Genomic DNA, 56,146 nt, shown 5'->3' on the forward strand with positions numbered 1-56,146 from the left:
CAGCCTCGGCTTCCCGACCGACGGGCCGCGCCGCTCGTTCGAGACGGGCGGCCACGCCGAGATCGTCCAGCAGGCGGTGATCGACGAGATCGGCGCCAACGTCCGGATCGAGGCGATCATCGATCCCGCTGCCGATCCGGGAGCGCGGACCCCTGAGCCGGCGCCGGCCCAGGCGTCGGCACCGGCTACTCCCGCGGCCCCGGTCGCGGTGGCCGAGTCCGGGGGCTGGCCGGAGGTCACCGCCCCGCCGCAGTCCGCCGCGCCTGCCTCCGTGCCGTCAGCTCCGCAGTCCGCCCCGCCCCCGGACGACCCGCCGCCCTGGGCCACCGAGCCGCCGCCGGCGGACGGGCCGCCCGAGGAGCCGGTCTCGCGACGCTCCCGCGTGGCCGACATCCAGGCCCAGGCTCAGGCCGAGGCCGCGGCCGAGGCGCCGCCGGAGGACCCGGACGCCGCGGTGGACCTCAACGACCGCGAGGTCGACGCCGAGTCCAGCGCGGAGCTCCTCGCCCGCGAGCTGGGCGCCCAGATGATCGAGGAGATCCCCCGCGGCGACTGAGTCGCCGGCCGCTCTCCCGCTCCCGAGCACCTCGCCCGGACCACAGACGGACCACAGAGAAGAGACCCCCATGAGCCAGAACCCCTTCGACGCCCTCGGCGGCGCCGGTGGCCTTGACCTCGGCGCACTGCTCCAGCAGGCCCAGCAGATGCAGGACCAGCTCCAGAGTGCCCAGCAGAGCCTGGCCGAGGCCACGGTGGACGGCACCGTCGCCGGCGGCGCCGTGACCGTCACGGTCACCGGTGCCGGCGAGCTGACGGCCGTCACGATCAGCCCCGACGCGCTCGAGGGCACCGACGCCGAGGCGCTGGCCGACCTCGGTGACCTGGTGGTCGCCGCGTTCCGCGACGCCCGGGCGAAGGTCGACGAGCTCGCCGAGCAGATGCTCGGCCCGCTGGCCGGCGGCCTGCCCGACATGGGCGGCCTCCCCGGCCCGGGCGGACCGGGCCAGTCGCCCGGCCCGCTCGGCTTCTGAGCGGGGGCAGCACCCTTGTACGAAGGCGTCGTCCAGGACCTCATCGACGAGCTCGGGCGGTTGCCCGGGGTCGGCCCGAAGAGCGCCCAGCGGATCGCGTTCCACCTGCTGCAGGCCGACCCCGCCGACGTACGCCGGCTCGCCGAGGTCCTCATCGAGGTCAAGGACAAGGTGAAGTTCTGCTCGATCTGCTTCAACGTCGCCGAGGACGACCAGTGCCGGGTCTGCCGTGATCCACGGCGCGACCTGACGGTGCTGTGCGTCGTGGAGGAGTACAAGGACGTCGTGGCGATCGAGCGGACCCGTGAGTTCCGTGGCCGCTACCACGTCCTGGGCGGCGCGATCTCGCCGATCGACGGCATCGGTCCCGAGCAGCTCCACATCCGCGAGCTGCTCACCCGGCTCGGGGACGGGACCATCACAGAGGTGATCCTGGCCACCGATCCGAACCTCGAGGGCGAGGCCACCGCGACGTACCTCACGCGGATGCTCGGCCCCCTGGGGTTGCGCGTAACGCGTTTGGCCAGTGGACTTCCGGTGGGAGGAGACCTGGAGTACGCCGACGAGGTCACCTTGGGTCGGGCATTCGTGGGAAGGCAGGCAGCGACATGAACGGGAACATGAGCGACGACGGCACCACCACCACCGAGCAGCTCCCGGGCCTCGCAGCGCTCGAGGCGCTGATCGCGGTCGAGACAGAGACCGTGCGACTCGCCGACGAGATCGCCGCGTCGGTGCGGTCCTTCCTCGACGGCCTGCGGGTCGTCGCGGCGCAGGCCAGCGGCGGGCAGGCGGTGTCCCTGCTGCTGCTCCAGATCAGCCAGATCGCGCTCACCGGCGCCCGGCTGGGCGTGCAACGCGACTTCGCACCGCGCGACGAGTACCAGCCCGACGACGGACCGGACCCGGACGACATCGACGAGCTGCGCCTGCAGCTGGCCGGGCTGCTGGGCAATCTGGACACCTACAGCTACGTCTTCGACCCCTACGACCCGGAGGTCGTCGAGGGTCTGCTCTCCGACGATCTGACCAGTATCGCCGCCGATCTCGCCGTCGGGGTCCGTCATTACGAGGCGGGCGACGTCGAGGAGGCGCTGTGGTGGTGGCAGTTCTCCTATGTGTCCTCGTGGGGTGCGCTCGCCGGCTCGGCGATGAAGGCGCTGCTCTCGGTGGTGGCCCATGACCGGCTCGACGTCGACCTGGACACCACCCAGGAGCTCGCGCTGGTCGAGGCGGCGGCTGCCGTGCTGGACAGCGCGGAAAACGGCTAGCCCACTCTCGTAGAATCGGGGGCGGCCCCGTCGATGTGGCCTGCCCTAGAAGTAGCACCGTCCCCGAGACCACCGCCAGGAGTGAGCCCCCGTGGGCATTGTCGTGCAGAAGTACGGCGGCTCGTCGGTCGCCGATGCCGCCGGGATCAAGCGCGTCGCACAGCGCATCGTCAACACGAAGAAGGCCGGCCACCAGGTCGTGGTCGTCGTCTCGGCGATGGGGGACACGACGGACGACCTGATCGACCTCGCCAACGAGGTCTCCCCGCTGCCACCGGCCCGTGAGCTCGACATGCTGCTCACCGCCGGCGAGCGGATCTCCATGGCCGTGCTGGCCATGGCCATCCACGACCTCGGGCACGAGGCGCGCTCGTTCACCGGCTCCCAGGCCGGCGTGATCACCGACGCCGAGCACGGCAAGGCGAAGATCATCGACGTGACGCCGGGCCGGATCCAGGCGGCCCTCGCCGAGGGCGCGATCGCCATCGTCGCCGGCTTCCAGGGCGTCTCGCAGACGACGAAGGACATCACCACGCTCGGCCGCGGCGGCTCCGACACGACCGCGGTGGCGCTCGCCGTCGCGCTCGAGGCCGACGTGTGCGAGATCTACTCCGACGTCGACGGCATCTTCACCGCCGACCCCCGCATCGAGCCGCGGGCCCGCAAGGTGCCGCGGATCTCCTACGAGGAGACGCTCGAGATGGCCGCGCAGGGCGCCAAGATCCTGCACCTGCGGTGCGTCGAGTACGCCCGCCGCTACGACATGCCCATCCACGTCCGCTCGTCCTTCTCCGAGAAGGAGGGCACCTGGGTCGTCAAGTCCGCAGATGTTGCTCAGGAGGGCACGAATACCATGGAAGCCGCGATCATCACCGGTGTCGCCCACGACCGCAGCCAGGCCAAGATCACCGTGGTCGGCGTACCGGACAAGCCGGGCGAGGCGGCCGCGATCTTCCGCGCCGTCGCCGAGGCGCAGATCAACATCGACATGATCGTGCAGAACGTGTCGGCCGCGGCCACCAGCCTGACCGACATCTCCTTCACGCTGCCCGCCGGCGAGGGCCAGACCGCGATGACGGCGCTCTCGCGGCTCCAGGACTCGGTCGGCTTCGAGTCGCTGCTCTACGACGACAGCGTCGGCAAGGTGTCGGTCGTCGGCGCCGGCATGAGCTCCTCGCCGGGCATCTCCGCGCGCTTCTTCGAGGCGCTCTCGGAGGCCGGCGTCAACATCGAGATGATCTCCACCTCGGAGATCCGGGTCTCGGTCGTCGTGGCCGAGACCCAGGTCGAGGCGGCCGTCAACGCCGCCCACGCGACGTTCGACCTCGGGTCGGACGAGATCGAGGCCGTGGTCTACGGGGGTACCGGACGATGAGCAAGGTCAACATCGGTGTGGTCGGCGCGACCGGCCAGGTCGGCGTCGCGATGCGGCAGATCCTGCTCGAGCGGAGCTTCCCGGTCGGCGACGTCCGCTTCTTCTCCTCGGCCCGCTCGGCCGGCAAGGTACTCGCCTTCGGCGACCGCGACGTCACCGTCGAGGATGCCGAGACCGCCGACCCGACCGGACTCGACGTGGCGCTGTTCTCCGCCGGAGCGACCGCCTCCCGCGCGCTGGCCCAGCGGTTCGTCGACGCCGGAGTGATCGTGGTCGACAACTCCTCGGCGTTCCGCAAGGACCCGGCGATCCCGCTGGTCGTCTCCGAGGTCAACCCGGAGGCGGCGGCGTCCGTCATCGCGGCGGGCCGCGGCATCATCGCCAACCCCAACTGCACCACCATGGCCGCGATGCCGGTGCTCAAGCCGCTGCACGAGGAGGCCGGCCTGGTCCGGCTGATCGCGTCGACGTACCAGGCCGTCTCCGGCTCCGGCATCGCCGGTGTCGAGGAGCTCGCCACCGGCGTCGCGGCGGCCGGCGACAAGGCCCGGGAGCTGGCCTACGACGGCGAGGCCGTCGCGTTCCCCGAGCCGGGCGTCTACCAGCGGACGATCGCCTACAACGTGCTGCCGCTGGCCGGCAGCATCGTGGACGACGGGCTCAACGAGACCGACGAGGAGCAGAAGCTCCGCAACGAGTCCCGCAAGATCCTCGGCATCCCGGAGCTGCGCGTCTCCGGCCTGTGCGTGCGCGTGCCGGTCTTCACCGGCCACTCGCTGGCGATCAACGCCGAGTTCGCGCGGCCGCTGACCCCGCAGCGGGCTCGCGAGCTGCTCTCCGGCGCCCCCGGCGTCGAGCTCGCCGACATCCCCAACCCGCTCGCCGCGGCCGGCAAGGACCCGTCGTACGTCGGCCGGATCCGCCAGGACCCCGGCGTCGACGACGACCGCGGCCTCGCGCTCTTCGTCTCCAACGACAACCTGCGCAAGGGGGCCGCGCTCAACACGGTCCAGATCGCGGAGCTGATCGCGGCCTCCCGCTGAGAGACAGATTCACCGGCCGGCCGGTGAAACTCACGCTTGGCCGAGGAAACTTCCTCGGCCAAGCGTGAGTTTTCTCGTTCAGGCTCGCGTTACGTCAGGTATCGGAGGGATCGACGAAGGTCTTGGTGACCCAGACCGAGGCGAGGTAGGCGCCGATGCTGAGGACCGGCACGATGATCAGCGTCGACCAGTGGTCGAGCAGGTCGATGAGGAACAGCAGCGCTACGACAGCGACCAGGCCGACCGCCAGGAAGCTGCTGCTGCCCGGGTCCGGGATGGCGAAGGCCTTGAGCAGCTGGGCACCCAGGACGACGCACAGCGCGAACGTGGCGATCAGCAGCAGGAAGCCCGGTCCGCCGCCGCACGACGACGTCCCGCGGACCGCCTCACAGCCGCGCAGGGACAGCCAGGTGAGGACGACCATCGCCGCGCCCACCACGAGGCCGGAGAGGGCCGCGGCGCGGTAGGCGGTCAACAGGGTGCCGCCACCGCCCAGGGCCGCGATCTCGGCGTCCTCGAGGGCCGCCGCGGTCACCGGCTCGGGCTCCACCTCGACCTGCGCCGGTTTGGGGGCGGCGCGTACGGCGGGCTTCTTGGCTGCGGCCGGCTTCGGGGTTGCCACCGGCTTCCGGGCGGTGGCGGGCGTGGGGGCCACCACGGGTTCGTCGACCTCGGGGAGGACAGCGGTCGGTTCGGGCTCGGGTTCGACCGTGGTCGGTTCGGGTTCCAGCTCGACCGCAGTCGGTTCGGGTTCGGGTTCCGGCTCGGGTTCCGGTTCGACCGCGACCGCGACCGGTTCCAGTTCGGGCTCGACCGTCTCCGGCTCGGTCTCGGCGACCGCGGGTTCCTCGACGACGTCGGCGGCCGGGACCACGGGCTCCTCGACCGGCTCGGGAGTGGGCTCCGGCTCGGGCGTGGGCTCGGGACGCGCGGCAGGACGGGCAGGGCGCGCTGGAGCGGCCGGAGCGGGCGCCGGGGCCTGCCCGGCGGCCTTCTTCTTCCGCCCGAACAGCTTCGGCGGCTCCAAGCTGAGCTTCAGCTTGTCCTGCTCGTCAGACATGGCATGCAGTGTGTCACGAACGCACAGGTGAGCGGGTGGTGGTCATCGGGCGACACGAGGGTGAAAACCTCGACGGGCGTATCCGGTCTCACCGGATCCGCCCGTCGATCGGTCGGGCTGACAGGATTTGAACCTGCGGCCTCCTCGTCCCGAACGAGGCGCGCTACCAAGCTGCGCCACAGCCCGCCATGAACCGGCTCCGAGGAGCGGCTCACCAGCACGGGAGCATAGCGGAGCCGGTGGCCGGACCCGCAATCGGGATACCCCTGGCGGCCCTACCGCGGGAGCAGGGTGAGCAGGGTGGCCTCGGGGCGGCAGGCGATCCGGATCCGGGTGTACGGGTTGGTGCCGAGGCCGGCGGACACGTGCAGCCAGGCCGAGCCGGGGTCGCCCGGCCGGGAGTCGGCGGGGTGGCGGTGCAGGCCCCGGGCGCGGCTGGGATCGAGGTCGCAGTTGGTGGCATACGCGCGCGAGCCACCCGGCCACGGCAGTCGTACCTGGCCGCCGTGGGTGTGTCCGGCGACGATGGCGTCGTACCCGTCGGAGGCGAACCGGTCCAGCACCCGGAGGTACGGCGCGTGCGCCAGTGCCAGCCGCAGGTCGGCGCTGGCGTCGGCGGGCCCGGCGACGGCGGCCAGGTCGTCGTACGCGAGGTGCGGGTCGTCGACGCCGGCGAGGGCCAGGACCGTCTCGCCGACGGTGAGCCGGTCGCGGCGGTTGGTGAGGTCGACCCAGCCCGCGCCGGTGAGCCCGGAGCTCAGCTCGCGCCACGGGAGCTGCGGCGTCGCGGTGTGGCGCTTGCCGTTGTCCGGGAGGACGTACCCGAGCGGGTTGCGCAGGCCGGGCTCGAAGTAGTCGTTGGAGCCGTGCACGAACACGCCTGGCCGCTCGAGCAGCCCGCCGAGGCTGTCGAGGACGACGGGGACCGCGTCGCGGTGGGCGAGGTTGTCGCCGGTGTCGATGACCAGGTCCGGCTCCAGCCGGGCGAGGCCCCGCAGCCACTGCTGCTTGCGGGTCTGGCCGGGGGTCATGTGGATGTCGCTGAGGTGGAGCACCCGCAGCGGCCGCATCCCGGTCGGGAGCACGCGCAGGTCGAGGCGGCGCAGGGTGTACTGACGTGCCTCCCAGAGCGCGTACGACGTCGCCGCGGCCCCGAGAGCCCCGCCGAAGCCGGCGGTCCGCAGCAGCGCCGTCCCGAATCCCATTCGTCCAGTCTCACCCACGGCAGGCAGAATCGAGGCATGAGCATCCTCAAGGACCAGCTGCGCACCGACCTCACCACCGCGATGAAGGCCCGGGACGAGGTCCGGTCGTCCACCCTGCGGATGATCCTGACCGCCGTGACCAACGCCGAGGTCGCCGGCAAGGTCGCCAAGGAGCTCACCGACGACGAGGTTCTCACCGTGCTGGCCGCCGAGGCCAAGAAGCGCCGCGAGGCCGCGGTGGCGTTCGAGGAGGGCGACCGCCCCGAGAGCGCCGCCAAGGAGCGCGCCGAGGCCGCGGTCATCCAGGACTACCTGCCCGAGCAGCTCGGCCCGGAGGAGATCGCCGTGATCGTCACCGCCGCCGTCGAGCAGGCCGGAGCGGCCGGCGCGGGCCCGAAGGCGATGGGCCAGGTGATGGGCATCGTGCAGCCGCAGGTCAAGGGCCGGGCCGACGGTGCCGCCGTCGCCGCGGAGGTACGCCGCCAGCTCGGCTAGTTGCTTGAGTCCGAGCGTGTCGCCCTGTCGAGAGGGACGCACGGTCGATCCGCCGGCTGTAACTATCTGTCGATGTCGCTACCTGCCACGTAGACCTGTACGCCAGTGGCACGGACAGGTAGTTGCAGCTCGCTGCCCTCGGACCGCGGTCGAGCTCAGCCCTGACCGTTGCCGTTCCCGTTGTTGCCGCGCCCCTTGTTCTTCTTGCCCTTCTTCACCTTCGGCGTGCCGTCGGAGATGAACAGGGTCACGGTGTCGCCGGCGGCGAGGCGGGCGCCGGTGCCGGGTGCGGACCAGGCGACCAGGCCCTGCCCGACGGCGGAGTCGACGGTGCCGCCGTTGGCGACGGTGAAGCCCAGGCCCTCGAGCATGGACTTCGCGTCGTCGTATGACTTGCCGGAGACGGCGGGGACGGTGACGAGCAGGCCGCGGATGTCGGTGGTCGAGGGCCGGGTGAAGTCGAGGTCCTCGAGCAGCGGGGCGATCGCCTTGAAGGCGTCACCCCAGATCGGGCCGGCCGTCGTCGAGCCGGAGGAGGCGTACAGCGTGCGCCCGCCGACCGACTTGCCGTCGAGGGACTCGGGGTGGCCCTGCCCGTTCACGCCCGCGACCATCGCGGCGCCGGCGAGGTTGGGTGTGTAGCCGACGAACCACACCGAGTTGTTGCCGTTGGTCGTGCCGGTCTTGCCGGCGGCCGGCTGACCCGGGTACTGGGCGGCGGCGAATCCGCCGGACGACACGACGCCCCGGAGTACGTCGTTGACGGCGTTCGCGACCGGGCTGGCGAGTACCTGGGTGCAGTTCTTCTCGTACTTCTTGAGCACGTTGCCCTGCGAGTCGGCGATCTCGGTGACCGGTCGCGCGTCGCAGTGCAGCCCCTCACCGGCGAAGGTCGCGTAGGCCTCGGCCATCTCCAGCGGGCTGACGTCGGCGACGCCGAGCGTGAACGATGGGATCATGTTGGCCTCGGTGAGCTCGGTGATGCCCATCTCGCGGGCCAGCTTCCACGGCTCGCAGAGGCCGGTCGCCTTCTCGAGGTTGACGAAGAAGGTGTTGACCGACTTCTGGGTGCCTTCGTACAGGTCGGGAGAGGAGGAGGAGCTCGTGGAGTTCTTGGGCTCCCACACCTCGCTGCTCTGGTAGGGCCCGTCGCAGGTCTCGAACTCGTTGAGCGGGAACCGGCCCGGGTTCGGGGCGGGGAACCGCTGGGTGAGCGGGATGTCCTGGTTGATCGCCGCGGCGAGGACGAACGCCTTGAACGTCGAGCCGGGCTGGAAGCCGGCCGCGTCGCCGTACTGGGTCGGCACGGTGTAGTTGAGGAAGGTCTCGCCCTTCTTCTTGCCCATCGGCCGGGACTGGGCCAGGCCCTTGACATTGCCGGTGCCGGGCTCGATCAGCGCGAGGCCGCCGACGGCGAGGTCGTCCTTGTAGACCTGGGAGCTGACGGAGTCGTTGGCGGCCTTCTGGTAGCGCAGGTCGACGGTGGTCTTGATGGTCAGGCCGCCGTTGAAGATCAGCTGCCGGCGCTCCTCCGGGTTGGCGCCCAGCGCCGGGTCGGTCATCAGCCAGCGCACGACGTAGTCGCAGAAGAACTGCGCCTCGGAGTTCACGCAGCCGTTGGGCTGCTCCTGGAGGCGCAGGCCGAGCTTGCGGTCCTTGGCCTTGTCGGCGTCGGCCTTCGGCACCACGTTCAGCTGCGCCATCCGGTCGAGCACGATGTTGCGGCGTACCGTCGCCTGAGCCTTGTTCTTGGTCGGGTTGTAGGCCTCGGGGCTCTGGACCAGGCCGGCGAGCAGCGCCGACTGGCGGAGGTTGAGGTCCTTGGCGTCGACGCTGAAGAAGTGCTGTGCGGCGGCCTGGACGCCGTAGGCGCCGTCGCCGAAGTACGCGGTGTTGAGGTAGCGCTCGAGGATCCAGTCCTTGCTGTGTCGCTTCTCGAGGGCGATCGCGTAGCGCAGCTCGCGCAGCTTGCGGCCGTAGCTGTCCTCCTTGGCGGCCTGGATCGCCTCCTTGTCGCCCTTGGCCTGCGTGATCAGCGTCAGCTTGACCAGCTGCTGGGTGATCGACGAGCCGCCCTGGGTGACCCCGCCCGCGGCCTGGTTGGTGAACAGCGCGCGCATCGTGCCCTTGAGGTCGAGCGCGCCGTGTTGGTAGAAGCGGTAGTCCTCGATGGCGACCATCGCCTCGACCATCGTGCGGGAGATCTGGCGGAGGGGGACGTTGACCCGGTTCTGGTCGTAGAGCGTCGCGATCGTCTTGCCCTCGGCGTCCTTGACCTCGGTGCGCTGGGGAAGCTGCTCGGTCTCGAGCTCCTGGGGGAGGTCGTCGACGGACTCGGAGACGTTGCGTGCGGAGAAGCCCAGGACGCCCGCGAACGGGATGGCCAGGCCCGAGACGACGACGCCGAGCACGGCGGCGACGATCAGCATCACGCCGAGGTGGGAGGCGACCTTCCGCGGTGGGAGGCCGTCGAACCGGGTGCGGGACATGCGCTCAGAGTACGTGAGGGGGTCGCACGGAAAGGAGTCGACGGAGGGCGGCTCGACCCCCTCGGTCGCCGGTGTCGCGCTCGCCCGGTCTCGATCGGTCTAGTCCGATATGACTAGACACCTTGGGCCCGATGAGCGATATCGGTGCGGAGCGTCGTCCTTTACCTTGGAGCGGTCGGGGAGACCGAGCGCTGTGGGGGCGTTGGCTCGTCGGTTGTGGGAAGCACCAGGGGACAACTATGTGGGTTGAGGATTGGGCGCCGCGCGCGGCCTGTCGGGAACAACAGCCGGACCAGCTCTTCGTCCGGGGAGCCGAGCAGAACAAGGCCAAGCAGGTCTGCACCGGTTGCCCGGTGCGGACCGAGTGCCTGGCCGAGGCACTGGACAACCAGATCGAGTGGGGTGTCTGGGGCGGGATGACCGAGCGGGAGCGCCGAGCGCTTCTCCGGCGTCGCCCGAACGCCTCCTGGCGCAGCGTCTTGGAGTCGGCACGCGAAGGTCAGGACGTCACGGTCTGATCCGCCGCGGGGCCCGCACCCGTACGCCAGGTCACAGGGTGCTCGTGGGCTCGTCCGCGGTGCCTGCCAGCAGCGTGCCCACGGTGCGCAGCCCGCCGAGGTCGTGCACGTCCCCGGCCAGGGCCGGTACGACGGCCGTCGCCACCTGGGGGTGCGCGGTCGCGAACCGGTCGCGCAGGGCACGCTCGCGCTCGACCATCCGCACCCGGTCGGCGTGCAGCCGGAGCAGCCCGGCGGTGAGCTGCGCCGTCGGCGAGGTGGCGTCGGCGCGGCGCAGTCGCTCGGACGCGGTCATCGCCTCGTCGGCGGACAGGTCGCCGCCCGGCTGGCTGTTGAGGGGCTGGGGGCTGGCGCGGTTGACGACCAGGCCGGCCAGCGGCATGTCGTCCTCGCTGAGCCGCTCGACGAAGTACGCCGCCTCGCGCAGCGCGTCGGCCTCGGGCGCGGCGACCACGAGGAACGCCGTACCGTCGGCCTTGAGCAGTGAGTAGGTCTGCTGCGCGCGCTGCCGGAACCCGCCGAAGACGGTGTCGAGTGCGGTGACGAAGGTCTGCAGGTCCTTGAGGAACTGCGCCCCGAGGATCCGGGTGAGCGCGTTGGTGATGAGCCCGAGCCCGGCCGTCATCAGCTTGGCCGGCCCCTTGGCGGGCATCAGCAACAGCCGCACGAACCGACCGTCGAGGAAGCTGGAGAGCCGCTCCGGCGCATCGAGGAAGTCGAGCGCGGAGCGCGACGGCGGGGTGTCGACCACGATCAGGTCGTAGGTGCCGTCCGCGGACCCCCCGTCAGAATCCGTCTGCAGAGCGACATTCTCACGATACAGCTGGCCGAGCTTCTCCATCGCCATGTACTCCTGCGTGCCCGCGAACGAGCTCGACAGCGCGATGTAGAAGGGGTTGGCCAGGATCTGCTTGGCCTTCTCCGGGCTGGCCTGGGAGAGCACCACCTCGTCGAAGGTGCGCTTCATGTCGAGCATCATCGCGTCGAGGCTGCCGGAGCCTTCGACGCCGACGACCGGCCGCGGGGTGTTGTCGAGCTCCTCGATCCCCATCGACTGCGCGAGCCGGCGGGCCGGGTCGATGGTCAGGACCACGACCTTCCGGCCCCGCTCGGCCGCGCGCAGCGCGAGCGCGGCACTGGTCGTGGTCTTCCCGACCCCGCCGGAGCCACAGCACACGATGATCCCCGTGGCCGGGTCGTCGAGGAGGGCGTCGACGTCGAGGGTGCCGGCGTGGTGGCCGGGCGCGGTCGCCGGTCCGACGCGGGACGGACGGTGGGCGCTGCTGCGAGCCATCAGGCCATCCCTTGCTCTCGGAGGAGGCCGGCGAGCTCGTAGAGCCCACCGAGGTCGATGCCACCGGCCATCCGGGGCAGCTCGTACGACGGCACGTCGAGCTCGGCCACGAGGGCGCGCTGCGAGTCCTCGAGCGCGCGTCGCTCCGCGTGGTCGGCCGCCTCGGCCAGCAGGCCGTCGACCAGGTCCGGGCTCACCGCGATGCCGCCCTCGGTCAGGTCGGCCTCGATCCGTTCGCGGTCGAGGGTCCCGGCGCGGGCGGCGGCGAGCTCGTCGGCGTCGAGGTCGCGGGGCCGGATCTGGTTGACGATCACCCCGCCGACCGGCAGGCGGGCACCACGGAGGTCGGCGATGCCGTCGGCGGTCTCCTGGACCGGCATCTCCTCGAGCACCGTGACCAGGTGGACCGCCGTCCGGGGGGAGCGGAAGAGGGTCATCATCGTGTCCGACTGGGACTTGATCGGCCCGACCTTCGCCAGCCCGGCGAGCTCGTTGCTGACGTTGAGGAACTGGGTGATCCGCCCGGTCGGCGGCGCGTCGAGCACCACCGCGTCGTACTCGATGGCGGACTTGTTGCGTCGGTTGCGCTGCACGGCCTCGTAGACCTTGCCGGTCAGCAGCACGTCGCGGACCCCGGGCGCGATGGTGGTGGCGAACTCGATGACGCCGAAGCGGTCGAGGGCCTTGCCGGCGCGGCCGAGCCGGTAGTACATCGAGAGGTACTCCAGCAGCGCGGACTCGGCGTCGATGTGCAGCGCGTGGACGACGCCGCGGCCGCCGTCGTCATCAGGCAGCCCGGTCGTGAGCCGTCGCTCCTGGTAGGGCAGCGGGTCGACGTCGAACATCCGGGCGATGCCCTGGCGGCCCTCGACCTCGCACAGCAGGACGTTCCTGCCGCGGGTGGCGAGCGCCAGGGCGAGGGCGGACGCGACCGTGGACTTCCCGGTCCCGCCCTTGCCGGTGACGACGTGGAGACGCACCTTCGGCCAATCACTCACCCGGTGAGCCTAGTGGTGCGTCCCCACGCAGGGGGTCAGTCCAGCGAGAGCCCTGCTGCCGGCGCGATCCGGGACGCCCGCCGGGACGGGAGCACCGCGGCCACGAGACCGGCCAGGGCGGCGATCGCCACGACCAGGCCGAGCTGGCCCCACGGCAGGACCAGGCCGGCGCCGTCGATCGCGGGCTGGACCAGCGCGCGGATGGCGGTCCACGCGAAGGTCACGCCGAGCGCGGTGCCGAGCACGGTCGCGACGACCGACAGCAGGACGGCCTCCGTAGCCAGCATCCGACGGACCTGGCGACGGGTCAGGCCGAGGGCCCGCAGCAGCGCGTGCTCACGGCCCCGTTCGAGGACCGAGAGCCCGAGCGTGTTGCCGATGCCGACGAGCGCGATCAGGACCGCGATGGCCAGCAGGCCCACGACACCGCCGGTGAGCACGTCGAGCTGCAGGTCGACGTACGACCGCTTGGCCAGTCCGTTCTCCACGCTCGCGTCGATCGGCGTGGCGACCGCCTCGACGGACCCGGCCAGGTCCGCGGGGTCCGCGTCGGCCTCCGCGCGCAACCAGACCGCCTGCGTGCCGGCGTCCGGCGCGAGCTGCTCGAGTGTCGTACGCCGGACCAGGGCGGCCTCGCCCCAGCCCTCGCCGCCGACGACCCGGAGCTCCCGGGTCGTGTCGCCGACGGTGACGGGAACGACGTCGCCGACCTCGATGCCGTCGCCGATCAGGTCCCAGGGGACCAGCACCTGCCGGGGGCCCGGGGTGGGGAGAGCGTCGTGCAGCACCTTCGCGTCGCCGTCGGTGCTGGCCGGGAGGAGGGGGAGCGGCGTGAGGTCCCCGATCCGGGCGAGCACGCCGGGGACCGGTACGGCGGCGACCACCCCGTCGACCGCGGCGAGCCGGTCGAGGGTGTCCGCCGGCAGCGGGCCTTCGGCGGTGACCGCGAGGTCGATCGGGTGTTGCTCGTCCATCTCGGCCGTGAGGGCGGAGCGGGAGCTCGCCATGCCGGTGAGCACCGCCGTCGTCAGGGTGACGCCGACGAGCAGCGAGGCGGCGGTGGCGGCGGTCCGCCGCGGGTTGCGCACGGCGTTGCCCGCGGCGAGGCGCCCGGCCGGTCCGAGCAGCCGCCGGGTGAGGGGCGTGGTCGAGCGGATCAGGGCGGGCACCAGGATCGGCCCGAAGAGCAGCACGCCGAGGAACACCGCCGTGCCACCGACGGCGAGGGCGCCGACATTGGCGGTGGCGACGGCCGCGCCGAGGCCGAGGACACCGGCGGCGAGCAGGACGACGCCGAGCGCGATCCGGATCCGGCCGGTCCGCGTCCGCGCCTGCGTGCTGTCGTCGGGGCGCAGCGCCGCGAGCGGACTGACCTGGACCGCGCGCCGGGTGGGCAGCCAGGCAGCGACCAGGGTCACGCCGATCGCCACCGCCGCGGCCCCGGCCAGCCAGACCGGCGCGACCTCGGCCTCGCCCAGCCGGGCCCCCGGCCACTGGGCGCGGACCAGCGCGACCAGTCCGTGTCCGGCGCCGAGGCCCGTCAGTACACCGATGCCGGCCGAGAGGATCCCGAGCGCGAAGGACTCCAGGCGCACCGAGCGCAGCACCTGGCGACGGGTCGCGCCGACACAGCGCAGCAGCGCGAAGTCCCGCGAGCGCTGGGCGAACAGGATGGTGAACGTGTTGTTGATGACGAGGACCGCCACCACGAGAGCGATCGCGCCGAACAGCAGCACCACGATCCGCACCAGGTCGACGCCGTTGTTGACCTCCTTCTGCAGGTCCTGGACGAAGGCGTCGACAGCCACCACCTCGGCGTCCGGCACGATCTCCCGGATCGCCGTCCGGGCGTCGGCCGTGTCGCCGGGGTCGGCCCAGGCGAGGCTCATCGTGACGAGGGAGTCCTGCCAGCGGGCCAGGTCGGACCAGAGCAGGTAGACCGAGGCGTAGGCGTAGGTCGACGGCGAGTCGACCAGCCCGACGACGGTGACGTCCAGGGCGTCCCCTCCTGTGCCGATCCGCAAGCCGTCGCCGACCTCGATCCGGGAGACCTTGGCCGCGTTCGTGTCGACCACGGCCTCGCCGGGCCCGCCCGGGAACCGCCCGGACACCAGCTCCTGCCAGCGCCGGTCCGGCCGGTCGGGCAGCTGTCCGATGTCGGTGCTGGTGTCGACCACCGTGCGGGTGTCGGCCCCCTTGTCGAGGGCGACCTGCTCCATGGTCCAGCCGATCAACCATGCGTCGGCTCCACTCTGTGCCGCGGCGTCCAGGAGCCGTGCGGTCTCGGTGGGCGACGGGCTGTCGACGACAGCGTCCGCGCCGTCGTACGGCTCTCCGAGGCCGGCGGTCAGGCCGTCGCGGATCGCGGAGGAGAGGGCGGCGGTGACCACGATGAACGCGGAACCGATGACGACGGCGAGCAGTGCGGCGCCGTACCTGCGGGTGTGGGTGCGCAGCGACGCGAGGATGACGGTGCGCATCAGGCGGCGTCCCCACGGCGCTCGGTGATCCGGCCGTCGGCGAGGACGACGACGTCGTCGGCGTACGTCGCGGCCTCGGTCTCGTGGGTGACCATCACGACCGTCTGGCCGAGCTCGCGCACCGACTGCCGCAGCAGCGAGAGCACCTCGGCGGAGCTGGAGCTGTCGAGGTTGCCGGTCGGCTCGTCGGCGAAAACGATCGCCGGCGCGGACAGCAGGGCGCGGGCGATGGCGACCCGCTGCTGCTGGCCGCCGGACAGCTCGGCGGGCCGGTGGGTCAGCCGCGCGGTGAGGCCGAGGGTCTCCACGATCGAGTCGAAGCGCCGGCGCAGGTCGCGGTCCCGGCCGGCCTGTCCGGCCAGCTCGGTCGGCAGCCAGATGTTCTGCTCGGCGCTCAGCATCGGCAGCAGGTTGAACGCCTGGAACACGAAGCCGACGTGGTCGCGACGGAACCGGGTCAGGGTGTCGTCGTCCATGCTCTCCAGCGCCTGCCCGGCGACCGTCACGCTGCCGTCCGTCGGCTGGTCGAGCCCGGCCAGGCAGTGCATCAGCGTGGACTTGCCGGAGCCGGACAGCCCCATGATCGCGGTGAACCGGCCGGCCGGCAGGTCGAGATCGACGCCGCGGAGCGCATGGACGAGGGTGTCGCCGCGGCCGAAGGTCTTGGTGAGGCCGCGCGCGCTGGCGGCGAGGGCGACGGTCGGGGCGGGCGGTTGCGGGGACGTCAGCGAGGTCATGCCGACGAGCCTCGCCGGGATCGGCCGCCCGATCGTCAGGCCACGGGCTGATCCGTCGTACGACGGTGGGTGGACCCGGGTGGTCGGGCGTGCTGCGGCATCCGGGGCTACGGCCGGACGAGTCCCGTCTCGTAGGCCAGCACGACCAGCTGGACCCGGTCGCGCGACCCGGTCTTGGCGAGCAACCGGCCGATGTGGGTCTTGACGGTCGCCTCGGAGACGACGAACTCGGCCGCGATCTCGGCGTTGGCGAGGCCGCGCCCCACGAGGACGAGGGTCTCGCGCTCGCGGTCGGTGAGGGCGTCGAGCCGGGCGTCGGGGCCCGGGGTCGTGGGATCGGGGAGGACTCCGGCGAAGTGCTCGAGCAGGCGCCGGGTGGTGCTCGGGGCGACCACGGACTCGCCGGCGTGGACGGTCCGGATCGCGTCGAGGAGGGTCTCGGGGGTGGCGTCCTTGAGCAGGAACGCCGCGGCGCCGGCCCGGATGGCGGCGAAGGCGTACTCATCGAGGTCGAAGGTGGTCAGCACGATCACCTGCGGCGGCTCGGGGCGCTCCGCCAGCCTGCGGGTCGCCTCGACGCCGTCCAGCCGCGGCATCCGGACGTCCATCAGCACGACGTCGCAGCGCGTCACCGCGAGCCGTTCCAGCGCCTCCCCGCCGTCGCCGGCCTCGCCGACCACGCTCAGGTCGGGCTGGCTGTCGATGAGCATCCGGAACCCGGCCCGGACCAGGTCCTGGTCGTCGACGAGGAAGACGCGGATCGGCTCGGCTGCGGGATGGTTCACAGCGGGATCCTCGCGCACACCGTGAAGCCGCCGCCCGCCGCGGGCCCGGTCGCCAGCGTCCCGCCGTGCGCGGCCACCCGCTCCCGCATCCCGGCCAGGCCGAGCCCACGGCCGTCGTCGTGGGTGGCCGCGCCCCGCCCGTCGTCGGCCACCTCGACCACGATCGCACCGGTTTCCACCCGCAGCGCGACGGTGGCCGTGGCCTCGGGCCCGGCGTGCTTGCGGACGTTGGTGAGCGCCTCCTGCGCGATCCGGTACGTCGTCAGGGCCACGCCGTCCGAGACGGCGGGCAGGGGCTCGGGCAGCTGGGCCACGACGCGCGTCCCGGCGGCGCGTGCCTCACCGAGGAGCGTCACCAGGTCGCCGAGGCGGGGCTGGGGAGCGGTCGGCGCCTCCTCGGCGCGCAGCAGCCCCAGCATCCGGCGCAGCTCGGCGATCGCCTCGCGTCCGGTCGCGGCGATCGTCGCCAGCGCCGGCCCGGTCACCGACGGGTCGTGGGCCGCCGCCGCTCGGGCGCCATCGGCCTGCACGACGATCGTGGTCAGCCCGTGGGCCACCACGTCGTGCATCTCCCGGGCGATCCGGTGCCGCTCGTCGATCGCCGCCAGGGCGGCCTGCTGGGCCGCCTCGCGTTCGAGGCGGGCGCCGCGCTCGACCAGCGCGTCGACGTACGCCTGCCGGGTGCGGCCGAGCGTCCCGAGCGTCCAGGCGACGACCACGAACAGCGCGATGGTGACGGAGTAGGCGGTGAGGTTCTCCAGCGTCAGCAGGTCGGCTCCGAAGCCGTGCAGCCAGTCGACGGCGGCGATCCCGGCGCCGACCAGGCCGGTGGCGAGCGCCGCCGCGGCCCACCGCGGGCCGGCGTACCGCGCGACGGAGTAGACCGCGATCGGGAAGGCGAACTGGCTCCACAGCGGGTGCTGGTTGAGCAGCGGTTGGACGGCCGTGGCCGCCGCGACGACGGTGAAGACCGCGACCGGGTGGTGCCGGCGCAGGGCGAGCGGCGTGATCTGGGCCAGCATCAGCAGCCCGTCGACGGCGTCGACGAAGAGGGCGTACGGCAGCGCCGGCAGCAGGAGGAACAGGGTCAGCCCGAGGTCGAACCACCGTTCGCCGCGGGGTCCGAGCCGCCACGGCTGTCGATGCGCCCCCAGGGCAGGTCCGGCCACCGGGCCACCGTAGACGCCGTGGCGCCCGCGGACGTCAGACCACGGGTGGATCCGCGCCGTACCATCGAAGTGTCGGAAGGAGCCGTCATGGCCGAGCAGTCGCGCCTGGAGCGCTACAAGCACCTGCCCCCACCGGTCGACCCGCAGACGCTGCGCACCACGCAGGACATCGACCCGCCGCCGCCCGAGGAGGACGACACCTACCGCGAGCTGCTCTGGGTCGTGAACCGCTACGGCTGATCGCCATCTTGCCGTTGAGTCGTCGCATCTGACCGGTCGAGTCGTCACAAACGGTCCGTTGCGATCCGCCGTGTGGCACCGACCGAGCATCACGACGACTCGGCGGGGTCAGATGTGACGACTCAGTGGGTCAGAACCGACGACTCAACCCCGGCTCACCCGCGCTCGAGCCAATCGGCACTGAGTAAGGTCAGCGGCATGACCAAGTGGGAGTACCAGGTGGCGCCGGTCTTGAACCATGTCGCGGCGCAGATCCTCAACAACTTCGGCCAGGACGGCTGGGAGCTCGTCGTCCTCGTGCCCGGCCAGGGCGGCAACGACATCGCCTACTTCAAGCGCCCGATCGAGGGCTGAGACATGGCGACTCCCGAGGAGAGGCTGGCGGAGCTCGGCCTGGAGGTTCCCGATGTCGTCCCGCCGGTGGCGGCCTACATCCCCGCGATCCGCAGTGGTGAGCGGGTCTACACCTCCGGCCAGCTGCCGATGCGCGACGGCACGCTGCTGGCGACGGGCAAGGTCGGCGGCGCGGTCAGCGCCGAGGACGCGTACGCCTGCGCCCGCCTGTGCGCGCTCAACGCGATCGCCGCGATCCGCTCGATCGCCGGCGACCTGAGCCAGGTGCGCATCGTGAAGGTCGTCGCCTTCGTGGCGTCGACCCCCGACTTCACCGGCCAGCCGGGCGTCGCCAACGGCGCCTCCGAGCTGTTCGCCGAGGTGTTCGGCGACGCGGGCGTGCATGCGCGCTCCGCGGTCGGCGTGCCCGTCCTCCCGCTGGACGCTCCCGTCGAGGTCGAGGTGATCGCCGAGATCGGCGGCGCCGCATGATCGTCCCGCTGCCGCCGGTCCAGCTCCCCGCGAGGCTCGCCGACCTGGCGGCGGAGTACGCCGACGGCCGGCGTGAGCCCGCCGTGCCGCGCGACGCGGCGACGGTCGTCGTGCTGCGGCCCGGGGCCGACGGCGAGCCGGAGGTCTACCTGCTCCGGCGGCAGACGTCGATGGCGTTCGCCGGTGGCATGTGCGTGTTCCCCGGTGGCGGCGTCGACCCGCGCGACTACGACCACACCGTGGCCTGGGCCGGTCCGTCTCCCGCGGAGTGGGCGGCGCAGCTCGGCACGACCGAGGACGTCGCGCGGGCACTCGTGTGTGCCGCGGTCCGCGAGACCTTCGAGGAGTCCGGTGTGCTGTTGGCGGGTACGTCCGCCGACAGCGTGGTCGCCGACACGACCGGCGACGACTGGGAGGCCGACCGGGTCGCGCTGGAGTCCCGTGAGCTGGCCATGACCGACTTCCTCGACCGCCGTGGCCTGGTGCTCCGCACCGACCTGCTGGGCATCTGGAGCGGTTGGCTGACCCCCGTGTTCGAGCCGAAGCGCTACCGGACCTGGTTCTTCGTCGCGCAGCTCCCCGAGGGCCAGGTCACGCGCGACGTGTCGAGCGAGTCCTCCGAGGTGGTCTGGATCGGCGCCGCCGCGGCCGCGGACGCTGCCGACGCGGGCGAGCTGGCGATGCTGCCGCCGACGTACCTCACCTGCCTGGAGGTCGGCACCCACGCCACCCCCGCCGAGGTGATCGCGGCGAGTGGTGGCCGGACCGTGGCGATGTTCACGCCCGAGGTCGAGCCGCTCGGCGACGGCCACGCCTTGTCGATGCCCGACGGACTGCGTCCGCTCGTCGCCGCCCGGAGAGCCTGATGGAGGCCTGGCACGGCGGTGAGTACGGCGCCCGCGGTCGCTGCGTGCTCGCGCCCAACCCCGGTCTCATGACGCTGGACGGCACCAACACCTGGATCCTGCGCGAGCCCGGCTCCGAGCGCTCGATCGTCGTCGACCCGGGTCCGCTGCTCGACGAGCACCTGGACGCCGTGGCCGCCGTCGCCGGCCAGGTGGCCGCCGTCGTCGTCACCCACCACCACCTCGACCACACCGAGGCCGCCCGCTCGTTCGCCGAGCGGATGGGCTGTGGGGTCCGCGGTCTCGACCCGGCGCAGTGCTGGCGCTCCGATCCGATCGCCGATGGCGAGGTGCTCTCCGTCGGCGGACTCGACGTCGAGGTGCTCACCACCCCGGGTCACACCACCGACTCGATCTCGCTGCTCGTCGAGGCCGACGGCGCGCTGCTCACCGGCGACATGGTGCTGGGCCGCGGCACCACGGTGATCGCGCACCCCGACGGTGATCTGGGCTCCTACTTCGACTCCATCGCGCGGATGCGCGCGCTCGTCACCGACGGCCGGGTCGCCTCGCTGTGGCCAGCCCACGGGCCCGTGCTGCCGGACGCCGCCGGCATCCTCGACCACTACGTCGTCCACCGCCGCGACCGGCTCGCCCAGGTCGAGGCCGCTCTTCCCCGGCTGGGCCTGTCGCCGGGCGACCTGCCCCCGGACGTGGGAGACCACCCGACGTTGCCGCGCCAGGTGGTCGAGGTCGTCTACGCCGACGTCGACGAGGTGCTGTGGGGTGCTGCCGAGCAGTCGGTGCGGTCCCAGCTGGCGTACCTCGCCCGCCGGTGAGCCTCGCCCGGCGCCGGGCGAGGTGGGTCCGTGCGGTCGGGTTCACCACGTGATGTCGTCGAACCCACACTTCTGTAGTGGAGCTCCGCTACAGAAGCGGCCCTTCGCCTACATACCGTGATGGAACCGCGGCCCCACCGGACCAGCCTCAGCGGGCCCGCCGCGACATCCGCTCCATGTCGAGGATGACGACGGAGCGGGGCTCCAGGCGCAGCCAGCCGCGCGAGGCGAAGTCGGCGAGCGCCTTGTTGACCGTCTCGCGGGAGGCGCCGACCAGCTGGGCGAGCTCCTCCTGGGTGAGGTCGTGGTGGACGTGGACGCCGTCGTCGGCGGTGCGCCCGAAGCGGTCGGCGAGGTCGAGCAGCGCCTTGGCGACCCGGCCGGGGACGTCGGAGAACACCAGGTCGGCGACGACGTCGTTGGCCTTGCGCAGCCGCGCGGCCAGCTGGGCGAGCAGACCACGGGCGACCGTCGGGCGACCCTCGAGCCAGCGCAGCAGGTCCTCGTGGGAGAGCGACGCGAACTCGGCGTCCGTCACGCAGGTGACGGTGGCCGAGCGCGGACCCGGGTCGAAGAGCGAGAGCTCGCCGAACATCTGCCCGGGGCCCATGATCGCGAGCAGGTTCTCGCGGCCGTCGGACGAGGTGCGGCCGAGCTTCACCTTGCCCTCGAGGACGACGTACAGCTTGTCGCCGCTGTCGCCCTCGTGGAACAGCACCTCACCGCGGCGTAGCCGGGTGGTGGCCAGCGACGTGCGCAGCCCTGCCATCGCCTCGTCGTCGAGGGCACTGAACAGTGGCGCCTGACGGAGTACGTCGTTGTCCACGCTTCCTCCAAAGTTGCGTAAAACCCGGTCGGCCGCATCCTAGCCAGTGCGCGATGTCACACCTAGTGCCGCATCCGGCATGTCCTCCTCGGACACACCGGCTCGGGCTGTCGGAGGCACACCGTAGGGTGGCCTCCGTGCGGCCGATCGACACCACTGAGGAGACGTCGACCCAGCTCGTCCGGAGGGCCCGCAAGATCGACCGGGTGCTCGCCGAGACCTACCCCGACGCCAAGGCCGAGCTCGACTTCGACAACCCGTTCGAGTGCCTCGTCGTGACCGTGCTGTCCGCGCAGACGACCGACAAGCGGGTCAACGCGGTGCGCCCGACGCTGTTCGCCGCCTACCCGGACCCGCCGTCGATGGCCGCCGCCGACCGCGCCCATCTCGAGCAGATCGTCGGTCCACTGGGCTTCTTCCGGGCCAAGACCGAGTCGCTGCTCAAGCTCAGCGCCGCCCTCGTCGAGCGCTACGACGGTCAGGTGCCCGCCCGGCTCGACGACCTCGTCACGCTCCCCGGCGTGGGCCGCAAGACCGCCAACGTGGTCCTCGGCAACGCCTTCGACCTCCCCGGCATCACGGTCGACACCCACTTCGGCCGACTGGCCCGCCGCCTCGGGTGGACCGAGGAGACCGACCCGGTGAAGGTCGAGCACGCCGTCGGTGCGCTGTTCCCCCAGCGTGACTGGACCATGCTGTCGCACCACCTGATCTGGCACGGCCGCCGGCGCTGCCACGCGAAGAAGCCCGCGTGCGGCGCATGCCCCGTCGCGCGGTGGTGCCCGTCCTACGGCACCGGACCGACGGACCCGGTCGAGGCGGAGAAGCTGGTCCGCACCGAAGGTCCCAACTGATGCGTCTTCCCGCCGCCGCGGTCGCCCTGGTGGTGGCGGGCGTCCTCCTGACGGGCTGCGACAGCGTCGCGCCCGCGTTCGCGTGCAAGGTGGACGCCGCGACGCCGGACCTGATCGAGGACCGCGAGGCCGCCGGCATCGCCGACTGCGACCCGACGACCTGGTCGGTTGCCGACGGCGCCGCGGCGCAGCTGCCGGACCTCGAGCTCGACTGCCTCGGCGGCGCGACCGGGGCGGCGCTGTCGCAGGTGCACGGACCGGCGATCCTCAACTTCTGGGCGTCCAACTGCGGCCCGTGCCGCAAGGAGATGCCGGCGCTGCAGGCGTTCTACGAGGCCCACGGCGACCGGATCACCGTCCTGGGCGTGAACTGGCTCGACACCTATCCCGGCGCGGCCATCGACCTGGCGCGGCAGAGCGGCGTCACCTACCCGTCGCTCGCCGATGCCTGCGGCGACCTGCAGGAGACCGACGCCGACCTCGGCATCGGCCTGCCGTTCTTCCTGTTCGTCGCCGCGGACGGCACCGTGTCGCGACCGCACACCGGTGGGGTGACCTCACCGGACGAGATCGTCGACATGGTCGCGACGTACCTCGACCTCGACCTCACCGCCCAGGCGGCGTCGTGACGGACCTGCCGGACGACCTGCCCGCCGACCTGCCCGACTGGCTGCACCCCGTCGCGCGGGGCGCGCGGCGGATCAGCGGCAGCCACCTGACGGCCTTCCTGCCGCCCAAGGACAAGCCGGTACGCCGCGGCGCCGTCCTCATGCTCTTCGGCGACCACGACGTCCTGCTCACCGAGCGCGCCCACGACATGCGCTCCCACCCGGGCCAGGTCTCCTTCCCGGGCGGCGGCATCGATCCCGGCGAGAGCGTGGTCGAGGCGGCGCTGCGGGAGGCCGAGGAGGAGATCGGCGTCGACCCGGCCGGTGTCGAGGTGTTCGGGAGCCTGCCCGAGCTGTGGCTGCCGCCGTCCAACTTCGCGGTGACGCCCATCCTCGGCTGGTGGCGCGACCCGGCGCCGATCCGCGTCGCGTCACCCCAGGAGGTGCATGCGATCCACCGGGTCACGCTCGAGGAGCTCTTCGCTCCCGAGCACCGGATCCAGGTGCGCCACCCCGGAGGCTGGATGGGCCCCGGCTTCCTCATCGGCCCCGACAAGGACGTGATCCTGTGGGGCTTCACGGGCGGGATCTTGACCAAGTTCTTCGACTTCCTCGGGTGGCTCCCCCCGGTGACGGACCCACCGGTGCATGATCTCCCGGACTACATGCTCGCCGAGCACGTCCGCCGGACGGCTGCCGCGGCAGCTGCCGACGAGGACGCGGGGGACGGCATGGACATCCTGGAGCCCAACGGGTGAACGCCCTCGACTGGCTGCTCGTCGTCCTCGTCGCCGCCTATGCCCTGTCCGGCTACTGGCAGGGCTTCATCACCGGCGCCTTCGCGACGGTCGGGCTGCTGTCGGGCGGCCTGGGTGGCATCCTGCTGGCCCCGCTGGTCCTCGGTGGCCTCGATCCGTCGCTGGCGGTGTCCCTCGGCGCCCTGTTCATCGTGATCCTGTGCGCCTCGCTCGGCCAGGCGGTGCTGCAGTACGCCGGCGCGCGGGTGCGCGAGCGGATCACCTGGCAGCCGGCCCGGGCCCTGGACGCGGTCGGCGGGGCGTTGCTCAGCGCGCTCGCCGTCCTCCTCGTCGCCTGGGCGCTCGGCGTCGCGATCTCCGGGACCCGGATCGGCCCGGTCACCTCGATGGTGCGCAGCTCGGCGGTGTTGTCGAAGGTCAACGAGGTGCTTCCGGAGTCGGCGCCGAACGCACTGCAGGCGTTCAACAACGTGGTCGGCACCGGCTTCTTCCCCCGCTACCTCGAGCCGTTCGCCCCGGAGCGGATCGTGGAGGTCGCCCCCGGGCCGTCGGACCTGCCGGGGTCGGACAAGGTCGCGGCGACCCGGTCCAGCGTGGTCAAGATCCGGGGCGCGAACAGCTGCGGCCGGGGCGTCGAGGGCACCGGGTTCGTCTTCGCCGAGGACCGGGTGATGACCAACGCCCATGTCGTGGCGGGCGTCGACGACCCGGAGGTCAGCATCGGCGGCGGCACCGAGCTCGCCCGGGTCGTGCTCTACGACCGAGAGCTCGACGTCGCGATCCTCGCGCTGGAGACCGACGACGCCCCGGTGCTGAGGTTCGACACGGGCGTCGGCGCCGAGGACCCGGTCGCGATCGTCGGCTACCCGCAGGACGGGCCGTTCGACGTCCAGACCGGCCGGGTGCGCGCGATGCAGAACCTCCGCTCGCCCGACATCTACGGCGCCGGCACCGTGGTTCGCGAGGTCTACTCTCTGCGTGGCCTGGTCCGGCCCGGCAACTCCGGCGGCCCGATCGTGACCCCTCAGGGCAAGGTCGCCGGCGTGGTCTTCGCCGCGTCGGTGACCGATCCCGAGACCGGGTACGCCCTCACCGCCCAGCAGGTGCAGGCCAGTGCGCGTGCCGGCACGTCGTCGGAGACCGAGGTCGACACCGGCGACTGCGCCTCGTGACGGGTATGAATCCCCGGACATCCGGTGATTCATGCACAGGGCGCGTGCGCCATCATGGCCCCATGACAGGGCCGTCGCCGATGTATCCCGCCTATGCCGCGCCGAGCGAGCAGGCCCTGCGCCTGTACGACGAGATGCGGCGGTTCCTCGCCGAGGACGTGTTCCCGGCCGAGCAGGCCTATGAGCGCTATCGCGAGGCCGCCGGCCCCGACGACCACACCGTGCCGACGGTGGTGGAGGAGCTCAAGGTCGCGGCCCGGGCGCGCGGCCTGTGGAACCTCTTCCTGCCGAGCGAGTCCGGGCTGACCCAGCTGGAGTACGCGCCGATCGCCGAGCTCTCCGGGTGGAGCCTCGAGCTCGCGCCCGAGGCGATCAACTGCCAGGCTCCCGACACCGGCAACATGGAGCTGCTGCACCTGGTCGGCACCGAGGAGCAGAAGCAGCGCTGGCTGCGGCCGCTGCTGGATGGTGAGATCCGCTCCGCGTTCGCGATGACCGAGCCGGCGGTGGCGTCGTCCGACGCCACCAACGTCGAGACGCGGATCGAGCGCGACGGCGACGAGTACGTCGTCAACGGCCGCAAGTGGTGGATCACCGGTGCCGCCGACCCGCGCTGCCGGGTCCTCATCGTGATGGGCAAGACGGATCCCGACGCGGCCACCCACCGACAGCAGTCGATGCTGATCGTCCCCGTCGACACCCCCGGCGTCGAGATCAAGCGGTCCTACCCGGTGTTCGGCCGCCAGGACCAGCACGGCCACACGGTCATCGAGTTCACCGACGCCCGCGTCCCCGTGAGCAATCTCCTCGGCGAGGAGGGTGGCGGCTTCGCTGCCGCGCAGATGCGGCTGGGCCCCGGCCGGATCCATCACGTGATGCGGGCCCTCGGTGCCGGCGAGCGGGCGCTGGCGATGATGGTCGACCGGGCGAAGTCCCGTACGGCGTTCGGCGGGCTCCTCGCGGAGCAGTCGGCCGTGCGGGAGAAGATCGCCGAGTCGCGGGTCGAGCTCGACCAGGCCCGTGCGCTGTGCCATCTCGCCGCGCACACCGTCGACGCCGAGGGCAACAAGGGCGCCCGTCACCTCATCGCCTCCGCGAAGGTCGCCGTGCCGCGCGCCGTCCTCTCCGTCATCGACCGTGCCATCCAGCTCCACGGCGCCGCCGGCATCAGCGACGCGACACCGCTCGCGTCGCTCTACGGCTGGCACCGCGCGATGCGGATCTTCGACGGTCCCGACGAGGCCCACCTGACCACGCTCGGACGCGCGGAGCTGACCCGTGCCCCGCTGTTCGACCTGCCACCCGCCCTGCACGACCAGTTCCGCTGAGACCGACCGAGGATCGCCTGATGACCGAGCAGAAGACCGAGCAGAAGATCGCGACCTTCGTCCGCTACGAGCACGCCGACGGCGTCGCCCGGATCACCTTGGCCGACGGGGACCGCGGCAACCCGATCCACCACGCCTCGGTCGCCCAGCTCCACGACGCCGTCCGCTCGGCACACCGTGACGGCGCGCGCGTCGTCGTACTGGCCGCCGAGGGCCGGTTCTTCTCCGTCGGCGGCGACCTCGGCGCCTTCGCCGCCTCCGACGACATGGCCGGCTTCATCGACGACCTCGCCGAGGCGTTGCACCGGGTGGTCGGCGAGCTGGTCCGCTCCGACGCCATCGTCGTCAGCGCGGTCCAGGGCACGGCCGCCGGCGCCGGCTTCCCGCTCGCCGCCGCGGCCGACGTCGTGGTCGCCGCCGAGTCCGCCAAGTTCAGCCTCGCCTACACCAAGGTCGGCCTCTCGCCCGACGGCGGCAGCTCGCTGCTCGTCCACACCCTGGGCCTCCACCGGACCCTGCGCCTGGCCCTCCTCGGCGACCTGCTCACCGCTCAGGACGCGTACGACGCCGGCCTGGTCGCCCGCGTCGTCCCCGCCGACGACCTGGCCGCCACGGTCGACCAGCTCGTCGCCGGTCTCGTCGCCGGCTCGGCCGCGGCCAACGCCGCCGCCAAGCGGCTGCTGCGCGAGGTCGCCGCGCCCGCGCCGGAGTCCGCGCTGCGCAAGGAGACCCTGTCCATCCGGACCCTCGCCGACGGCGCCGACGGGCGGGAGGGTGTCACCGCCTTCGTGGAGAAGCGGGCGCCGAAGTTCGGGGGTTGACCTCGGCGTCGTACCGGACAATTCGGTCGTGAACTCGCCGGAATCGCGACCGAATCGTCCGGTACGACGGTCAGCTCAGCCCGGAGCCACCGAGGCCTCGTGCCGCACCGGGCAGCCCCCGACGCCCGCGACGGGGAAGGTCCCGAGATCGCCGAGCCGGTAGCCGCCGGGGTAGCTCTTGATCCGCGGCAGGTCGGCGGTGAAGCTCGGTTTGCGGTTCGACGGGGTGTGGCGCAGCAGCCGGGCCCGGACCCGCATCGCACCGACGCTGAGCCGGCGTACGACGGGCCCCGGGTCGGCGTACGCGAAGGCGTCGAGGAGCGGCCGGTCCATCAGCCCCCGGCTGAACAGGTCCACCGGCGTGCGCAGCGGCCGCGGGTAGAACGTGGTGAGCAGGCGCAGCGTGGCGTCCGCGACCCGGCGGCCGCCGGCGTCGAAGTCGAAGTGGGCGCGCTCGTAGTCGTCCATCAGGTGCATGAACGCGTCGTAGGTCTCCGGGATGTCCTTGATCCCCATGTGCCGCCCGAGCGCGCGGTAGTAGTTGACGCTCGCGCGCAGCTCGCCGTCGGTGAGCCGGCGCCAGCCGTAGTCGTCCAGCCAGCGCTTGGGGACGACCACGAAGGTCGACAGGACGTAGCGGAAGTCGTCGTTGGAGATGTCGTAGGCACGGTGCATCTGGTTGATCCGGCGCAGTGCCGTCCGGCCAGCGTCGGAGTCGAAGCCGTGCACGAACGGCGCCTCGAGCAGGAGCGCCGTGTCGTCGTACCGCTTCTGGACGGCGCCGGTGAAGGCGCCGGTCTCGTCGAGGAGCCGCCCGATGCTCGGGACGGCGTAGGTCCGGAACAGCGCGAAGCTGAGCGCCTGGGTGAGGTCCCAGGTGAACTCGTAGAGCGCCAGGTTCTGATAGATCTCGACGTAGTCCGTCTCCGGGTCGAGGGCGTCGTTGCGGTCCCGCCACAGCGTCTTGGCCATGGCCCGACGATAGACCCGAACGAGTAGAACGTGTTCCACCGTCGGTCTAGAGTGCGCCGCGTGAGCATCCCCGACGTCTTCGCCCCGGCCGAGCTGGGACCGGTCCGCCTGCGCAACCGGACGGTCAAGGCCGCGACCTTCGAGGGCCGGACGCCCGAGGGCCTGGTCACCGACGAGCTCATCGCCTACCACCGGGCCCCGGCTGCCGGCGGGGTCGGCCTGACCACGGTCGCCTACCTCGCGGTCGCGCCCGAGGGGCGCACCCACCGCGAGCAGATCGTCGTGGGGGAGCGGAGCCTTCCCGGCCTCACGAGGCTGGCTGACGAGATCCACGCGACCGGCGCCGCGATCGCCGGCCAGGTCGGGCACGCCGGCCCCGTCGCCAACGGCCGCTCCAACGGCATCCACGCGATCGCGGCGAGCCCGATGCCGAGCCCGCTGTCGATGCAGATGATCCGCTCCGCGTCCGAGAAGGACCTGACCCGCGTCACCCGGGCGTATGTCGACGCGGCCCGCACGCTGGTGCGGGCCGGGTTCGACGTGCTCGAGCTGCACATGGCGCACTCGTACCTGATCTCGTCCTTCCTCGCCCCCGGCCTCAACCGCCGTCGCGACAGGTGGGGTGGTCCGCTGGAGCGGCGGGCCCGACTCGCGCGACAGGTCGCGCGCGTCGTCCGCGAGGAGGTGGGGGACGCCGTCGCGGTGACCGCGAAGGTGTCCGTCTCCGACGGCTTCGGCGGCGGCGTGACGACGGCGATGAGCGTCGAGCTGGCGCGGCTGCTGGAGGCCGACGGCCATCTCGACGCGCTTCAGCTCTCGGGCGGCTCGTCCCTGATGAACCCGATGTACCTCTTCCGTGGCGGCGCGCCGGTCGCGGAGTTCGCCGCGACCATGCCGCCCCTGGTGCGCTGGGGGATGCGGAGCCCGGCGGGACGGGGCTTCCTCAAGCGCTACGACTTCGAGGAGGCGTACTTCCGGCAGAAGGCACTCGAGCTGCGCGCTGCGGTCGCGATGCCGTTGATGCTGCTGGGCGGCATCAATGAGCTGGCGACGATGCGGCAGGCGATGGCCGACGGCTTCGACTTCGTCGTGATGGGCCGCGCGCTGCTGCGCGAGCCGGACCTGGTCGACCGGCTCCGGGCCGGTGCGGCCACCGGTGGCATCTGCATCCACTGCAACCGCTGCATGCCCACGATCTACTCGGGCACGCGGTGCACCGAGTGGGCGGCGGACGAGGTCATCCCCGTGCCGCGCTCCGCAGGCTGACGTAGGCGAGCTGGGACGAGGAAACTCGCGTCCACCCCTTCCGCAAAACTAGAACTCGTTCTACATTGACCCGCATGTCACAGGCCCCCTCGATGTTGCACCGTCCCGAGAAGCCGCTGCGGGTCGTCGTCTGGTCCACGGGGACGATCGGCCGCCACGCGATCGTCGGCGTCGACGCCCATCCCGACCTCGAGCTGGTCGGGGTGTGGACCTCGACCCCGGAGAAGCACGGCCAGGACGCCGGCCTGCTCGCCGGCCTCGATCGCGAGCTCGGCGTCAAGGCGACGACGGACCGCGACGAGCTCGTGGCGCTGCGGCCCGACTGCGTCGTGCACGGCGCGATGACCGACGACCGCGTGTTCGAGTCGATCGCCGACCTCACCGAGCTGATCCGCGACGGTGTCAACGTCGTCTCGTCCGGTCCCGTCATCCTGCTTCACCGCGACGGCACGCTGCCGGCCGAGATGATCGACCAGATCGACGAGGCGGGCCGGCAGGGCAACGCCAGCCTGCACGTCAACGGCATCGACCCGGGCTTCGCCAACGACGTGCTGCCGCTCGTGCTGACCAGCCTCAGCCAGCGCATCGACCATGTGACCGTCAGCGAGATCGCCGACTACTCGACGTACTACCAGCCGGTCGTGATGCGTGACCTGTTCGGCTTCGGCCAGCCGCTCCAGGACGGTGGCACCAGGCCGCTGCTGTGGGAGCCCGGCATCCTGACCACCGCGTGGGGCCCGGTGGTGCGGGTGATCGCGGCCGGCCTGGGGGTGACCCTCGACGAGCCGCTGGTCGAGGAGGTCGACCGCCGCCCGGCGCCGCGCGACACGAAGACCGTGTCGCTGGACGTGGCCGAGGGCACCATGGGCGCGGTCCGGTTCCGCGTCATCGGCACCGTCGACGGGGTTCCGCGGGTCACCCTCGAGCATGTCACGCGGACGGCGCCCGACCAGGTCCCCGAGTGGCCCACGCCGACCGAGGGCGACGGCTGCTACCGGATCGAGGTCACCGGTGAACCGTGCATGAAGCTCGAGCTCACCCACCACGGCGAGCACGGCGACCACAACGTCTCCGGGATGATCGTCACCGCCCAGCGGCTGATCAACGCGATCCCGGCGGTCGTGGCAGCGAGGCCCGGCCTCCTCACCGCGCTCGACCTGCCGCTCGTGACCGGACGCGGCCTCGTCACGGGTACGACGCGATGAGCATCCTCGACCGGTTCCGGCTCACCGACCACGTCGCTGTGGTCACCGGCGCCGGTCGCGGGATCGGTGCCGCCTCCGCGCTCGCGCTCGCCGAGGCAGGTGCGGACGTCGTCATCTCGTCCCGGACCGAGGCACAGCTGAAGGAGGTGGCGCAGCGGATCGAGGACACCGGGCGCCGCGCCCTCGTCGTACCGGCCAACCTCGCCCACACCGACGAGGTCGCCGCGCTCGCCCAGCAGGCCTTCGACGCGTTCGGCCGTCTCGACGTCGTGGTCAACAACGTCGGCGGCACCATCCCCAACGCCTTCCTCGACACCGACGTGGCCTATCTCGAGGAGGCCTTCCACTTCAACGTCGCCACGGCGCACGCCCTGAGCCGCGCCGCCGTACCGTTGATGCTGCGGTCCGCGGGGGAGGGCCGGCAGAAGTCCATCACCTCCATCTCGTCGGCGATGGGACGCCTGGCCGGACGCGGCTACCTCGCCTACGGCACCGCCAAGGCCGCTCTCGCGCACTGGTCGCGGCTCGCCGCCACCGACCTGAACCCCGAGATCCGAGTGAACGGCGTCTTCGTCGGCTCGGTGATGACCAGCGCCCTGGAGTTCGTCGCCGGCGTGCCCGAGATGAAGTCCCAGCTCGAGGAGGCGACACCCCTGGGCCGGATCGGCGAGGCCGAGGACATCGCCGCCGCGGTGGTCTATCTGGCGTCACCGGCGGGCAAGTACGTCACCGGCAAGATGCTCGAGGTCGACGGCGGGATCCAGGAGCCGAACCTCGACCTCCAGCTACCCGATCTCCGGCCGGATGTGAATCCCACCTAGAGTGCCATCATGACCACTGGAGGGATCGCCACCGGACACGCCGTCTCGCCCGACTCCGGTCGATACTGGTCCGACGAGGGAGCGTGGCAGGTCGCCGAGGGGATCTGGCGCATCCCGCTGCCGCTCCCGATGGACGCTCTCAAGGCCATCAACGTCTACGTCGTCCAGGGCGACGACGGTCTCACGCTGATCGACGGCGGCTGGTCGATCCCGGTGGCGCGCGAGCTGCTCGACAAGAGCCTGCGCTCGATCGACTCCGGCTTCGGCGACATCAAGCGGTTCCTGGTCACGCACGTGCACCGCGACCACTTCACGCTCGCGACCGTCCTCGGCCACGAGTACGGCGCGGAGGTGGTCCTCGGCGCCGAGGAGCAGCCCGCGCTCGAGCTGCTCCACCGGGCGTCGGTGTCGGACATCGGGGAGAGCCCCTTCCTCGACATGCTGCGCACCGCGGGTGCCGAGGAGATCGCCGTCCAGTGGCGCGAGGGGCACGACGGCGCGCTTCCGGATGCCACCGACTGGGCGTTCCCCGACGTGTGGCTCGACGGCGACCGCACCTTCGACATCGGCCGCCGCCGGATCGACGCCGTCCACACGCCGGGTCACACCCCCGGCCACTACGTCTACGCCGACCAGCGCGAGGGCGTGCTCTTCGCCGGCGACCACGTGCTGCCCACGATCACGCCGTCGATCGGCTTCACCGCCCCGCCCGCCGACCAGCCGCTGGGCCAGTTCATGGCGTCGCTGGCGCGGGTCCGCGAGCTGCCCGACCTGCGCATCCTGCCCGCCCACGGGCCGGTCGCCCCGTCGTCGTACGCGCGGGTCGACGAGCTGCTCGCCCACCACGAGCACCGCCTCGCGCTGTGCCTGGCCTCGTTGAGGGACCGCGGCGCGGTCACCTCGCTCGTCGTCGCCAAGGACCTCGGCTGGACCCGGCACGAGCGGGCGTTCGGCGAGCTCGACGTCTTCAGCCAGGGCATGGCCGCGATGGAGACCAAGGCCCACCTCGACCTCCTCGTCGCCCGGGGCCAGGCCACGGCGGCCGACCATCCGGACGGGGTCGTCTACGCCGTCTGTTGACGATGCGTCGGGGGTGGCCAGGTCGGCCGCTCGTCGATGAGCACGGACACACGTGTCGTCGCTTCCAGGTGCTCGCCCAGCGCGCGCCCGATGCGTCGCGCGATATCCAGGACGCGTGCCAGATCCTCCTCGAGAGGACGGGTGTGGATGGGCTCGTGGTGGGCGATCCGGTTGCGGAGACGGCGCACCTCGTCGAGCTCGGCATGCAGTCGGCGGCGACGAACCGTGCCGTCGAAGGCGTGACGGAGCGCAGGTTGCCAGAGAAGACGGTTGTACTCGTCGGCCAGGAGCGACCACCAGAAGCCGAACGGCAGCTCAGCGACGAGCTTTCCGTGCGGTGCTTGAGATCCGCCGGCGTGGCGGAGCGCCAGGGACACCGCCGCGCGGGAGCGGGGTGTCAGGACCGTCGACGTCGGACTGAGCCAGCTGCCGTCGAGGTGAGTTGAGGCGGCGGAGTCCAGGGCGTTGCGGAGCGCAACCTCGAGATAGTGGACGGATTCGAAGAAGGCCGCGGCTACGCGGGTGTTCCAGTCGTAGAGCGTGATCGCATGCTCCCAGTGCTCGTCGCGTGCCGCGAGGTACGGCCGCATTCGCGCAGGGGACAAAAGTCGTTGCATGTCCCACTCGCTCCGAGGCACCGCGATACTCCTTCCCGGGTTGGTTGCGTCGATCCGGGAGCGTAGAGTGAACTTCCGACAGAGAGCCCCGGGATGCACGGCGTAGCGACGAGAGTCAGCGAACCCCCCCGGGGCCTTGTCATCTCCCGGAGAGGACCGGCCTAGACTGACGAGGTCAGACAGGGGAGCACCAGACGGGTGCTGAGAGTGCGGCGCGGGCCGCAGACCCTCCGAACCTGATCCGGTTAGCACCGGCGAAGGGAGTCATCCGATGCGTACGCGCATGCTCACCGGCCGCCTCACCCTGGCGGCCCTCACGACGTCCGCCCTCCTCGCGAGCGGCTGCTCGCTCCTCGGATCCGAGGACGACGGCAAGGCGAGCGACGACACGTCGGTCACGCTGGTGACCCACGAGTCCTTCGCGATCCCCGACGAGCTCGTCGCGGCGTTCGAGAAGGACACCGGCTACGACCTGCGGATCAGCAAGCTCGAGGACGCCGGCGCGCTCACGAACGAGCTCGTCCTCACCAAGGAGAACCCGGTCGGCGACGTCGTCTTCGGCGTCGACAACACCTTCGCGACCCGTGCGGTCGACGAGGGCGTGTTCGCGTCGTACGCGCCGACGCTGCCGACGGGCGCCGACGCGTACGAGCTCGCGGGGGACGACGCCGACGCCCTCACCCCGATCGACACCGGCAACGTCTGCGTCAACGTCGACGACGCCTGGTTCGACGCGGAGGGCGTCCCCGCCCCCACGACGCTCGACGACCTCACGAAGCCCGCCTACAAGGACCTCTTCGTGATCCCCGGCGCCAGCACCAGCTCGCCGGGACTGGCCTTCCTGCTGGCGACCATCGCGCGGTACGGCGACGACTGGCCGTCGTACTGGACGAAGCTCGTCGACAACGGCGCCAAGGTGGTCAAGGGCTGGTCCGACGCCTACTACACCGACTTCACCTTCTCCGGTGGCGACCGGCCGATCGTCGTGTCCTACGACTCCTCGCCGGCCTTCACGCTCGACGAGTCGGGGGAGAGCTCGACGACGAGCGCCTTGCTCGACGGCTGCTTCCGGCAGGTCGAGTACGCCGGCGTGCTGGCCGGCGATGAGACCAACACCGCCGGCGCCCACGCCGTGATCGACTGGCTGCTCTCGCCGGAGGTGCAGGCCGCGCTGCCCGAGTCGATGTACGTCTTCCCGGTCGCGTCCGACACGGAGCTGCCGGCCGACTGGGGGCGCTTCGCGCAGCGGCCCGAGCAGACGGGGCAGTCCGAGCAGGTCGCGCCCGCCGAGATCGCCGCCGAGCGCAAGGCGTGGCTGGAGCAGTGGACGGAGATCGTCTCGCGATGACCGCCCGACGACTGGGACTGGGGCTGCTCGCCGCGGTCCCGGTCGCCGTCGTCGCGGTCTTCTTCGTGCTGCCCGTCGGCGCGATGCTCCAGCGGGGCGTGTGGCCGGACGGGTCGTTCGATCCGGGCGCGGTCCTCGACGTGCTGCGCCGGCCGCGCACGGGCCGGGTCCTGTGGTTCACCGTCTGGACGAGCACGGTCGCGACGACGGCCGCGGTGCTGCTCGGCGTGCCGGCCGCCTACGTCCTCCACCGGCTGCGCTTCCCCGGCCGGGCGCTGGTGCGCACCGCGCTGCTGGTGCCCTTCGTGCTGCCGACGGTCGTCGTCGGCCTGGCCGTCCGCGAGCTGGTCTCGGCGTCGGGGCCGCTGGGCTTCCTCGACCTCGATGGGACGCCGGTCGCCATCCTGATCGGTCTGGTCTTCTTCAACGTGGCCGTCGTGGTCAGGACGGTGGGCGCGGCCTGGGAGGGCCTGGACCGGCGTCCTGCCGAGGCCGGGGCGGCCCTGGGTGCGACGCCGGCACAGGTGTTCCGGACGGTCACGCTGCCCGCCCTGCGGCCCGCGATCGTGTCCGCGGCGAGCGTCGTGTTCCTGTTCTGCGCGACCGCGTTCGGCGTGGTGCTCGTGCTCGGCGGTGTCCGCTACTCGTCGGTGGAGACCGAGATCTACCTGCTCACCGCCGATCTGCTCGACCTGCCCGCCGCAGCGGCGCTCTCGCTCGTGCAGATGCTCGCGGTCGTGGCCCTGCTCGTCGTGGTCGGCCGGCTGCGCGCCGTACCGGACCCGACGGTGCGCCGGGTCTCGGCCTCTCCAGCGCGGCCGCGGCGACGCGACCTCCCCGCCGTGGCCATGACGGCGCTGACCCTCGGGCTCGTCGCGCTGCCCGTGCTGGCGCTGCTGGTCGGCTCGGTACGACGCGAGGGCCGGTGGACCCTCGACCACTATCGCGCCCTCGCGGGCTCGGCCGACGGCCTGTTGCAGGTGTCGGTGACCGACGCCCTGGTGGCCTCGCTGCGGATCGCGGTCGACGCCACCTGGATGTCGCTGGCCCTGGGCCTGGTCGTGGCCTTCGTGGTCACCAGGACGGTGCGCACGCGCGCCGGGAAGCGGGCGCGGGCGGTGCTCGACGGCTTCTTCATGCTGCCGCTGGGTGTCTCGGCGGTCACCCTCGGGTTCGGCTTCCTCATCGCCCTCGACCGGCCGCCGCTCGACCTGCGCGTCAGCCCGGTGCTGGTGCCGATCGCCCAGGCGCTGGTGGCGTTGCCTCTGGTCGTCCGCACCCTCGTGCCGGTCCTCGCCGGCATCGACGACCGCCAGCGGCAGGCCGCCGCCTCGCTCGGCGCTGGGCCGCTGCGCACGCTGCTCACCGTCGACCTCGCCGTCGTCTGGCGGCCGCTGCTGGCCGCCGCCGGCTTCGCGTTCGCGGTCTCGCTGGGAGAGTTCGGCGCGACGTCCTTCATCGTGCGCCCGGCGGAGCCGACCCTGCCGGTCGTGATCTACCGGCTGCTCGGGCACCCCGGGGCCCTCAACTACGGCACCGCCATGGCCGCGTCGGTGGTGCTGGCCGCCGTGACCGCCGGTGTCATCCTCGTCGTCGAGCGGCTGCGTGTGCCGGGAGTGGGGTCGTGGTGAGCCTGGAGCTCGAGGGAGTGAGCGTCGTCTTCGGAGGGACCGCGGTCGTCGACCACGTCGACCTGGTGGTCGCGGACGGCGACGTGCTCGCCGTCCTCGGCCCCTCGGGCTGCGGGAAGTCCACGCTGTTGCGGGCCGTCGCCGGCCTCGAGCCGCTCGCCGCCGGCCGGATGGCCTGGGACGGCGCCGACCTCGCCGGGACACCCACCCACCGGCGCGGGTTCGCGCTGATGTTCCAGGACGGCCAGCTGTTCGACCACCTCACGGTCGCGGGCAATGTCGGGTACGCCCGGCGCCTGCAGGGTGCCTCCCGGACCGCCGTACGCGCGGAGGTCGACGAGCTGCTCGAGCTCGTGGGTCTCGGTGGACACGCCGACCGCCTGCCCCGCACCCTCTCCGGCGGTGAGCGGCAGCGCGTCGCGCTGGCCCGCTCGCTGGCGGCGAGGCCCCGGCTGCTGCTGCTCGACGAGCCGCTCAGCGCTCTCGACGCCGGCCTGCGCGGGCGGTTGGCCGCCGACCTGCGCCGGATCCTCGTCGAGTCCGGTACGACGGCGCTGCTGGTCACCCACGACCAGGACGAGGCCTTCGCGGTGGCCGACCGCCTGGCCGTGATGCGGGGTGGACGGATCGTCCAGGAGGGCCCGACCGGTGACGTCTGGGCGCACCCGGCCGACGCCGACACCGCCCTGTTCCTCGGCTACAGCCGGGTGCTGGAGGGAGCGGCCGCCGCGACCGTGCTGCGCCATGCCGGTCTCCCCCCGGGCGCAGGCGCCGTGGCGCTGCGCCCGTCGGCCGTGCTGGCCGGCCCCGACCTGGTCGACGGGATCCCGGCCGTGGTCCGCGGCTTCCGCCCGACCCCGGACGCCGGCCGGCTCGTGGTGGCGGTCGAGGGCGTCGGCGAGCTGGACGCGGTCGGTGCTCCGGGATGGGTCGCGGAGCCGGGCCGGCCTGTCGTCGTACGTGTCGAACGGCACGCGATCGCCGTCCTGCCGGGCGCTGCCACCAGCCCGGCTGGCGGGGCACCGTAGGATCCCTCGGGTGTATCGCCGCGCCTACACCCTCCTCATCGGCACGGCCGCGCTCATGCTGGGTCTCGCGGTCTTCACCGCGTGGAAGCTCGATCGCCGCCTCCTCGACCCGGAGGGCAGCTTCCTCGGACCGTCGTACATCCGGCTGCCCCTGCTCCTCCTCGGCGCTCTGCTGCTCGACCTGCTGCCCCTGGCGCTGTGGAAGGCCCACGGCCGCCCCAGCCGGGTGGTCCCGGTCGTGCGGGAGCGGCTGAAGACGCACTGGACCAAGGAGCGCGCGACGCTGGTCGCGATCGGCGTCATCAGCTTCTACCTGACCTACGTCAGCTACCGGAACCTCAAGTCGTTCCTGCCGTTCGTGCGCTCGGACCCGGACGCCGAGCCCGGCGTGGTCAAGGCGCTGTCCTACGACCGCGAGCTGCACATCATGGACCGGGTCATGTTCTTCGGCCACGACCCCAGCGACGTGCTGCATGCGGTCTTCGGCACCGGCCTGACGGCGCACGTCCTGTCGCCGGTCTACCTGATCTTCCTGCCGCTGGTGCCGCTCGGCCTGACCGCGTGGCTGGTGTGGTCGCGCAACCTCTCCTTCGGCTACTGGTTCGTGACCTCGCAGTGCCTGGCCTGGTCGCTCGGCACGCTGTCCTACTACCTGCTGCCGACCCTCGGGCCCGGCATCGCCTTCTGGCCGGAGTACACCTCGCTCGCCCACACCGGCACCACGGACCTGATGGACAGCATCGTCAACGCGCGCGGCAACGTGCTCTACGGCGGCGCGACCCAATCGGTGAACTCGATCGCCGGCTTCGCCAGCCTGCACTGCGCGATCACGCTGCTCATCGCGCTGATGGTCCAGTACACGCTGCACTCGAAGCTCCTCAAGTGGATCTTCTGGGTGAACTTCGGCCTCACCGTGATCGCCACCTTGTACTTCGGCTGGCACTACGTCGCCGACGACCTGGCCGGCATCGCCATCGCCATCGTCGCCTTCTACGTCGGCGGCATCGCCAGTGGGCAGAAGTTCGACCGACATCTGCACTCGCACCCCACGACCACCACCTCCAAGGTCCCCGTCGAGGTCGACTGAGTCTGATGGCGCGAGCGCGTCGCTCGTTCCTCGCGCCGCGCTGCCGCGCACGCAGTCGGGTCCGGTAGGTGGTCGCCTTTGCGTGGCGGCACACCCTCGGCACGGCGCAAAGCGCCTGTCTCGTCGGCTCCGGTCGCTCGTTCCTCGCTTCCTGCGCCTCCTCGACCGGCGTTTCCGCCGTGGCCTGGGCGGTGTCAGGTGGCGCGAGCGCGTCGCTCGTTCCTCGCGCCGCGCTGCCGCGCACGCAGTCGGGTCGGGTAGGTGGTCGCCTTTGCGTGGCGGCACACGATCGGCACGGCGCAAAGCGCCTGTCTCGTCGGCTCCGGTCGCTCGTTCCTCGCTTCCTGCGCCTCCTCGACCGGCGTTTCCGCCGTGGCCTGGGCGGTGTGAGGTGGCGCGAGCGCGTCGAGCGGAGGCAGAGTCGGAGAACTACATCGATGTAGTTCGCAAGCCGACACGCCGGTAACTCCTGAGATTCTTGAGATTTTTGTTTCGGATGTGACGAAAGCGCACTACGGTGACGCAAGTGCGTTCACCCAGCCTCGGTTCCGGACTCCTCGCCCTCGTCGTGACGGCCGTGGTCTGCATCCCCGGGGCGCAGGCGGACCCGCCCGCCGACCCGGCCGGCCCGGCCGCGCCGGCGGCCCCCACCGCCGCCGACGTGCAGGCGGCCCAGGACCGCGCCGGCGGCGCCGAAGGTGACGTCGCCGCGATCCAGCAGCGGCTCGCCGGCGCCGCCGCCGAGCTCGACGCCGCCACCGTCCGCGCCGCGAAGGCGACCGAGGCCTGGAACGGCGCCCGCTGGGCCGCCCGCACCGCCCGCGCCGCCAAGCAGCAGGCCGTCGCCGATGCGGCGGCCGCCGACCAGACGCTGGTCACGCACAAGGCCGCCTTCCGCGACGCGGTGATCACTGCCCAGGGAATGGGCCTGGAGATGTCGATGGTGGAGGCGATCATCGACGCCGACGGGATGGACACCCTGCTCGAGCAGTCCGCGGCCAGCGACTACGTGCAGTCGCTCTTCGACCAGCGCCGGATCGCGTACGTCGACGCCGCCGATGCGGCCGCCACCGCGGCTGACGCCGCAACGACCGCCTCCGCGGAAGCCGCTCGGGCGCTCGCCGACGCGCGCGCCGCGAGGGACGAGGCCAGCGCGGCCGCCGGCGAGGCCGAGGCGGCCACGGCGCGGATCGAGGCCCGTCGTACCCGACTGGTGAAGCGGCTCGCCCGGCTCCGGGGGGTGAGCGTCTCCATCGCGCGCGCCCACCAGGCCGCGGTCGACGCCCAGGCAGCCGCCCAGGCAGCCGCCGAGGCCGCCGCGCAGGCCGACGCGGACCAGGCGGCGCAGGACGCCAAGGCCGCCAAGAACGAACAGGCGAACGACGACGCCCCGACCACCCCGCCTACCCCGGCCGGCCCGACGCCCGCCCCCGCGGGCGGTGCCGAGGCCGCCATCGCCTTCGCCCGTGCGCAGCTCGGCGAGCCCTACCGCTGGGGCGCGGCGGGCCCGTCCGCCTGGGACTGCTCCGGCCTCGTCGTGAAGGCGTGGGCGGCCGGCGGGAAGACGCTGCCGCACTACTCCGTCGCCCAGTACGAGCAGTCCACGCCGATCGGCCGCGACCAGCTCCGCCCAGGCGACCTCGTCTTCTGGTCCGACGGCGGCCCGGGGTCGATCTTCCACGTGGCGCTCTACGCCGGCGACGGTCGGATCATCCACGCCCCGCGCACCGGCCGCCCGGTCACCGAGGAGTCGATCGACTACTGGCGCACCCCCGACTTCTTCGCTCGCCCCTGATCGGCCCGCACCCCATCTACTAGGTTCGCCCCATGGCCGAGGAGTCCACCGTGACCGCGCCCCCCGAGCTGACGGTCGGCGTCGCCGCACTGACCGCACTGCTCGACGGGAGGTACGCCGACGTCCGCCGCACGGTGCGCGAGCTGCTGCCGGCGTACGCCTCCGTGCTGGAGGACGCCGAGACGATGCCGCGCGACGAGTTCCGCGAGCGCGTCAAGGACGTGGTGCTGGAGATCGCCGGCACCGGCGCGGCGGCGATGGGTTTCCCGAAGGAGTACGGCGGGGGCGGTGACATCGGTGCCTCGATCGCGGCCTTCGAGTCCCTCGCGTACGGCGACCTGTCGGTGCTCGTCAAGGTCGGGGTGCAGTTCGGCCTGTTCGGCGGCGCGATCCTGCAGCTCGGCACGCAGCGTCACCACGACGCCTACCTGGCCGACGTGGTCAGCGGCCGGCTGCTCGGCTGCTTCGCGATGACCGAGACCGGTCACGGCAGCAACGTCCAGGCGCTCGGCACCGTCGCCACCTACGACCCGGACACCTCCGAGTTCGTCGTCACCACCCCCAGCGAGCAGGCCGGCAAGGACTACATCGGCAACGCCGCGAAGCACGCCCGGGTGGCCGTCGTGTTCGCTCAGCTGGAGGTGGCCGGCGAGCGGCACGGCGTGCATGCGCTCGTCGTACCCCTGCGGGACGAGAGCGGCGCCACCCTGCCCGGGGTCCGGATCGAGGACGACGGCCCCAAGATGGGCCTCAACGGCGTCGACAACGGCCGGATCTGGTTCGACCCCGATGGCACTGTGCGGGTGCCACGGGAGAACCTGCTCAACCGGTTCGCCGACGTCACCGAGGACGGCACCTACGTCAGCGACATCGAGAGCGCCGGCCGGCGCTTCTTCACGATGCTCGGCACCCTGGTCCAGGGCCGGGTGTCGGTCGGCGCCGCGGGGGTCAGCGCGTCGAAGTCGGCGCTGACCATCGCCGTGCGCTACGCGCTGCAACGCCGGCAGTTCGAGACCGGCACCGACGGTGCGGACGGGGGGCCGGAGGGCCAGGAGCAGCTGCTGCTCGACTACGGCCTGCACCAGCGGCGGCTGTTCCCGCGGCTGGCCCGCACCTACGCGCTGCACTTCGCGCAGGAGGTGCTGGCCGGTGAGCTGCACGACGTCTTCTCCGGCATCCGCACCGACGAGGAGACCCGCCGGCAGCTGGAGTCCCGCGCGGCGGGCACCAAGGCGCTGACGACCTGGCACGCGACCGACACGATCCAGGAGTGCCGCGAGGCGTGCGGCGGCGCGGGCTACCTCGCCGTCAACCGGTTCGCCGCGCTCAAGGCCGACACCGACGTGTTCACGACCTTCGAGGGCGACAACCACGTCCTGCTGCAGCTGGTCGGCAAGGGACTGCTGACCGACTACGCGAGCGAGTTCTCCGACCTCGACCAGCTCGGGATGGTGCGCTTCGTCGCGGGCCTCGCGGTCGACACGGTTCTCGAACGCACCCGTGTGCACCGTCTCTTCGAGCAGATCCGCGACGCGCTGCCCGGCGGCAGCGACGACTGGCACACCGACAGCGGGCTGCGCGACCCCAACTACCACCTCGCGATGTACCGGTTCCGCGAGGAGCACCTGATCGGCGGCGTCGCGCGCCGGCTCAAGCGCGGCGTCGACTCGGGGATGAACCCGGGCGAGGTCTTCTCCCAGGTGCAGGACCACGTGATCGCGGCCGCCCGCGCCCACGTGGAGCGGCTGGTGCTCGAGGCGTTCGTCGAGAAGGTCGCGGCGCTGCCGGACGACAGCGGCGACCTCAAGCTGGTCCTCAACCTGCTGTGCGACCTGCACGCGCTCTCCGGCATCGAGGCCGACCGCGGCTGGTTCATCGAGCACGGCCGGCTGAACACCCAGCGCTCGAAGGCGATCACCCGCGAGGTCGCCGACCTGTGCCGCCGGGTGCGGCCGATCGCGCGGGGGCTCGTCGACGCGTTCGCCGTGCCCGAGGCGCTGCTGCGCGCTCCGGCGCTCATCGGAGGAGAGGCATGATCCGTTCCGCCCTGGCCCACGTGCCCGGCCTCGGCGGGTGGTCCGACGACCCGCTGTGGGCGTCGTTCTACGACTGGACCGTGGAGCACCCGACCGCCGGCGGCGCGCTCTGGCGGCTCGGCATCAACAGCGACCTGCGCCGCCTCTACCGGGCCGCCGACGAGATCGGCCGGCAGCCCGCCGGGAGCCGGATCCTCGACATCCCCTGCGGGGGCGGCGTCGCCCTGCGCGGCCTGCGCCGCGGACAGGACGTGGAGTACGTCGCCGGCGACATCGCCCAGGCCATGTTGGACCGCACCATGCGGGTGGCCGAGCGACGCGGCGTCGCCGACCAGGTCGTACCGCGGATCGCCGACGTCGGGGACCTGCCGTTCGACGACGGCTCCTTCGACCTCGTCGTCACCTTCACCGGCCTGCACTGCTTCCCCGACCCGCGGCGCGCGGTGGCCGAGATGGGCCGGGTGCTGCGCCCCGGCGGCATCCTCACCGGCAGCGCGCTCCTCAACGACACCGGCCTGCGGTTCGAGCCACTGCGTCAGGCCGGCCGGGTCGCCGGCCTCCTCGGTCCCGGTTGCACGAGCGCCGACCTCGCGATCTGGTTCGCCCGCGAGGGCGTCGCCGACCTGGTGATCGAACGCAGTGGCGCGATCGCCTACTTCCGCGGGGTCAAGCGCGGGTGAGTCCGGACCGTTGAGTCGTCACATCTGACCCGTTGAGTCGTCACATCTGACCCGTTGAGTCGTCACCAACGCAACCGCTCCCGACCGGAGCAGACCGTTTGTGACGGCTCGACCGGTCAGATGTGACGACTCAACACCCGCGGAGGTCAGTGACCGGAGGTCTTGAACCGCTCGAAGGAGGCGAGGATCTCGGCCTCGGCATCGGTGCGGCCGACCCAGTCGGCGCCCTCGACGGACTTGCCGGGCTCGAGGTCCTTGTAGACCTCGAAGAAGTGCTGGATCTCGAGGCGGTCGAAGTTCGGGACGTGGTTGATGTCGCGCAGGTGCTCCATGCGCGGGTCGCCCGCGGGCACGCAGAGGACCTTGTCGTCGCCGCCGGCCTCGTCGGTCATCCGGAACATGCCGATCGCGCGGCACTTGATGAGGCAGCCCGGGAAGGTCGGCTCCTGGAGCAGCACCAGCGCGTCGAGCGGGTCGCCGTCCTGGCCCAGGGTGTCCTCGATGTAGCCGTAGTCGGCGGGGTACATCGTCGACGTGAAGAGGAAGCGGTCCAGGCGCATCCGTCCGGTCTCGTGGTCGACCTCGTACTTGTTGCGGCTCCCCTTGGGGATCTCCACGAGGACGTCGAACTCCAGCACTGGCTTCCTCCACACGATCTCGGCACGATCTCGGCCCGAAAGGGTCTGGCGCGGACGTGCTCGTGGGAGCCCTCGAACCTGCCCGACGCCGATGTACGCGTCATTGTCCCGCACAATGTCCCGGAACGCGCAGTCGGGGAGGAGAACCGTGGGCAAGAGAGACCGCGAGCCGGGGGCCGGGCGTGCCCGGCGGATGCTCGCCGGCGGGCTCGTCCTCGCGTTGCTGGCCGGCGCGGGCGTCGCCTGGCGGACCGGCTGGGCCGAACAGTGGTGGGACGAGCTGCGCGCCGACGCCGGCACGCCCGCGGATCCGGCTGCCGTCGCCCCGCCGCCGACCGTCGACATCCCTCCCGTCGTGGCGCCGGTCGCCCTTGCGCCGGCCGCCGACGGCGCCGCCGCGCTGGACCGCGGGCAGGTACGCCGGGCGCTCGCCCCGCTCGACTCGCCCGACCTCGGTCGCCACGTCATCGCCGCCGTCGGCCCGCTCGAGGGCGCCGGCCTGACCTACGAGGCGACCGAGGGCGCCGGGGTGGCGATCCCCGCCTCGACCACCAAGATCGTCACCGCCGCCGCCGCGCTGTTCCTGCTCGGTCCGGAGCGCACGTTCGCGACCACGGCCGTCGTCGACACGTCCGGCCCCGGCTCAGCGGGGGAGGCGCCACGGCTGGTCCTGGTCGGCGGCGGCGACCCGCTGCTGGCCCGTGCGCCGGGCAAGCCGGCGGGCGGCGCGACGTACGACCCCGAGCGCGCCGACGTGCGCACCCTCGCCAAGCGCGCCGCCCGCGCGCTGAAGCAGTCCGGCACCACGACCGTCGAGCTCGGGTTCGACGACGGGCTGTTCGCGGGCCCGGCCGTGCATCCGAGCTGGAAGCCGGAGTACCTCCCCGACGAGATCAACCCGGTGAGCGCCCTGTGGGTCGACGAGGGTCGGCCGCTCCCCGGTCAGGGCGCCGTCGCCGACCCCGCGCTGGAGGCGGCTGCGACCTTCGCCAAGGCGCTCGCCCGTCGGGGCATCACCGTCACCGGAGACCTCACCCGCAGCCCCGCTCCCGCCGGCGCGACCGAGGTCGGCCGGGTCACCAGCCCGACGGTCGCGCAGATCGTGCAGCGGCTGATCGAGGTCAGCGACAACGCCGCCGCCGAGGTGCTGCTCCGCCATGCCGGGCTCGCCGATCAGGGCGAGGGATCCTTCGCCGGCGGCCAGCGTGCCGTCGAGCGGGCGCTCGCCGCCAACGGCATCGACCTGCGCGGCTCGGTGCTGTACGACGGCAGCGGCCTGTCCCGCGACAACCGGCTCGCGCCCGGCGTACTCGTCGACGTGCTGCGCCTCGCCGCCTCGGCCGACCACCCCCGGCTGCGTCCGCTCCTGGCCGGGCTCCCGGTCGCCGGCTACACGGGCTCGCTCACCGACCGGATGGACCTCGGCCCCGCCGCCGGTCGCGGCCGGGTGCGGGCCAAGACCGGCACCCTCACCGGCGTCACCTCGTTGGCGGGCATCGCGATCGACGCCGACGGCCACCTGATGGCCTTCGCGCTGATGGCGGACAGGATCAAGAAGGTCAAGGGCCTCCCCGCGCGGGTCGCGATGGACAACGCCGCCGCCGGGCTCGGCGCCTGCACCTGCTGACACTTCGACAGGGGTGTGGCTGGGGCGGACGGCCTAGGCTTCCGAGCATGACCGCACCCGCCGCACCGTTGCCCCCGATGATCGACTGGGGCCTCGCTGTGTCGCTGGGGTCCCGGCTCGCGGGAGACGGGCCCGTGGTGAGTCGCGCGGAGGCCGCCGATGCGGTCGCCGAGCTGCGGGCGGGCGCGCACCGCTCGACCGGCCTGGTGCGGGAGTTCACCGGGTTGGACGCGCCGGACGGCACCGCTCCGATCCTGGTCGTCGACCGACCGGGCTGGGTGCAGGCCAACGCGGAGGGCTTCGCGGTCGCGACGCGGCCGATGATCGAGAAGCTCGCGGCCAGCAAGCCGCCCAGCGGGATCGGCCTCAAGGTCGGCGCGAAGGTGACCGGTGCCGAGGTCGGCGGGCTGCTGGGCTTCCTGGCGGGCAAGGTGCTCGGTCAGTTCGACCCGTTCCACGAGCCGTACGGCCGGCTGCTGCTGGTCGCGCCCAATATCGTCCACGTGGAGCGCGAGCTCGGCGTGGATCCCCACGACTTCCGTCTGTGGGTCTGCCTGCACGAGGAGACCCACCGGGTCCAGTTCACGGCCGTGCCGTGGATGCGCGAGCACCTGTTCTCCGAGATCCGGGCGATCAGCGACACCGTCGAGCCCTCGGGCCTCCTCGACGACGGGCTGGAGCGGGTCGTCGAGGCGATCAAGGCCGGCCGCAACGGCGGCAGCATCGTCGAGATGTTCAGCAGCCCCGAGCAGCTGGCCGTCATCGACCGGGTCACCGGGATGATGTCGTTGTTGGAGGGCCACGCCGACGTGGTGATGGACGACGTGGGTCCGTCCGTGATCCCCAGCGTCGCCCGGATCCGCCAGAAGTTCACCCAGCGCCGCCAGGGCGTGGGCACTCTCGACCGTCTCCTGCGCCGCCTGCTCGGACTCGAGGCCAAGATGGCCCAGTACCGCGACGGCGCCCACTTCGTCCGCGCGATCGTCGACAAGGTCGGCATGGACGAGTTCAACGCAGTCTGGGCCTCCCCTGCGAACCTCCCCACCAAGGCCGAGCTGAGCGACCCCGACGGCTGGGTCAAGCGCGTCCTGGCCTGACGATGGGCCTCCATCCGGCCATCGCCGCCGTCCGCCGGGGCGTACGCCGGTCGCTGGCCGAGCTCGACCCGGGCTCAGGCGTCCTGGTGGCCTGCTCCGGTGGCGCCGACTCGCTGGCGCTGTTGTCCGCCACCGTGTTCGAGGGCCACAAGGCCGGCCTGCGGGTGATCGGCGCGACCGTCGACCACGGCCTGCAGGAGGGCTCCGCCGAGCACGCGAGCCGGGTCGTCGCACAGATGGTCGCCCTGGGTGCCGACGAGACCGCGACCGCCCGGGTCCAGGTCGACCCGGCGGGCCTGGGCATCGAGGCGGCCGCCCGGCGCGCCCGGTACGCCGTGCTGGAGCAGCTCCGCGAGCACCTGGCGGCGGCCGTCGTGCTCCTCGGGCACACCCGCGACGACCAGGCGGAGACGGTGCTGCTCGGCCTGGCCCGTGGCTCCGGGGGACGCAGCCTCGCCGGGATGCGGCGCTCCTTCGACCACTGCACCCGGCCGCTCCTCGACGTGTGCCGCGCCGACACGGTCGCCGCCTGCCTGGCCGACGGCATCGCGTTCTGGGACGACCCCCACAACAGCGACCCCGGCTTCGCCCGGGTCCGGGTCCGGCAGCGGGTGCTGCCGGTCCTCGAGGCCGAGCTCGGGCCGGGGATCGCCGCCGCGCTCGCCCGGACCGCCGACCAGGTCCGCGCCGACGTCGAGGCCCTCGACGTCCTCGCCGCGGCGGCGTACGCCGACCTGGTGACCGCCGAGGGACTGCCGCTGGCGGCCCTGGACGAGCTGCTCCCGGCGATCGCGAGCCGGGTGCTCCGGCTGGCCGCCCTGGCCGCCGGGGCCACGGACGCCGAGCTGTTCCACGTCCACGTCACGGCCCTGCACCGGCTCGCCCGGCGTCGCCTCGACGGAGAGGTGCAGCTGCCCGGCCACGTGACGGCGTACCGGGACCGCTCCCACCTCCGGTTCCGGCCGACGGCTGTGGCAGGCTGACGCCATGCACGCAAGCGACGTCGCGGACGACCTGGTCGAGGTGCTCTTCACCGAGGCGGAGATCCAGGATCGGGTGAAGGAGCTTGCCGCCGACATCGAGCGGGACTACGAGGGCAAGGACCTCGTCCTGGTCGGCGTCCTGCGGGGCGCGGTCATGATCATGGCCGACCTCGCCCGGGCGCTGGGCAAGCACGTCGAGATGGACTGGATGGCGGTGTCGTCGTACGGCTCCGGCACCAAGTCCTCCGGCGTCGTGCGGATCCTCAAGGACCTCGACGCCGACATCACCGGGCGTCACGTGCTCATCGTGGACGAGATCATCGACACCGGCCTGACCCTGTCCTGGCTCACCTCCAACCTCGGCTCCCGCGGCCCGGCGAGCGTCGAGATCGCCACGCTGCTGCGCAAGCCGGAGGCGCTGCAGATGCCGGTGAAGGCGAAGTACGTCGGCTGGGACATCCCCAACGAGTTCGTCGTCGGCTACGGCCTCGACTACCGCGAGCGCTACCGCAACCTGCGCGACATCGGCACCCTCTCGCCCGCCGTCTACTCCTAGGGATGGGGCCGAGCGCGTCTGCGCCGACGCGAAAGCCAAGCAAGTTCCCGGAGGTCGGCTCCCGCCGCGCTGCCGGCCTGATGGGGCCGAGCGCGTCTGCGCCGACGCGAAAGCCGAGCACGTTCCCGGAGGTCGGCTCCCGCCGCGCTGCCGGTCCGAAGGGGCCTTCGGGCCCTGTCCAACCAGAGACCAGTCAGAATGGACCCGTCGGCGGCGTGTACCGTCGTCTGATCCTGTCGTGACTGTGGGGAGCGAGTAAGTCTGTGAAGCGCGTTTTCAGGGGGCCTTGGCTCTGGATCGTGGTGGCGGTCCTCGCCGTCGTCCTCGCTCTCGAGTTCCTCGCCCCCGGCGGCGGGTACGACGAGGTCCCCACCTCGCAGATGTCGAAGTACGTCGAGAAGGGCCAGGTCGAGGAGATCACCTTCATCGACGGTGACCAGGCCATCGAGGCCACTCTCGACAAGGGCACCCGCGAGTCCGGCGACAAGGTGATGTCCTACTACATCAACGGGCAGCAGGAGACGCTGCTCGCCCAGGTCGACGAGCAGGTCGCGGCGGGCACCATCGACAAGGCCAACTCGAAGAACCCGAAGCCCAGCCTGCTCGGCTCGATCCTGGCCACGCTGCTGCCCTTCGCGCTGATCATCCTGCTGTTCATCTTCTTGATGAACAACGTCCAGGGCGGTGGCCGGGGCGTCATGCAGTTCGGCAAGTCCAAGGCCAAGATGATCAGCAAGGACATGCCGAAGACCACCTTCGCCGACGTCGCCGGCTGCGACGAGGCGATCGAGGAGCTCGGCGAGATCAAGGAGTTCCTCCAGGAGCCTGCCAAGTTCCAGGCGGTGGGCGCCAAGATCCCCAAGGGCGTACTGCTCTACGGTCCGCCCGGCACCGGCAAGACCCTGCTCGCGCGTGCCGTCGCCGGCGAGGCCGGCGTCCCGTTCTACTCGATCTCCGGCTCGGACTTCGTCGAGATGTTCGTCGGCGTCGGTGCGTCCCGGGTCCGCGACCTGTTCGAGCAGGCCAAGGAGAACGCTCCCGCGATCGTCTTCATCGACGAGATCGACGCCGTCGGCCGCCACCGCGGCGCCGGCATGGGCGGCGGCCACGACGAGCGCGAGCAGACCCTCAACCAGCTCCTCGTCGAGATGGACGGCTTCGACGTCCGCGGCGGCGTCATCCTCATCGCCGCGACCAACCGTCCCGACGTGCTCGACCCGGCCCTGCTGCGTCCGGGCCGCTTCGACCGCCAGATCCAGGTGGACGCGCCCGACCTGGCCGGCCGCAAGCGGATCCTCGAGGTCCACTCGCGGGGCAAGCCGCTCGGCCCCGACGTCGAGCTGATGTCGGTCGCGCGTCGTACCCCGGGCTTCTCCGGTGCCGACCTCGCCAACGTGCTCAACGAGGCGGCGCTGCTGACCGCGCGCAACAACGAGAAGGTCATCACCGCCGTGATGCTCGACGAGGCGATCGACCGGGTCGTCGCGGGCCCGCAGCGCAACTCCCGCCTGATGTCGGAGAAGGAGAAGCTGATCACCGCCTACCACGAGGGCGGCCACGCCCTCGTCGCGGCGGCGCTGCCGGGCACCGACCCGGTCCACAAGATCACGATCCTGCCGCGCGGTCGGGCACTCGGCTACACGATGGTGCTCCCCGACGAGGACAAGTACTCCCAGACCCGTTCGGAGATGCTCGACAAGCTCGCCTACATGCTGGGCGGCCGGGCGGCGGAGGAGCTGATCTTCCACGACCCGACCACCGGCGCCGGCAACGACATCGAGAAGGCCACGGCGCTGGCCCGCGCGATGGTCACCCAGTACGGCATGACCGATCGCCTCGGCGCGATCAAGCTGGGCGACTCCAACTCCGAGCCCTTCCTGGGCCGTGACATGGGCCATCAGCGCAACTACTCCGAGGACGTCGCCGCGATCATCGACGAGGAGACCAAGAACTTCCTCGCCACGGCGCACCAGGAGGCCTTCGACATCCTGGTCGAGAACCGCGACGTGCTCGACGCCCTCGTGCTCGCGCTGCTCGACAAGGAGACCCTCGACAAGGAGCAGGTGGCGGAGGTCTTCACCGCCCTTCGCCTGCGGCCCACCCGGCCGGCGTGGACGGGCTCGCCCAACCGCGTCCCCTCCGACATCCCGCCCGTGGAGATCCCCGAGGAGATCCGCCGTCGCGCCGAGCAGAACGGCCGGGGCAGCGACCCGGCGAGCGACGCCGGTGCCGACGGAGGCCAGATCCTCACCCCGCCGGGCCCGGGTGGCGACGTGTACGGCGGTCCGCCCGTCGTACCCCCGAGCGACCCGACGCCGCCGGCCCCGCCCGCGGGCACCTGATCCTGGATCCGTCGTGACCGATCCCATCAGCGTGCCCGACCGCGGGCCGCAGGACGTGCCGCCGTTCGACCACGAGCGGGCCGAGGCGGCCGTCCGGGAGCTCCTCGCCGCCATCGGCGAGGACCCCGAGCGCGAGGGACTCCGCGACACCCCGGCCCGGGTGGCGCGGGCGTACGCCGAGCTCACCGCCGGCCTGCGGATGACGCCCGAGGACGTCCTCACCACCACCTTCGACCTCGGCCACGACGAGATGGTGCTGGTCCGCGACATCGAGCTGTGGTCGATGTGCGAGCACCATCTGGTGCCGTTCACCGGCGTGGCCCACGTGGGCTACATCCCGGCCGAGTCCGGCAAGATCACCGGCCTGTCCAAGCTGGCCCGCCTGGTCGACCTCTACGCCAAGCGGCCGCAGGTCCAGGAGCGGCTGACCACCCAGGTGGCCGACTCGATGATGGAGCTCCTCGACGCCCGCGGTGTGATCGTCGTGATCGAGGCCGAGCACCTGTGCATGACCATGCGCGGCGTCCGCAAGGCCGGCGCCCGCACGATCACCTCCGCGGTGCGCGGCACGATGCTCAAGGACGCCGCGACCCGCGCCGAGGCGATGGCGCTCATCCACAGCCCGCGAGGCTGAGACCGCCCTTAGTTACGAGCACGGTCAGCCGCGTAGGTAGGCCGCCAGCGCCTCGTCGGCGTCGGTGCTCACGAAGCCGGTGGCGGCGAGCTTGTCGAGCGCAAGCGTGCTGTGCAGCGGTCGCGGCGAGAGCGACTTGCCGGCGGCGTACTCCTCGGTGGTCACGGTGCCGACCCGGGCGGGGTCGTGGCCGGTGAGTTCGAAGACCCGGCGGGCATAGTCGGCCCACGAGCGTGGGGTGCCGCCGTTGGTGACGTTGTAGGTGCCGTACGGCGCTTCCGTGGCCACGAGGTGGGCGCTCGCGCGGGCGAGCTCGGCGGTGAACGTCAGGCGACCCACCTGATCGGACACGACGGCCGGGTCGACGCCGTCGGCGGCGAGGCGGGCCATGGTGCGCACGAAGTTGTGGCCGTCGCCGATCACCCAGGAGGTGCGCAGGATGTAGTGGCGCGGGGCGCCCGCCAGTGCCAGGTCGCCCGCGGCCTTGGTCTGGCCGTAGACGCCGAGGGGGGCGAAGGCGGCGTCCTCGCGGCGTCCACCCTCCACCGGCGAGCCGTCGAAGACGTAGTCGGTCGAGTAGTGGACGACCGTGATCCCGTGGGCGGCGGCGATCCGCGCCAGCGCGGCCGGCGCCATCGCGTTGGCGGCCCAGGCGACGGGGCGTCCCTCGGGGGTCTCCGCCTTGTCGACGGCGGTGTAGGCCGCCGCGTTGAGGACGAGGCCGTACTCCTCCCACGGCCAGGCGGCGAGCGCGGCGGCGTCGGTGAGGTCGAGCTCGTCGAGGTCGACCAGCGTCGCGTCGGGATAGAGCGCCGCGAGCGCACGCCCCAGCTGGCCGCGGCAACCGGTGATCAGCGTCTTCTTCGGAGCCATCGGTGTCACGTCGGACAGGGCCGGGTTGGCGCGGTCCTTGGCCGAGATCTCGACCTCGGGGGAGTCGAGCGGGAGCGGCCACGGGATCCCGGCGGTCGGGTCGGCCAGATCGAGGGCGGGGTAGGTCCGCCCGGCGACGTAGTGATCGTTGACCAGGTAGGAGTAGACGGTGCCGTCGGCGAGCGCCTGGTAGGAGTTCCCGACTCCGCGCGGCACGAACACGGCCACGCTCTCGTCGACCTCGGTCCAGTACGTCGCCCCGAAGGACTCGCCCTCGCGCATGTCCACCCACGCGGCGAACACCTTGCCGACGGCGACGGAGACGAACTTGTCCCACGGCTCGGTGTGGATGCCGCGCGTCGCTCCCCGCGAGGCGTTGAAGCTCATGTTGTTCTGCACGGGCCCGAAGTCGGGCAGGCCGAGCGCGACCATCTTCTCGCGCTGCCAGTTCTCCTTGAACCAGCCGCGGTCGTCGCCGTGCACCGGCAGGTGGACGACGAGCAGGCCGGGGATCGAGGTCGTCTCGATGCGTAGATCGCTCACGACTACTGACCCTTGGCCGCGTACGCCGCCTCGGTGGCGTCCTTCTTCGGCCGCCACCAGGCCTCGTTCTGCTGGTACCACTCGACGGTCTGCGCGAGACCGGACTCGAAGTCGCCGTACTGCGGGGTCCAGCCGAGCTCGGTGCGCAGCTTGCCGGAGTCGATGGCGTAGCGAAGGTCGTGTCCGGCGCGGTCGGTGACGTGCTCGAAGTCGTCGGCCTCGCGGCCCATCAGGGTCAGGATCAGCCGGACCACCTCGAGGTTCGACTTCTCCCCGTCGGCCCCGATCAGGTAGGTCTCGCCGATCCGACCCTGCTCGAGGATCCGGAGCACGGCCGAGGAGTGGTCCTCGGTGTGGATCCAGTCGCGGACGTTCTCGCCGGAGCCGTAGAGCTTGGGCCGCCGACCGTCGACCACCTCGGTGATCTGGCGCGGGATGAACTTCTCGATGTGCTGCCATGGGCCGTAGTTGTTGGAGCAGTTCGAGATCGTCGCCTGCACGCCGAAGCTCCGCACCCACGCGCGCACGAGGTGGTCGGAGCCCGCCTTGGAGGCGGAGTACGGCGACGAGGGGGTGTAGGGCGTGTCCTCGGTGAACCGCTTCGGATCGTCGAGCTCCAGGTCGCCGTACACCTCGTCGGTGGACACGTGGTGGAACCGCACGCCGGCCTTGCGGACCGCCTCGAGCAGCGTGAAGGTCCCGATCAGGTTGGTCTGGATGAACGGCGACGGGTCGTTGAGCGAGTTGTCGTTGTGCGACTCGGCGGCGTAGTGGACGACCGCGTCGTGCTGGTTGACCAGCGGCTCGACGAGGGCGGCGTCGACGATGTCGCCGACGACCAGCTGGACGCGGTCCTCGGGCAGCCCGGCCAGCGACTCACGGCTGGCGGCGTAGGTGAGCTTGTCCAGCACGGTCACCGAGGCGTCGGTGTGGCGGACGAGGTGGTGGACGAAGTTCGAGCCGATGAACCCGGCTCCGCCGGTCACGAGGATGCGCACGCCGGACAGCCTATGTTGGAGAATGCCCCGTCGAGACATCGAGACGGGGCCGCCGAGGCCCCGAGGAGTGGGAGACATGATGCGCGGGATCATCCTGGCCGGCGGCACGGGGAGTCGACTCCACCCGATCACCCATGCCATCAGCAAGCAGCTGATGCCGATCTACGACAAGCCGATGATCTACTACCCGCTCTCGACGCTGATGCTCTCCGGCATCCGTGAGGTGCTGGTCATCACGACCCCCCACGAGGCCGACCAGTTCCGCCGACTGCTCGGCGACGGGTCGCAGTTCGGCATCGAGATCACCTACGCCGTCCAGCCCTCGCCCGACGGTCTCGCGCAGGCCTTCCTGATCGGCGAGGAGCACCTCGCCGGAGGCGGCGCCGGCCTGGTGCTGGGCGACAACATCTTCTACGGCGCCGGCCTCGGCTCCCGCCTGCGCCGCTTCGAGGACCTCGACGGTGCCGCGGTGTTCGGCTACCGCGTGGCGGACCCGACGGCGTACGGCGTCGTGGAGTTCGACGCCGAGGGCCGGGCGCTGTCGCTGGAGGAGAAGCCGGAGAAGCCGCGCAGCCACTACGCCGTTCCGGGCCTCTACTTCTACGGCTCCGACGTGGTCGAGAAGGCCAAGTCGCTCGAGCCGTCCCCGCGCGGCGAGCTGGAGATCACCGACCTCAACCGGATGTACCTCGAGGAGGGCCGGCTGCAGGTCGAGGTGCTGCCCCGCGGATCCGCGTGGCTCGACACCGGGACGTTCGACGACCTCAACGACGCGAGCAACTTCGTGCGCGCGCTCGAGGCGCGGCAGGGCACCAAGGTCGGCGCGCCCGAGGAGATCGCCTGGCGGCTCGGGATCATCGATGACGACCGGCTCGAGGAGCTCGCGAAGCCGCTGCTCAAGAGCGGGTACGGCCGCTATCTGCTCGACCTGCTGGCCGAGGCGGCTGGAGCAGGCCCGAACCATCTTTTGTGACGCGAGCGCGTCGCCAGTCGAGTCGGGTAGCTGGTTACGTCCGCCTGGCGGCAAGACCGCCGTCCCGGGCAGCCGACCCAGTGACTAGTTCCGGCGCAGCCGCTTGAGCAGACCCTTGCGGGCCGGCGGCTCGGCGGCGGGGACGCGCAGCAGCAGCCCGTCATGCGCGGAGTAGTCCAGGCCGACCGGCCCGACCTGGGTGCCGGCGGGCAGGTCGCTGAAGGCGCGCTTGATGCCGGTGCGCCCGTCCAGCTCGCACATGCCGAGCACCAGGTGGGCGCCGGGCGGCAGGGGGTTGCCCATCGCGGCCGTGCGGGGGTCGAAGGTCGCGGTGAACCGGCCGGCCGGCTCGAGGGTCCCGTCCTCCTGCTCGACGAGCTCGACCCGCGAGGTCGACGGCAGCAGCCAGTTCACCCGGGTCGGGGCGTGCCGGATCGCGACGTCCACGAAGGCATCCCCGACATCGGCGGACGGCGTGAGCCCGCGCTCGGCGAGCAGGCCGGCCAGCGGCTCCGGCAGGTCGCGCACGACCCTCCCGTCCGCCGTACGACGGGCGAAGGGCTGCCCCAGCACGCGAGTCCAGGCGACGGTGCCGGTCACCCGGACGGCGCCGTCGCCGGTGTCCTCCACGGCCGTGACGGTGTACTCCGGGCGCCGGCCGATGCCGTCGCGCAGGAAGTCGGCCGCCGCCTCGGCCTCGCCCGCGCGGAACAGGGTGAGAGCGACCCTGCTGCGCGCCGGGAGGAGCTCGTCCACGTCCGGGGGGACGTAGGCCGCCACGAGCCGCTCGATCTCCGCGCGGTCCCGGGCGATCTCCGAGGCCGCGCGTCCGGTGGGCCGGTGACCGATCTCGGGGACGAGCCGCACGTGAGCGGTGTGGGCGAGCAGCGGGACCCGGAGACCCGGATCCCGGACCTCGGTGATCCGGCCGAGCAGCTTCTCCAGGTAGGGCCAGTAGTCCGGTGTGCCGCGGTAGTCGCGCTCACCCTCGGCCGTCGTGGAGCTGTTCTCCCCGGTGTGCCGCCAGTGGTAGAACGGCGTCGAGCTGAGCAGCGCCACGACGGGTTCGTGCTCGATCAGCTCGACCTGGAAGAAGATGTCCTCCCACAGGTGGCGCGGCGCCTCCGGGAAGCGGATGTCGTTCGCGAGCAGGAACTCCCGCCGGTACAGCTTGTGCGGGGTCATCGGCAGCAGCCCGCGCAACGGCTCGTCCCGCGCGTCGCCCGTGTCGTGGGTGTAGTGCGTGAGCCCCCACCGCGCGACCTGGGTCCGCACCTCCTTGCCGTTGACCACGTCGGCACCGGACCCGTCGCCGGATCCGTCACCGGACCGGTCGCCGAGCGTGACCGCGGCCCGCAGCGCGTCGGGGTACAGCTCGTCGTCGTGGTCCATGAAGAGCACGTAGCGCCCGCGCGCCTCGCGCACACCGATGTTTCGCGGCCGGCTCGGCCATCCCGACGCCTCCAGCGCGAACGCGCGGTAGTTCGCCCGCCCGGACGCGATCCGTTCGATCCGGTCCGCGGTGTCGTCGGGGGAGCCGTCGTCGAGCAGCAGCACCTCGATGCCGTCCTGCGGCATTGTCTGCGCGTCCAGTGACGCGATCGCGCGGTCCAGGCCCGGCCCGGAGCGGTAGGTCGGGATCACGACGGACACCGCGGGAGCCTCGGCCATGGCGCAGAGTCTATGAGTCGGCTGCGCGAGTAGCCGGATCGCGCTCCTTCCGGGCACTGCTCATCTTGAGAACGAGGCGCCGCGGCATCGTCGTCGCCGTGAATCCGTGATGTCGATAGAACGAGTCCGCCTTCTCGTCGATGGCGTCGACGACGACATACCGGCCCCCGCTCCGATCGCTCGCTTCGATGATGACCTCCAGTGCGGCGCTCAGGAGGGCGGCGCCCAGCCCTCTGCCTTGCAGGCCCTTGTCGAGTGCGAGCTTCGCGATCAGGTAGGACGGGATCTGTGCAGGCTCGCCGCGCCCCAGACGTCGGGGCAGGTCGCCGGCGTCCAGGGAGTGCGGAGCAATGGCGACGTACCCCTGGATGGCGTTCCCGGTATCGGGCCATACGTAGACCCGCGCGGTGCCTTTGGCGTCAGCGGTGAATGCGGCCGCCTCGAGCCAGCCGTCCAGCGTCGAGTTGCCGCTACGGAACGAGGCGATGTCGTGCTCAGCGGCGAGTCGCCTGAGCCACATCCGCGCGCCTCAACTCCTCGAGCCTTCGGAATCCCTTCGCGAGCTGGGGGTTGGGGGCG

The 56,146-nt window shown here is 72.0% G+C and carries 55 protein-coding genes, 1 tRNA gene and 1 riboswitch (2 of these 57 only partly in view); of the genes, 37 read left to right on the forward strand and 19 right to left on the reverse strand.

Annotated features, from left to right (window positions below):
* The 6 genes from KVF89_RS13295 to KVF89_RS13320 form a co-directional block, all read left to right on the forward strand.
* Positions 1-556, forward strand: the 3' portion of a protein-coding gene (locus KVF89_RS13295; protein ID WP_257426083.1) for a DNA polymerase III subunit gamma and tau. It extends 1,688 nt beyond the left edge of the window; only the last 556 of its 2,244 coding nucleotides appear in the window; its start codon lies beyond the left edge, outside the window; its stop codon occupies positions 554-556.
* Positions 557-626: 70 nt separating this feature from the next.
* Entirely contained in the window at positions 627-1,031 is a 405-nt protein-coding gene (locus tag KVF89_RS13300) for a YbaB/EbfC family nucleoid-associated protein (RefSeq protein ID WP_257426085.1), read from the forward strand.
* Between the two features lie 15 nt (positions 1,032-1,046).
* Positions 1,047-1,643 carry a recombination mediator RecR gene (recR, locus tag KVF89_RS13305; protein ID WP_257426087.1) on the forward strand — a complete coding sequence of 199 codons (597 nt, stop codon included), beginning with the start codon at positions 1,047-1,049 and terminating at the stop codon, positions 1,641-1,643.
* 8 nt (positions 1,644-1,651) lie between these two features.
* Positions 1,652-2,302, forward strand: coding sequence for a DUF5063 domain-containing protein (locus KVF89_RS13310; protein ID WP_257426088.1), 651 nt, complete (start codon positions 1,652-1,654; stop codon positions 2,300-2,302).
* A 91-nt stretch (positions 2,303-2,393) separates the two neighbouring features.
* On the forward strand, positions 2,394-3,677 hold the full coding sequence (locus tag KVF89_RS13315; RefSeq protein WP_257426090.1) for an aspartate kinase: 1,284 nt from the start codon (positions 2,394-2,396) through the stop codon (positions 3,675-3,677).
* The gene (locus KVF89_RS13320) at positions 3,674-4,720 is read left to right on the forward strand and encodes an aspartate-semialdehyde dehydrogenase (RefSeq protein WP_257426092.1); all 1,047 of its coding nucleotides are present in this window, start codon (positions 3,674-3,676) and stop codon (positions 4,718-4,720) included. Before KVF89_RS13315 ends, KVF89_RS13320 begins: the two co-directional genes overlap by 4 nt.
* A gap of 94 nt (positions 4,721-4,814) precedes the next feature.
* Here KVF89_RS13320 and KVF89_RS13325 read toward each other — a convergent pair whose 3' ends face one another.
* The 3 genes from KVF89_RS13325 to KVF89_RS13335 all read right to left on the reverse strand — a co-directional run bounded on the left by KVF89_RS13325 (position 4,815) and on the right by KVF89_RS13335 (position 6,985).
* Positions 4,815-5,780, reverse strand: a complete 966-nt coding sequence (locus KVF89_RS13325; protein ID WP_257426093.1) for a hypothetical protein — start codon at positions 5,778-5,780, stop codon at positions 4,815-4,817.
* A gap of 112 nt (positions 5,781-5,892) precedes the next feature.
* Positions 5,893-5,966: transfer RNA gene (locus KVF89_RS13330), tRNA-Pro, on the reverse strand.
* Positions 5,967-6,055: 89 nt separating this feature from the next.
* A complete protein-coding gene (locus KVF89_RS13335) occupies positions 6,056-6,985 on the reverse strand; it encodes a metallophosphoesterase (RefSeq protein ID WP_257426095.1) in 930 nt (309 codons plus the stop codon).
* A 36-nt stretch (positions 6,986-7,021) separates the two neighbouring features.
* On the opposite strand from KVF89_RS13335, the gene KVF89_RS13340 reads away from it, so the two are divergent.
* A complete protein-coding gene (locus tag KVF89_RS13340) occupies positions 7,022-7,480 on the forward strand; it encodes a GatB/YqeY domain-containing protein (RefSeq protein ID WP_257426097.1) in 459 nt (152 codons plus the stop codon).
* Positions 7,481-7,635: 155 nt separating this feature from the next.
* Here KVF89_RS13340 and KVF89_RS13345 read toward each other — a convergent pair whose 3' ends face one another.
* Positions 7,636-9,969: a transglycosylase domain-containing protein gene (locus KVF89_RS13345; RefSeq protein ID WP_257426098.1), complete on the reverse strand. Its 2,334-nt coding sequence runs from the start codon at positions 9,967-9,969 to the stop codon at positions 7,636-7,638.
* A gap of 239 nt (positions 9,970-10,208) precedes the next feature.
* Between KVF89_RS13345 and KVF89_RS13350 the strand changes: the two genes are divergently transcribed.
* Entirely contained in the window at positions 10,209-10,487 is a 279-nt protein-coding gene (locus KVF89_RS13350) for a WhiB family transcriptional regulator (protein ID WP_257426100.1), read from the forward strand.
* Between the two features lie 31 nt (positions 10,488-10,518).
* On the opposite strand, the gene bagB is transcribed toward KVF89_RS13350, so the two are convergent.
* From bagB to KVF89_RS13380, 6 genes are all read right to left on the reverse strand, one after another.
* Positions 10,519-11,781, reverse strand: a complete 1,263-nt coding sequence (gene bagB, locus KVF89_RS13355; protein WP_257426101.1) for an ArsA family ATPase — start codon at positions 11,779-11,781, stop codon at positions 10,519-10,521.
* Complete coding sequence (gene bagA / locus KVF89_RS13360) at positions 11,781-12,779, reverse strand: ATPase BagA (RefSeq protein ID WP_257426103.1); 999 nt, start codon at positions 12,777-12,779, stop codon at positions 11,781-11,783. The genes bagB and bagA overlap by 1 nt, the downstream gene beginning before the upstream one ends.
* Positions 12,780-12,814: 35 nt before the next feature.
* The gene (locus KVF89_RS13365; protein WP_257426105.1) at positions 12,815-15,259 is read right to left on the reverse strand and encodes an ABC transporter permease; all 2,445 of its coding nucleotides are present in this window, start codon (positions 15,257-15,259) and stop codon (positions 12,815-12,817) included.
* Complete coding sequence (locus KVF89_RS13370) at positions 15,259-15,996, reverse strand: ABC transporter ATP-binding protein (protein WP_257426107.1); 738 nt, start codon at positions 15,994-15,996, stop codon at positions 15,259-15,261. The genes KVF89_RS13365 and KVF89_RS13370 overlap by 1 nt, the downstream gene beginning before the upstream one ends.
* A 107-nt stretch (positions 15,997-16,103) precedes the next feature.
* The gene (locus KVF89_RS13375) at positions 16,104-16,781 is read right to left on the reverse strand and encodes a response regulator (protein ID WP_257426109.1); all 678 of its coding nucleotides are present in this window, start codon (positions 16,779-16,781) and stop codon (positions 16,104-16,106) included.
* Entirely contained in the window at positions 16,778-17,950 is a 1,173-nt protein-coding gene (locus KVF89_RS13380; protein ID WP_257426111.1) for a sensor histidine kinase, read from the reverse strand. Before KVF89_RS13380 ends, KVF89_RS13375 begins: the two co-directional genes overlap by 4 nt.
* Positions 17,951-18,037: 87 nt before the next feature.
* On the opposite strand from KVF89_RS13380, the gene KVF89_RS13385 reads away from it, so the two are divergent.
* The 5 genes from KVF89_RS13385 to KVF89_RS13405 all read left to right on the forward strand — a co-directional run bounded on the left by KVF89_RS13385 (position 18,038) and on the right by KVF89_RS13405 (position 20,699).
* The gene (locus KVF89_RS13385) at positions 18,038-18,190 is read left to right on the forward strand and encodes a hypothetical protein (protein WP_257426112.1); all 153 of its coding nucleotides are present in this window, start codon (positions 18,038-18,040) and stop codon (positions 18,188-18,190) included.
* 198 nt (positions 18,191-18,388) lie between these two features.
* Complete coding sequence (gene sp36, locus KVF89_RS13390) at positions 18,389-18,544, forward strand: Sp36 family protein (RefSeq protein WP_257426113.1); 156 nt, start codon at positions 18,389-18,391, stop codon at positions 18,542-18,544.
* Positions 18,545-18,547: 3 nt separating this feature from the next.
* Positions 18,548-19,015 (forward strand): RidA family protein, encoded by a 468-nt coding sequence (locus KVF89_RS13395; protein WP_257426114.1) that lies wholly within the window; start codon positions 18,548-18,550, stop codon positions 19,013-19,015.
* On the forward strand, positions 19,012-19,881 hold the full coding sequence (locus KVF89_RS13400) for an NUDIX hydrolase (RefSeq protein ID WP_257426116.1): 870 nt from the start codon (positions 19,012-19,014) through the stop codon (positions 19,879-19,881). Before KVF89_RS13395 ends, KVF89_RS13400 begins: the two co-directional genes overlap by 4 nt.
* Positions 19,881-20,699 (forward strand): MBL fold metallo-hydrolase, encoded by an 819-nt coding sequence (locus KVF89_RS13405; protein ID WP_257426118.1) that lies wholly within the window; start codon positions 19,881-19,883, stop codon positions 20,697-20,699. Before KVF89_RS13400 ends, KVF89_RS13405 begins: the two co-directional genes overlap by 1 nt.
* Positions 20,700-20,847: 148 nt before the next feature.
* On the opposite strand, the gene KVF89_RS13410 is transcribed toward KVF89_RS13405, so the two are convergent.
* Positions 20,848-21,525, reverse strand: coding sequence for a Crp/Fnr family transcriptional regulator (locus KVF89_RS13410; protein ID WP_141800618.1), 678 nt, complete (start codon positions 21,523-21,525; stop codon positions 20,848-20,850).
* 137 nt (positions 21,526-21,662) lie between these two features.
* Between KVF89_RS13410 and nth the strand changes: the two genes are divergently transcribed.
* The 6 genes from nth (at position 21,663) to KVF89_RS13440 (ending at position 27,066) form a co-directional block, all read left to right on the forward strand.
* On the forward strand, positions 21,663-22,379 hold the full coding sequence (gene nth / locus KVF89_RS13415) for an endonuclease III (RefSeq protein WP_257426120.1): 717 nt from the start codon (positions 21,663-21,665) through the stop codon (positions 22,377-22,379).
* Positions 22,379-23,008, forward strand: a complete 630-nt coding sequence (locus KVF89_RS13420) for a TlpA family protein disulfide reductase (RefSeq protein WP_257426122.1) — start codon at positions 22,379-22,381, stop codon at positions 23,006-23,008. Before nth ends, KVF89_RS13420 begins: the two co-directional genes overlap by 1 nt.
* Complete coding sequence (locus KVF89_RS13425; RefSeq protein WP_257426123.1) at positions 23,005-23,745, forward strand: NUDIX hydrolase; 741 nt, start codon at positions 23,005-23,007, stop codon at positions 23,743-23,745. Before KVF89_RS13420 ends, KVF89_RS13425 begins: the two co-directional genes overlap by 4 nt.
* Positions 23,742-24,917 carry a MarP family serine protease gene (locus KVF89_RS13430; protein ID WP_257426124.1) on the forward strand — a complete coding sequence of 392 codons (1,176 nt, stop codon included), beginning with the start codon at positions 23,742-23,744 and terminating at the stop codon, positions 24,915-24,917. The genes KVF89_RS13425 and KVF89_RS13430 overlap by 4 nt, the downstream gene beginning before the upstream one ends.
* A gap of 62 nt (positions 24,918-24,979) precedes the next feature.
* Positions 24,980-26,245, forward strand: a complete 1,266-nt coding sequence (locus tag KVF89_RS13435; RefSeq protein ID WP_257426125.1) for an acyl-CoA dehydrogenase family protein — start codon at positions 24,980-24,982, stop codon at positions 26,243-26,245.
* 20 nt (positions 26,246-26,265) lie between these two features.
* Entirely contained in the window at positions 26,266-27,066 is an 801-nt protein-coding gene (locus tag KVF89_RS13440) for an enoyl-CoA hydratase/isomerase family protein (protein WP_257426127.1), read from the forward strand.
* 75 nt (positions 27,067-27,141) lie between these two features.
* Here KVF89_RS13440 and KVF89_RS13445 read toward each other — a convergent pair whose 3' ends face one another.
* Positions 27,142-28,038, reverse strand: coding sequence for an oxygenase MpaB family protein (locus tag KVF89_RS13445; protein WP_257426129.1), 897 nt, complete (start codon positions 28,036-28,038; stop codon positions 27,142-27,144).
* 60 nt (positions 28,039-28,098) lie between these two features.
* On the opposite strand from KVF89_RS13445, the gene KVF89_RS13450 reads away from it, so the two are divergent.
* The 4 genes from KVF89_RS13450 to KVF89_RS13465 all read left to right on the forward strand — a co-directional run bounded on the left by KVF89_RS13450 (position 28,099) and on the right by KVF89_RS13465 (position 32,410).
* Positions 28,099-29,304: an oxidoreductase gene (locus tag KVF89_RS13450; protein WP_257426130.1), complete on the forward strand. Its 1,206-nt coding sequence runs from the start codon at positions 28,099-28,101 to the stop codon at positions 29,302-29,304.
* 74 nt (positions 29,305-29,378) lie between these two features.
* Positions 29,379-30,509: an NAD(P)H-dependent amine dehydrogenase family protein gene (locus KVF89_RS13455; protein ID WP_257426132.1), complete on the forward strand. Its 1,131-nt coding sequence runs from the start codon at positions 29,379-29,381 to the stop codon at positions 30,507-30,509.
* Complete coding sequence (locus KVF89_RS13460; protein WP_257426134.1) at positions 30,506-31,330, forward strand: SDR family oxidoreductase; 825 nt, start codon at positions 30,506-30,508, stop codon at positions 31,328-31,330. Before KVF89_RS13455 ends, KVF89_RS13460 begins: the two co-directional genes overlap by 4 nt.
* Positions 31,331-31,339: 9 nt before the next feature.
* Positions 31,340-32,410, forward strand: coding sequence for an MBL fold metallo-hydrolase (locus KVF89_RS13465; protein WP_257426136.1), 1,071 nt, complete (start codon positions 31,340-31,342; stop codon positions 32,408-32,410).
* Here the strand turns inward: KVF89_RS13465 and KVF89_RS13470 are convergent.
* Positions 32,395-33,048, reverse strand: coding sequence for a hypothetical protein (locus KVF89_RS13470; RefSeq protein ID WP_257426138.1), 654 nt, complete (start codon positions 33,046-33,048; stop codon positions 32,395-32,397). The genes KVF89_RS13465 and KVF89_RS13470 overlap by 16 nt on opposite strands.
* 150 nt (positions 33,049-33,198) lie before the next feature.
* Positions 33,199-33,307, forward strand: a riboswitch (TPP riboswitch).
* On the opposite strand from KVF89_RS13470, the gene KVF89_RS13475 reads away from it, so the two are divergent.
* From KVF89_RS13475 to KVF89_RS13505, 7 genes are all read left to right on the forward strand, one after another.
* A complete protein-coding gene (locus tag KVF89_RS13475; protein WP_257426140.1) occupies positions 33,299-34,375 on the forward strand; it encodes a thiamine ABC transporter substrate-binding protein in 1,077 nt (358 codons plus the stop codon). Its footprint overlaps the riboswitch before it by 9 nt.
* Positions 34,372-36,006, forward strand: coding sequence for an ABC transporter permease (locus KVF89_RS13480; RefSeq protein WP_257426141.1), 1,635 nt, complete (start codon positions 34,372-34,374; stop codon positions 36,004-36,006). The genes KVF89_RS13475 and KVF89_RS13480 overlap by 4 nt, the downstream gene beginning before the upstream one ends.
* Complete coding sequence (locus KVF89_RS13485; protein WP_257426143.1) at positions 36,000-37,034, forward strand: ABC transporter ATP-binding protein; 1,035 nt, start codon at positions 36,000-36,002, stop codon at positions 37,032-37,034. The genes KVF89_RS13480 and KVF89_RS13485 overlap by 7 nt, the downstream gene beginning before the upstream one ends.
* Before the next feature lie 10 nt (positions 37,035-37,044).
* Positions 37,045-38,121: a phosphatase PAP2 family protein gene (locus KVF89_RS13490; protein ID WP_257426145.1), complete on the forward strand. Its 1,077-nt coding sequence runs from the start codon at positions 37,045-37,047 to the stop codon at positions 38,119-38,121.
* 526 nt (positions 38,122-38,647) lie between these two features.
* Positions 38,648-39,916 carry a C40 family peptidase gene (locus KVF89_RS13495; RefSeq protein ID WP_257426146.1) on the forward strand — a complete coding sequence of 423 codons (1,269 nt, stop codon included), beginning with the start codon at positions 38,648-38,650 and terminating at the stop codon, positions 39,914-39,916.
* Between the two features lie 32 nt (positions 39,917-39,948).
* Positions 39,949-41,952, forward strand: a complete 2,004-nt coding sequence (locus KVF89_RS13500) for an acyl-CoA dehydrogenase family protein (protein WP_257426147.1) — start codon at positions 39,949-39,951, stop codon at positions 41,950-41,952.
* A complete protein-coding gene (locus tag KVF89_RS13505; protein WP_257426149.1) occupies positions 41,949-42,632 on the forward strand; it encodes a class I SAM-dependent methyltransferase in 684 nt (227 codons plus the stop codon). The genes KVF89_RS13500 and KVF89_RS13505 overlap by 4 nt, the downstream gene beginning before the upstream one ends.
* Before the next feature lie 146 nt (positions 42,633-42,778).
* On the opposite strand, the gene KVF89_RS13510 is transcribed toward KVF89_RS13505, so the two are convergent.
* Entirely contained in the window at positions 42,779-43,267 is a 489-nt protein-coding gene (locus KVF89_RS13510) for an inorganic diphosphatase (protein ID WP_257427606.1), read from the reverse strand.
* Positions 43,268-43,418: 151 nt separating this feature from the next.
* Between KVF89_RS13510 and dacB the strand changes: the two genes are divergently transcribed.
* From dacB to folE, 6 genes are all read left to right on the forward strand, one after another.
* Positions 43,419-44,897: a D-alanyl-D-alanine carboxypeptidase/D-alanyl-D-alanine endopeptidase gene (gene dacB, locus KVF89_RS13515; protein WP_257426151.1), complete on the forward strand. Its 1,479-nt coding sequence runs from the start codon at positions 43,419-43,421 to the stop codon at positions 44,895-44,897.
* A gap of 47 nt (positions 44,898-44,944) precedes the next feature.
* Positions 44,945-45,994 carry an Rv3626c family coenzyme F420 biosynthesis-associated protein gene (locus tag KVF89_RS13520; RefSeq protein WP_257426153.1) on the forward strand — a complete coding sequence of 350 codons (1,050 nt, stop codon included), beginning with the start codon at positions 44,945-44,947 and terminating at the stop codon, positions 45,992-45,994.
* A 2-nt stretch (positions 45,995-45,996) separates the two neighbouring features.
* A complete protein-coding gene (tilS, locus tag KVF89_RS13525) occupies positions 45,997-46,977 on the forward strand; it encodes a tRNA lysidine(34) synthetase TilS (RefSeq protein ID WP_257426155.1) in 981 nt (326 codons plus the stop codon).
* Positions 46,978-46,981: 4 nt separating this feature from the next.
* Positions 46,982-47,533 carry a hypoxanthine phosphoribosyltransferase gene (gene hpt, locus KVF89_RS13530; RefSeq protein WP_257426157.1) on the forward strand — a complete coding sequence of 184 codons (552 nt, stop codon included), beginning with the start codon at positions 46,982-46,984 and terminating at the stop codon, positions 47,531-47,533.
* 242 nt (positions 47,534-47,775) lie between these two features.
* On the forward strand, positions 47,776-49,875 hold the full coding sequence (gene ftsH / locus KVF89_RS13535) for an ATP-dependent zinc metalloprotease FtsH (protein ID WP_306809540.1): 2,100 nt from the start codon (positions 47,776-47,778) through the stop codon (positions 49,873-49,875).
* Positions 49,876-49,930: 55 nt separating this feature from the next.
* Positions 49,931-50,509 carry a GTP cyclohydrolase I FolE gene (folE, locus tag KVF89_RS13540; protein WP_257427607.1) on the forward strand — a complete coding sequence of 193 codons (579 nt, stop codon included), beginning with the start codon at positions 49,931-49,933 and terminating at the stop codon, positions 50,507-50,509.
* Between the two features lie 24 nt (positions 50,510-50,533).
* On the opposite strand, the gene KVF89_RS13545 is transcribed toward folE, so the two are convergent.
* Together KVF89_RS13545 and rfbB are read right to left on the reverse strand one after the other, a co-directional pair.
* The gene (locus KVF89_RS13545) at positions 50,534-51,925 is read right to left on the reverse strand and encodes a sugar nucleotide-binding protein (RefSeq protein ID WP_257426160.1); all 1,392 of its coding nucleotides are present in this window, start codon (positions 51,923-51,925) and stop codon (positions 50,534-50,536) included.
* 2 nt (positions 51,926-51,927) lie between these two features.
* Positions 51,928-52,917 carry a dTDP-glucose 4,6-dehydratase gene (gene rfbB, locus KVF89_RS13550; RefSeq protein ID WP_443690002.1) on the reverse strand — a complete coding sequence of 330 codons (990 nt, stop codon included), beginning with the start codon at positions 52,915-52,917 and terminating at the stop codon, positions 51,928-51,930.
* An 85-nt stretch (positions 52,918-53,002) separates the two neighbouring features.
* Here rfbB and rfbA point away from each other — a divergent pair, with 85 nt between their 5' ends.
* Positions 53,003-53,896, forward strand: coding sequence for a glucose-1-phosphate thymidylyltransferase RfbA (gene rfbA / locus KVF89_RS13555; RefSeq protein WP_257427608.1), 894 nt, complete (start codon positions 53,003-53,005; stop codon positions 53,894-53,896).
* An 84-nt stretch (positions 53,897-53,980) separates the two neighbouring features.
* Here the strand turns inward: rfbA and KVF89_RS13560 are convergent, their stop codons facing one another.
* The 3 genes in view from KVF89_RS13560 to KVF89_RS13570 are tightly spaced (at most 10 nt apart) and all read right to left on the reverse strand, a layout consistent with a single transcriptional unit that may run on beyond the window.
* The gene (locus tag KVF89_RS13560; RefSeq protein WP_257426165.1) at positions 53,981-55,567 is read right to left on the reverse strand and encodes a glycosyltransferase family 2 protein; all 1,587 of its coding nucleotides are present in this window, start codon (positions 55,565-55,567) and stop codon (positions 53,981-53,983) included.
* 10 nt (positions 55,568-55,577) lie between these two features.
* Positions 55,578-56,087 carry a GNAT family N-acetyltransferase gene (locus KVF89_RS13565; RefSeq protein WP_257426166.1) on the reverse strand — a complete coding sequence of 170 codons (510 nt, stop codon included), beginning with the start codon at positions 56,085-56,087 and terminating at the stop codon, positions 55,578-55,580.
* A protein-coding gene (locus KVF89_RS13570; protein ID WP_257426168.1) for a type II toxin-antitoxin system TacA family antitoxin crosses the window boundary here: on the reverse strand, positions 56,062-56,146 show its end. Its footprint extends 251 nt past the window's final position; 85 of the gene's 336 nt are visible here — the last part of the coding sequence; the start codon falls outside the window, past its right edge; its stop codon occupies positions 56,062-56,064. Before KVF89_RS13570 ends, KVF89_RS13565 begins: the two co-directional genes overlap by 26 nt.

Source organism: Nocardioides carbamazepini, assembly GCF_024614185.1.
Taxonomy (GTDB): Bacteria; Actinomycetota; Actinomycetes; order Propionibacteriales; family Nocardioidaceae; genus Nocardioides; species Nocardioides carbamazepini.

Coding starts and splice junctions, on each gene's coding strand:
- KVF89_RS13300 (WP_257426085.1), top strand. CDS start 627: ATGAGCCAGAACCCCTTCGACGCCCTCGGCGGCGCCGGTGGCCTTGAC.
- KVF89_RS13310 (WP_257426088.1), top strand. CDS start 1,652: ATGAGCGACGACGGCACCACCACCACCGAGCAGCTCCCGGGCCTCGCA.
- KVF89_RS13320 (WP_257426092.1), top strand. CDS start 3,674: ATGAGCAAGGTCAACATCGGTGTGGTCGGCGCGACCGGCCAGGTCGGC.
- KVF89_RS13325 (WP_257426093.1), bottom strand. CDS start 5,780: ATGTCTGACGAGCAGGACAAGCTGAAGCTCAGCTTGGAGCCGCCGAAG.
- KVF89_RS13335 (WP_257426095.1), bottom strand. CDS start 6,985: ATGGGATTCGGGACGGCGCTGCTGCGGACCGCCGGCTTCGGCGGGGCT.
- KVF89_RS13340 (WP_257426097.1), top strand. CDS start 7,022: ATGAGCATCCTCAAGGACCAGCTGCGCACCGACCTCACCACCGCGATG.
- KVF89_RS13345 (WP_257426098.1), bottom strand. CDS start 9,969: ATGTCCCGCACCCGGTTCGACGGCCTCCCACCGCGGAAGGTCGCCTCC.
- KVF89_RS13350 (WP_257426100.1), top strand. CDS start 10,209: ATGTGGGTTGAGGATTGGGCGCCGCGCGCGGCCTGTCGGGAACAACAG.
- bagB (WP_257426101.1), bottom strand. CDS start 11,781: ATGGCTCGCAGCAGCGCCCACCGTCCGTCCCGCGTCGGACCGGCGACC.
- KVF89_RS13365 (WP_257426105.1), bottom strand. CDS start 15,259: ATGCGCACCGTCATCCTCGCGTCGCTGCGCACCCACACCCGCAGGTAC.
- KVF89_RS13370 (WP_257426107.1), bottom strand. CDS start 15,996: ATGACCTCGCTGACGTCCCCGCAACCGCCCGCCCCGACCGTCGCCCTC.
- KVF89_RS13385 (WP_257426112.1), top strand. CDS start 18,038: ATGGCCGAGCAGTCGCGCCTGGAGCGCTACAAGCACCTGCCCCCACCG.
- sp36 (WP_257426113.1), top strand. CDS start 18,389: ATGACCAAGTGGGAGTACCAGGTGGCGCCGGTCTTGAACCATGTCGCG.
- KVF89_RS13395 (WP_257426114.1), top strand. CDS start 18,548: ATGGCGACTCCCGAGGAGAGGCTGGCGGAGCTCGGCCTGGAGGTTCCC.
- KVF89_RS13400 (WP_257426116.1), top strand. CDS start 19,012: ATGATCGTCCCGCTGCCGCCGGTCCAGCTCCCCGCGAGGCTCGCCGAC.
- KVF89_RS13405 (WP_257426118.1), top strand. CDS start 19,881: ATGGAGGCCTGGCACGGCGGTGAGTACGGCGCCCGCGGTCGCTGCGTG.
- KVF89_RS13420 (WP_257426122.1), top strand. CDS start 22,379: ATGCGTCTTCCCGCCGCCGCGGTCGCCCTGGTGGTGGCGGGCGTCCTC.
- KVF89_RS13435 (WP_257426125.1), top strand. CDS start 24,980: ATGACAGGGCCGTCGCCGATGTATCCCGCCTATGCCGCGCCGAGCGAG.
- KVF89_RS13440 (WP_257426127.1), top strand. CDS start 26,266: ATGACCGAGCAGAAGACCGAGCAGAAGATCGCGACCTTCGTCCGCTAC.
- KVF89_RS13445 (WP_257426129.1), bottom strand. CDS start 28,038: ATGGCCAAGACGCTGTGGCGGGACCGCAACGACGCCCTCGACCCGGAG.
- KVF89_RS13455 (WP_257426132.1), top strand. CDS start 29,379: ATGTCACAGGCCCCCTCGATGTTGCACCGTCCCGAGAAGCCGCTGCGG.
- KVF89_RS13460 (WP_257426134.1), top strand. CDS start 30,506: ATGAGCATCCTCGACCGGTTCCGGCTCACCGACCACGTCGCTGTGGTC.
- KVF89_RS13465 (WP_257426136.1), top strand. CDS start 31,340: ATGACCACTGGAGGGATCGCCACCGGACACGCCGTCTCGCCCGACTCC.
- KVF89_RS13475 (WP_257426140.1), top strand. CDS start 33,299: ATGCGTACGCGCATGCTCACCGGCCGCCTCACCCTGGCGGCCCTCACG.
- KVF89_RS13480 (WP_257426141.1), top strand. CDS start 34,372: ATGACCGCCCGACGACTGGGACTGGGGCTGCTCGCCGCGGTCCCGGTC.
- KVF89_RS13500 (WP_257426147.1), top strand. CDS start 39,949: ATGGCCGAGGAGTCCACCGTGACCGCGCCCCCCGAGCTGACGGTCGGC.
- KVF89_RS13505 (WP_257426149.1), top strand. CDS start 41,949: ATGATCCGTTCCGCCCTGGCCCACGTGCCCGGCCTCGGCGGGTGGTCC.
- KVF89_RS13520 (WP_257426153.1), top strand. CDS start 44,945: ATGACCGCACCCGCCGCACCGTTGCCCCCGATGATCGACTGGGGCCTC.
- tilS (WP_257426155.1), top strand. CDS start 45,997: ATGGGCCTCCATCCGGCCATCGCCGCCGTCCGCCGGGGCGTACGCCGG.
- hpt (WP_257426157.1), top strand. CDS start 46,982: ATGCACGCAAGCGACGTCGCGGACGACCTGGTCGAGGTGCTCTTCACC.
- rfbA (WP_257427608.1), top strand. CDS start 53,003: ATGCGCGGGATCATCCTGGCCGGCGGCACGGGGAGTCGACTCCACCCG.
- KVF89_RS13560 (WP_257426165.1), bottom strand. CDS start 55,567: ATGGCCGAGGCTCCCGCGGTGTCCGTCGTGATCCCGACCTACCGCTCC.
- KVF89_RS13565 (WP_257426166.1), bottom strand. CDS start 56,087: ATGTGGCTCAGGCGACTCGCCGCTGAGCACGACATCGCCTCGTTCCGT.